A 57,101-nucleotide genomic window follows, 5' to 3' on the forward strand; every position below is an offset into this window, starting at 1 on the left:
TTGCCCTCGGTGTCGGCTGAGGGCAGGCGTCGGTGACCGGGTCACTGGGCGATCTGGCCGCCGTCGACGAGGAGGGTCTGCCCGGTCATGGCGGTCGCGTCGAGGGCCACGAACGTGACGGCGACCGCGATCTCCTCGGCCTCCAGCAGGCGGCCCATCGGAATCTGGCCGATCCACTGCGTCATCCGCTGGGGGTCGTCCATCCCGACCGTGTCGAGGATGGGGGTGCGGGTCCGGCCCGGCGCGACGGCGTTGACCCGCACTCCGTACTGCGCCCACTCGACCGCGAGGGACCGCGCGAGCTGGGAGACACCGGCTTTCGCGACGTCGTAGGCGACGTGGTACTCGGGGTTGGAGCCGATGAAGGCGGCGATGGAGGAGATGTTCACGATCGAACCGGACCCCTGGCGCACGAAGTGGTGGCCGAACTCGCGGCAGGCCACGAAGGTGCCGGTCAGGTCGACGTCGAGGACGCGGTGCCAGATCTCGTCCGTCACGTCGAGGGCGTCGTCCTCGTGGGCGATGCCGGCGTTGTTGACCAGGACGTCGACGCGGTCGAAGCGTCGTACGACCTCGCCAGCGACGCCCGCCACGGCCCGGGGGTCGGAGACGTCCAGGGGCAGGAAGTCGCCGCCGACCTCCTTGGCGACGGCTGTGCCGGTCTCGGTGTTGCGGTCGGTGACGACGACCCGTACGCCTCGGGCGGCGAGGGCCACGGCGATGGCGCGCCCGATGCCCTGGCCCGCGCCGGTGACGACGGCCACGCGCTCCTCGGTGTGCCGCTGGAGCGACTCGGTCATCTCGGTCCTTCCGTCGGTGGGCGGTCCGGGGTCTCAGAGGGTTTTGGTCGAGCCCACTCCGGGGAGTTGCCATCGCATCCGCGCGGCCGGGTCGATCGCGGTCGAGGCGCCGGGACCGTGCGGACGCTCCATGAGTCCCTCGCGTACGACGCTGCGCTCGACGAAGGCTTCCTGCGTCCAGGGGATGAACTCGACGAGTGGCGGCACCTCCGAGAGGACGGTGCCGACGAGGTGCTGGTGCACCTGCATCATGTCGCCGGCGTGCGGCGCGAACCGCAGGCCCCGTGCCGCCGCGTGCGCGGCGATCTGCAGGAACTCGGTGACGCCGCCGACCCTGGTGACGTCGGCCTGGACGACGCGGATGGCGTCGGCGGCCATGAAGGAGGCGAACTGGTGGTAGGAGTAGATGCTCTCACCGGCCGCCACGTCCAGCCGGGTCGACGCCTGGAGGCGGGCGTGGGCCTGGAGGTCGTCGGCGTGGAACGGCTCCTCGACCCAGTCCATCGCGGCTTCCTCCAGGACCGGCATGATCTGGTTGGCCGTGGACAGGTCCCAGCGTTGGTTGGCGTCGCACATCAGGGTCACGTCGTCGCCGAGCGCCCGCCGGACCGCGCGGACGCGGCGGGCGTCCTCGCGCCAGTCGGAGCGCCCCACCTTGATCTTCACCCGGGACCAGCCGTGGTCGACCAACGAGGTGAGATCCCGGACGAGTTCGGAGTCGGTGAGGTTGAGCCAGCCGCCGTCGGTGTTGTATGCCTCGACGCTCTCCTGGGTGCCGCCGAGGAGGCGCCACAGGGGCATTCCGGCCCGCTGGGCGGCGAGGTCCCACAGGGCGATGTCGACCATGGCGAGCGCCATGTGGACGACGCCGGCCCGGCCGATCCAGTGCGTGGGCAGCCAGTACAGGCGCTTCCAGGTGCCCAGGATGTCCTCCGACGAGGTGTCCAGGAGGGCGTCGGCATAGTAGGAGAGGATGACGTCGGAGAGGAGTTCGGGAGCGCAGTGCACGCCGGAGATCCCCGTCCCGACCAGGCCGTCGGCGGTGCGGATCTCGACCACGGGCACCGTCCAGTGCGCCATGGCGGCCGTGGAGTCGGCGATGGGGCGCTTCAGGGGCACGGCGAGGGCGTAGGTCTCCACGGAGGTGATCACGGCACCGTCGTCGCCGCGCAGGAGGTCCGCTCCGTGCGCGGACAGCAGCCCGCGGGCGGTGCCGAAAGAAGTCTGATCGGTCATTGTCCCAGTCGGCCATGGCCGCCGGAACTCGTCAACAGCGAAATACGAATACACATGATCTGCCGCGCAGATGACAGGCTGTCAGCGGGAATTCCCCGCCGATGGTGGTCCGGCCGCGAGGAGAGGAGGTTCGGTCAATGACGCTCGAACTGGCCTGGTTGCGTACCTGGGTCGAGGTCGTGGATACCGGCGGTTTCACCAGAGCGGCCGAAAAGCTGCATCTGTCGCAACCGCGTGTCTCGGCACACATCGCGAATCTGGAACGCGAACTCGGCTGTCTGCTCATCGAACGCCGTATCCGACCGCTCACCCTCACCGACGACGGGCGCGCTCTGCTCGCCCGGGCACGGTCGGTTCTCGCCGCCGCCGACGAATTGGTCACCGCGCGCCAGACCGACCGAGGTGATATCTCCGGAACGGTCACGGTCGCGAGTTTCGCCAGCGGGAGTTCGGAATTCCTCCCGGCGGTCATCACGGCACTCCAGAAGGAGTATCCGCGGATCCGGGTGGCGGTCCTGGACGGGGACGCGGGCTTCATCGAGGCGGCGCTGTCCGAGCGGCGGGTCTCGGTGGCCCTGCGCCCGGTCCGGCCCGAGCCGCACGACCACGGGTTCACCATGCGTCCGCTGTGGCGGGAACCCTTCGTCATGCTCGCCCCGACCGGTCATCCGCTGCTCAAGAAGAGCGGGATCGAACTCGCGGACTTCGCGGACCAACGCGTCATCACGATCGGCGATCCCCTCGCGAATACGGTCGTCGGATACGAGGCCGAGGTCGAATTGAGCATCAAGGACCTGGTCGCACCCTCCGGAACCGTCTCCCATCAGCCGACCACGCTCGGTGCGATGGTCCGCGCCGGACACGGAATCGGCATCATCAACTATCTGGGCGCGGTGATGATCCTGCGCGAGGGAATGGAGATGCGCCCCATTCAGCGTCTCAACCGCTATCGGGACGTGGGAATCTGGTGGCACTCGGAACGACCACTGGGCGCCGCCGCACAAGCATTCATCCGAGCGGTGATAAGAACGCCGAGGCCTGAAGGCACGACCGCCGTTCCACCGGTGTGACGCGGCCCGGATCCATTCGCGGAACGAATGCCGCTCATCCGTTGGTCGGCGTTGACGATCGCGTGCACCCGGGGCGAGGTTGAGGGAACGAGAGGCAGAGCGAATGGAGTCACGATGACCGATGTCCGCACGTACACGAATCTCGATGTGGCGGTACGCAATGACACGTCGGACGTGGGTGAGGGGCCGGTGTTCGATCCTCGTACCGGGCATCTCCTCTGGGTCGACATCTACGGCCGCAAGATTTTTCAAGACAGCCTGTCCGCCGGTCGACAGACCGTCACGGACGTCGGCACGATGATCGGCGCGGTAGCACCGCGTGCGACGGACGACGGTTTCGCCGTCGCGGTGGCGGACGGCTTCGGCTACGTCACCGCCGACGGGCTGACCCTGGTCGACGCGGTCCTCCCCGAGCCGAACCTGCGCATGAACGACGGCAAGGTGGACTCCCGCGGCAGGTTCTGGGCAGGCAGCAACGACATGGAGTTCGCACCGGGCCAGGGCCGGCTGCACCGGTGGGACGGCGACGGCCCGAGCGTCGTCGTCGCGGACGGACTCGTCCTGCCGAACGGGCTCGGCTGGAACGCCGAGGACACCGTCATGTACCTCGCCGACAGCTACGCCAACCTCCTGTACCGCGCGGACTTCCACGCCGAGCCGGGAGAACTCGGCCGCCTGGAGGTGCTGACCAAGACCGAGGGAGTCGGCGTACCGGACGGCCTCGCGGTCGACGTCGAGGGCTGCTTCTGGGTGGCCATGCACGGCGGACGCGAAGTACGGCGCTACGACCCGACGGGCCGCGTCGTCGGGCTCTTACCGGTGCCCGTGCTCCAGCCGACGAGTTGTGCCTTCGGCGCGGACGGCCGCCTGTTCATCACCTCCGCCCGGAACGGCCTCTCCGCCGAGGAGTTGACCAACTCCCCGCTCTCCGGCTCCGTGTTCGTCGTCGAGACCGGGACGGAGGGGGTTCCCGTCCGGCCGTTCCGCGCCTGACCCAACCGCCCTTCCGGCCCACCTCCCCTCGGGGCAGCGCGCATTCGTATTCCGGATGACGGACCATCGATAACCGTCTTTCCCCTGTGGGGTGTTGGCGTCCTACGGTCGATCACGTGAACCATGAACGTCGTGACGCAGAGGGACCGGGACCGGGTCCAGGACCGGCGGCAACCGTCAGGCCGCTGGTGCCTCGTCCCGGCGTGGACGACATAGGGCTGCTTCTCGGGGATGCGCCACGCGGAACGCTCCTCGAACTCGCCGACGGCACGACGCCGTCCGCCGAGGACATCCCCGCCGGGCACAAGGTCGCGCTGCACGCCATCCCGAAGGGCGCCCCGGTCCGCAAGTACGGCGAGGTCATCGGCGTGGCCCTGGCCGACATCCCGGCGGGTGGCCACGTCCACGTGCACAACCTGGGAGTCGGCCGCTGGGAGACGCCGACTACGAGTACGTCACCGACGCGCACGCGACCGACCGCCGGCTCCCCCGCCCGCGACCACTTCCTCGGCTACCGCAGGGCCGACGGACGCGCGGCCACCCGGAACTACATCGTCGTCCTCCCGACCGTGAACTGCTCCGCCACGGTGGCCCGCATGATCGCCCTGCGCGCCGACGCCCTGCACAAGGGAACACCGGGCCTCGACGGCGTCATCGCGCTCCCGCACGACCTCGGCTGCGGAATGGCGGAGGGCACTCCCGGGGACGCGATCCTGCGGCGCACGCTGCGCGGTTACCTCGGCCACGCCAACGTCGCGGGCTCCCTCCTGATCAGTCTCGGCTGCGAGGTGAACCAGCCGGAGAACATCGTCGGCGTGAGCGACAGCACGAGCACGGAGATGCTCACCATCCAGCAACTCGGCGGCACCACAGCCACGTTGAACACCGCACTGGACCGCATCTCGGACCTCGTCTCCCGCATCACCCAGACGCACCGCGTCCCGATCCCGCTCGCCGAACTCACCCTGGGCCTCCAATGCGGCGGCAGCGACGCCTACTCCGGCCTGACCGCCAACCCCACGCTAGGTGTGGCGGCGGACCTGCTCGTCGCGGCCGGCGGCAAGGTCGTACTCGGCGAGACCCCGGAGATCTACGGCGCCCACCACCTCCTGCGGGACAGGGCAGCAACCCCGGAAGCAGCGGCCCGCATCGACCAACTCATCGCCTGGTGGCAGGAGTACACGGCCGCCAACGGCGCGACCCTCGACAACAATCCGTCCCGCGGAAACCGGGCCGGCGGCATCACGACCATCTGGGAGAAGTCCCTCGGCGCCGTACTCAAGTCCGGGACCAGTCCGCTGAACGACGTCATCGACTACGCGGAGCCGGTCACCGCGCCGGGCCTCACCTTCATGGACACCCCCGGCTACGACCCGGTGTCGGCCACCGGCATGGTCGCCGGCGGCGCGAACCTGCTCGCCTTCACGACCGGCCGCGGCTCGCTCTTCGGCTCCCGTCCCGTCCCCTGCCTGAAGATCAGCACCACCAGCGGGCTCTACGAACGGATGCGCGGCGACATCGACTTCGACGCCGGGCCCGCGATGAGCCACGCCGATCAACTCACTTACGGCACCGCCCTGTTCGAGGCCCTCGTGGACATGGCCTCCGGTGCGGAGAGCAAGTCCGAGGCGCTCGGGTTCGGGACGGAGGAGATCGTCCCCTGGCGCATGGGAGCGGTCCTGTAAAGGTCAACCACGCTCTCGGTACAGGTCACGCAGCATCGCGATCTCGGCTCCGTGGTGCAGCACTTCCTGGTTGACCCACCACACGATGTCGATGAACGGCTCCTCCGCGTCGCTGCCGTGCGGATAGGTGCAGTACCCCACGGTGTCGAGCGCGGCCTCGCCGGCATTCACCAGCGCCTCCCGCCAGGCACCCGTACCCGCGTCGAAGGCATCGATCGCACCGACGGCGTCGCCGCTGACGGAGAAGTCGTCGCGGGTCAACGTACGGCTTCCCGCCGTGTGGTCGGCGCGCAGGGTCAGCAGCTCGGTGAGGTGGCTCAGCCGCCACGCGACGGTGGTGAAGGGCGGCGGCCACGGGTGCGGATAGGCGGCGGCGTCGCGCCCCCAATCACCCTGTCCCGTCAGGGCAGTTGCCCGCACTCCGGGCCCGTCCGTCCGCCGTCGCACCGACCAGCAGTCCGGCACCGGCTCCCAGAGGTACTCCGCGTCGGTCATGGGCCCGACCCGGGTGTCCGTCCCGTCGCCGCTGTCCATGACGGGCCCTGTCATCCGGCTGGAGAGGCGTTCGCACGCGAAGTCGAACTGTTCCAGAAGAGGTACCAGACGGGGTGGGATCACGGAGCACTCCTGTGGCGAGCCGGTCGGGTTTCGATACGGCGGTCTGCCGACCCGGCAACCTAACAGCGTCCCTGCTCCGCCGCCCCTCAATTACGGAGTACGAGCCCGCAGTCGGCGCAGCATCCGGGCGTCCTCGAACCCGACCGACCGCGCGGCGGCGTCGATCGTGGCGCCGTGGCTGATGAGGTGCTCGGCACGTTCGAGGCGCAGGGTCTGCTGGTAGCGCAGCGGGGTGAGCCCGGTGGCCCGGCCGAAGAGACGGGTCAGGGTGCGCTCGCTGACACCGACTGCCGCAGCAAGGGCGGGCAGCGGAAGTGCCTCGTCGAAGCGGGTGTCGATGAGGTCCTGGGCGCGGTGCACCGTGTCGTCGAGGTGAGAACGGTGCCGGAGCATCGCGCTGGTCTGCGGTTCGTGGCCGTTGCGGCGGGCGTAGACGACCATGTCCCGGGCGATCTGCGCGGCCACGGCGGGGCCGTGCCGGGTGGCGACGAGGTGCAGGGCGAGGTCGATGCCGCTGGCGATGCCGGCCGAGGTGATGACCCGGTCGTCGGTGGTGAACAGGACGTCGCGGACGACCGTCGCCTTCGGGTGGCGCAGGGCGAGTTCGTCCTGGACGTCGTGGTGGGTGGTGCAGTGGCGGCCGTCGAGGAGTCCGGCCCGGCCGAGCGCGTCGGCTCCGGCGCAGACGCTGGCCACCGTCCCGCCCCGGGCGTGGTGGTCCCGGAGCGCCCGCAGCGTCGTAGCGCCGATGGCGGGTGCGTCGGCCAGGGTGACGGCACGCCATCCCGGCACCACGATCAGGTCCTCGGGGCCCAGCTCGGGCCAGTCGAGCCCGGCGGCCAGCGGCAGCCCCTGGGCGCTGGTGACCTGGGGCTGCTCGGCGACGTAGGAGAGCGTGTAGGGGTGCCCGAAGTCGGCGGACGTGGAGAAGACCTGCGCGGGGCCTGCCAGGTCCAGCAGGTGGACTCCGGGTACCAGGAAGAAGACGACGTGGCTCACGATCCGGTCATCATGCCTGATGTGCGGCGGCGGCTTCCAGTTGGTCGACCGTCGCGATGGTGGCGAAGCGGCCGGCGAGGGCGTACTCGGTGCGCCGGATGACCTCGTCGGCGGGGAGGGTGCGGGGGTCGGCGAGGAGTTCGGCGACAGTCTGGTCGGCGGGGGCGTCGCGGTGCGGGATGGGGTTCGTCGCGGTCGCGTCGGTGACGAACGTGACCTGGTAGCCGAAGTCGCTCGCGACCCGGGTCGTGGTCTCGACGCACTGCTCGGTGCGGATGCCGCAGACGGTGATCTCGCGGACACCGCGTTCGGTGAGGAGCTGTTGCAGGTTGGTGGTGGTGAAGGCGTTGTGCGAGGTCTTGTGGAGGAGCGGTTCGCCGTCCGCGCGCTCCAGTCCGTCGATGAGCCGCACGTGGCCGAGGGCCGGGTCGAAGACGTCGCCGCTGCCGGGCTCGGAGTGCAGCACCCAGACCACGAGGTCACCGGCCCGGCGGGCGAGCTGGACCAGCCGGTTCGCCTGTTCGGCGATCTTCGGGTCGGAGATGGTCTCCCACAGCGGGCGGGCGCGGAAGGATTCCTGGACGTCGATGACGATCAGTGCTCGGGTCATGTCCCAAGACTGCGCCGTGCGGGCGGCGCGGCGACAGGCCGCATCGGGTCCGGGACCGGACCGATCCGGTCACCGGGTCGAACGGCCTGCCGCCGTACCGCCTGCCTGAAGACACCGGTCACCGGTTCGCGCCGCCTCCCGCCGTACCGCCTGCCTCAACTCCGGCCAGCGGGTCGAACCGCCCACCGCTGGCCCGACCACCTCAACTCCGGTCGCCGGATCGACCCGTCCGCCGCCGTACCGCCTACCTCAGTTCGACGAGCAGGTCGCCGCCCTCCACCTGCTGGATGCGGTTGATCGCGAGGCGGGAGACGCGGCCGGACTTGGGTGCGGTGATCGACGCCTCCATCTTCATGGCCTCGATCGTGGCGACGGTGACACCGGCCTCCACCTCGTCGCCCTCCTCGACCGCGAGGGTGACCACGCCCGCGAACGGGGCCGCGACATGACCCTGGTTGGTGCGGTCGGCCTTCTCTGTGACGGGGATGTCGGAGGCGGCTGCGGTGTCACGGACCTGGATCGGCCGGAGTTGCCCGTTCAGCGCGGACATCACCGTGCGCAGCCCGCGTTCGTCGGCCTCGCCGACGGCCTCCAGCTCGATCAGGAGACGGACGCCGGGCTCCAGGTCGACCGTGTACTCCTTGCCGGGCCGGATGCCGTAGAAGAAGTCCTTGCTGTCGAGGACGCTGGTGTCGCCGTAGGTCTGGCGGTGGGTCTCGAACTCGCGGGTCGGTCCGGGGAACAGGAGGCGGTTGAGGGTGGCGCGGCGGTCCTTGTCGAGGGCTGTGCGGTCCTCGGGGCTGAGTTCCTGGACGGGCTTGGGGGCGGCGCGGCCCTGGAGTGCCTTGGTGCGGAACGGTTCGGGCCAGCCGCCGGGCGGGGTGCCCAACTCGCCGCGCAGGAAGCCGATCACGGAGTCGGGGATGTCGTAGCGGTCGGGGGACGCCTCGAAGTCGGCGGGGCTCACTCCGGCGCCGACGAGGTGCAGGGCGAGGTCGCCGACGACCTTCGACGACGGGGTGACCTTCACGAGGTGGCCGAGGATGCGGTCGGCGGCGGCGTACATCGCCTCGATGTCCTCGAAGCGGTCGCCGAGGCCGAGCGCGATGGCCTGGGTGCGCAGGTTGGAGAGCTGGCCGCCGGGGATCTCGTGGTGGTAGACGCGGCCGGTGGGTGAGGCGAGGCCCGCCTCGAAGGGGGCGTAGATCTTGCGGACGCTCTCCCAGTACGGCTCCAGGTCGCCGATGGCCTGGAGGTCGAGGCCGGTGGGGCGGTCGGAGTAGTCGGTCGCGGCGACGATCGCGGAGAGGGACGGCTGCGAGGTGGTGCCCGCCATGGAGGCCACCGCCCCGTCCACGGCGTCCGCGCCGGCCTGGATCGCCGCGAGGTAGGTCGCGAGCTGACCGCCCGCCGTGTCGTGGGTGTGCAGGTGGACCGGCAGGCCGAACTCCCGGCGCAGCGCCGATACGAGCGTCGCGGCGGCGGGTGCGCGCAGCAGGCCCGCCATGTCCTTCACCGCGAGGACGTGGGCGCCCGCTTCTACGATCTGTTCCGCGAGGCGGAGGTAGTAATCCAGCGTGTAGAGGCGCTCGTTGGGGTCGGACAGGTCCGAGGTGTAGCAGAGGGCGACCTCGGCGATCGACGTTCCGGTGGCGCGTACGGCGTCGATGGCCGGGCGCATCTGGCCGACGTCGTTCAGCGCGTCGAAGATGCGGAAGATGTCGATGCCGGTGGCGGCGGCCTCCTGGACGAAGGCGTCGGTCACCTGGGTCGGGTAGGGCGTGTAGCCGACGGTGTTCCGGCCGCGCAGCAGCATCTGGAGGCAGATGTTGGGGACGGCCTCGCGCAGGGCGGCGAGGCGGTCCCAGGGGTCCTCGGCGAGGAAGCGCAGCGCCACGTCGTAGGTGGCGCCGCCCCAGCACTCAAGGGAGAGCAGTTGGGGCACGGTGTGGGCGACGACCGGGGCGACCGCGAGGAGGTCCTTGGTGCGGACACGGGTGGCGAGGAGCGACTGGTGGGCGTCGCGGAAGGTGGTGTCGGTGACGCCGATGGTCGGCGACTCGCGCAGATGGCGGGCGAAGCCCTCGGGGCCGAGTTCGGCGAGCAACTGCCTTGTACCGGCCGGGGGTTCACCGGTCGGGACCGGGGGCAGCTTGGTGGTCGGGTCGATCAGGTCGGGGCGCTCGCCGTGCGGCTTGTTGACCGTGACGTCGGCCAGGTAGGTCAGCAACTTGGTTCCGCGGTCGGCCGACTGACGAGCCGTCAGCAGCTGCGGGCGCTGCTCGATGAACGAGGTGGTGATCCGCCCGGCCTGGAAGTCCGGGTCGTCCAGCACCGCTTGCAGGAACGGGATGTTGGTGGACACACCGCGGATGCGGAACTCGGCGACGGCGCGCCGGGCCCGGTTGACGGCGGTGGTGAAGTCCCGGCCCCGGCAGGTGAGTTTGACCAGCATGGAGTCGAAGTGCGCGCTGATCTCCGTACCCGCGTGGGTCGTTCCGCCGTCGAGCCGGATACCGGACCCGCCGGGCGAGCGGTAGGCGCTGATCCGGCCGGTGTCCGGGCGGAAGCCGTTGGCGGGGTCCTCGGTGGTGATACGGCACTGGAGGGCGGCGCCGTGCAGGGTGACCGTCTCCTGGGAGAGGCCGAGGTCGGCGAGGGTCTCGCCGGAGGCGATGCGCAGCTGGGCCTGGACGAGGTCGACGTCGGTGACCTCCTCGGTGACCGTGTGCTCGACCTGGATGCGCGGGTTCATCTCGATGAAGACGTGCTTGCCGTATGGGTCGAGGAGGAACTCGACGGTGCCCGCGTTGCGGTAGCCGATCTCGCGGGCGAAGCGGACCGCGTCGGCGCAGATCCGGTCGCGCAGTTCGGGGTCGAGGTTGGGCGCGGGGGCCAGCTCGACGACCTTCTGGTGGCGGCGTTGCAGCGAGCAGTCGCGCTCGAAGAGGTGGATGACGTTGCCCTCGCCGTCGGCGAGGATCTGCACCTCGATGTGCCGGGGGTCGACGACGGCCTTCTCCAGGAACACCGTGGCGTCACCGAACGCGGACATGGCCTCGCGGGCCGCCGCCTCGATGGACTCGCGCAGGGTGGCCGGGTCCTCGACGCGGCGCATACCGCGTCCGCCGCCGCCGGCGACCGCCTTCACGAAGACGGGGAAGCCGATGTCCTCGGCGGCGCGGACCAGTTCGTCGACGTCCGTGGAGGGCGCCGAGGAGCCGAGCACGGGTACGCCGGCCGCGCGGGCGGCGGCGATCGCCGTGGCCTTGTTGCCGGTCATCTCCAGGATGTGGGCGCTGGGACCGACGAAGGTGATGCCCGCCTCCTCGCAGGCGCGGGCGAGTTCGGGGTTCTCGGAGAGGAACCCGTAGCCCGGATAGACCGCGTCCGCTCCCGCTCGTCGGGCCGCGCGGACGATCTCCTCGACGGAGAGATAGGCGCGGACCGGATGCCCGGGTTCACCGATCTCGTAGGCCTCGTCGGCCTTGAGCCGGTGCAGCGAATTGCGGTCCTCGTGGGGGAAGACCGCGACCGTTCGCGCGCCCAGCTCATAGCCGGCGCGGAACGCCCTGATCGCGATCTCTCCACGGTTGGCGACCAGCACCTTGCGGAACATTCCCGATCCCTTCAGCCTGCCGATGACGTGCACCATGGTGTCGGCGCAGCTCCTGTAACGCCATGTGAGCCGGGACACTAGTCGCAAACGTGTCGCGCGACGCGGTCCGCCGAGCCGACGGTAAAGAAATCGTATGGTCTAGTCCAAAGTGAGATTTGGTCCAGTCCAATCCATTGACGTGGCCGCGACAGCGCCAGAAGCTGGGCGCCTCCCCCACTCCCACCGGAGGCACAACGTGACACGTCTTCGTGCATGTCTGGCCGCGGCGGCCGCCGTGACGACCGCCGCCGCGGGCACGACCGCGCTGGTCGCGACCAACGCCCAGGGCGCCACCGACGCGGCCACCGCGCTGAGCAACCGCTGGTACGCCGCGGCCCCCTATCTGATGCCGACGGACAACAACCCGCCGGACGCGGGCGCCATCATGGACGCGACGGGCCTCAAGGCCTTCCAGCTCGCCTTCGTCCTCGCCCCCAACGGCGGCGGCTGCTCCCCCACCTGGGGCGGCACCTCACCGGTCTCCTCGGACACCGCCGTCCAGTCGGTGATCAACACGATCCGCGCCAAGGGCGGCGACGTCTCCGTCTCCATCGGCGGCTACGGCGGCACGAAGCTCGGCCAGGTCTGCTCCGACCCGGCCTCGACGGCGGCGGCGTACCAGCAGGTGATCACCAAGTACGGCCTGCACGCGATCGACTTCGACCTGGAGGAGCCGGAGTACGAGAACACCGCGGCCATCCACAACGAGATCGGCGCGGCCAAGATCCTCCAGCAGAACAACGCGGGCCTGTACGTCTCCGTCACCACGGCCGGCACGGCGGACGGCACGGGCTGGTTCGGCAAGCAGATGCTGCTGGAGGCGAAGTCGCAGGGCTTCACGCCGAACAACTTCTCCATCATGCCGTTCGACGGCGGCTTCAACGGCGCGGCCTCGCAGACCAGCGCGCTCACCAACTTCAACTCCATCCTGCAGTCCACGTTCGGCTGGAGCCAGGCGACCGCGTACGCCCACGAGGGCTTCTCGGGGATGAACGGCCGCAGCGACACCGGCGAGTACTTCACCCAGGCGGACTTCCAGACCGTCCTGAACTACGCCACCAGCCACAACATGGACCGCTTCACGTTCTGGTCCCTCAACCGCGACCGTCAGTGCAGTCCGGTCGACAACGGCGGTACGACGTCCGGGACTTGCTCCAGCGTGGCACAGAACGCGTGGGACTTCGCCAAGTACTCGGTGCAGTTCGCGGGCGTGACCCCGCCGACCTCGACGCCCACGCCGACCCCGACCCCGACGCCCACCCCCGGCACGTGCAAGACGGCGTGGAGTTCCACGGCCGTCTACACGCAGGGCAACGAGGTGTCGTACGGCAACCACAACTGGGTGGCCAAGTGGTGGACCCAGAACGAGGTGCCCGGTGCCTCCCAGTGGGGCCCGTGGCAGGACGAGGGCTCCTGCTGATCCGGCGGGATCAGTAGGACATGGGCTGCGACGTCAAGTAGGCCTTGAGAAAGGCGTACTTGACGTCGCTGTCCGCTGCCGGGAGCGGGGCGAAGCGGTCGCCGAGTTCCATCGTCTGCGGGCTGCCGGCGTCCAGGGCCGGCCAGGTGGTGAGGCTGCCGCCGTTGGGGTCTCCGGTGGCCGCGAAGTTCGCCACGTACGAGGCGGTGGTGTCGGCGATGTCGTAGTCGCGCCCCGCCCACGGCCGGTCGGTGTTGTAGAGGAAACCGAGCAGGTAGTAGACGTCGGACCCGTCGAAGGCGCCCGAACTGCCGCTCCCGACCACGGGGTTGGTGGCATCGTGGCCCGGCGGGACCCGGGTCCAGAAGTAGGTGTGGACCGGGCCGCGATTGCCCGCGGTGTCCTCGAACTGTCCGCCCCACAGGAAGGTCGAGACACGCTCCTCGTCCCGCGCGTAGGAGTTGTACTGCGTGGTCGCCTCGGCGTCGGTGGTCGCCGGGTACAGGCCGAGGAACGTGTCCGTGAGGCCGACAGGCCCGAACTGACTCTCGGCGTAGGCCTGGTACTCGGCCGGCGTGAGTGAAGCACTGCTCCCGTCACGGCAGTTGCCGGTGAGGACGGGTACGTCGGTCTCCCTGCCCGCCTCCATGGCGGCGGTGTACGTGCTCGGCAGGACGTAGCCGTCGAGCACGTCGCCGAATCCGGTGGCGTCGGCCGGTGCGTCGGCTGCGTAGGTCCGCGCCACGATCTCGTCGGCCGAAAGTGCGCGAAGGTCGGTGAGGGCCGAGCAGCCCAAGTAGTCCGCGAAGGCGGTGCCGTTGGTCTCGGCGTCCGCCAACGTACGGTAGCCGTACGGCGGTCGGCCGAGTGCGGGGTCCTTCGTGTAGTGCGCGCCGGACGGCAGCAGGGCCCGGTGGAACAGGCCTCGGGCCGCCTGCGAGGCCATCAGGACGTTGACGAGGTTCCCGCCGTTCTGCCAGCCGCCGAGCGTCACTCGGTCCGGGTCGCCGCCGAACGCGGCGATGTTGCGGGACACCCACTCCAGGGCCGCTACGGCGTCCAGGGCGCCCCAGTTGCCGGAGGCGGCGTGCCCGGACTCGGCGCTCAGGTCGGGGTGGGCGAGGTCGGCGAAGGGGCCGACGCGGTGGTTGACGCTGACGAAGACGACGCCCTTGTTCGCCAGCAGGGAGCCGTTGTAGATCTCCTGTCCGGTCCAGATCGCGGTGTCATGGCCGCCGGGGAGCCAGACGAGGACCGGTCTGCTGTCGCCCGAAGTGGCCGCGCCCGTCCAGATGTTGAGGTTGAGGCAGTCCTCGCTCAGGGACGGCACCTGGTCGCTCGGGATGCCCGAGACGGGCTGCGGGCAGGCGGGACCCCAGGCGTTCGCCTTGCGGATCCCGTCCCAGGACGGCGCGGACCGGGGCGGGCGCCAGCGGTTGGCACCGGCGGTGGTGTCCGCGTACGGGATGCCCTTGTAAGCGACGATGTCTTTCAACCCGCCCTGGATACCGGTGACTTGGCCGGACTCCGTGGTCACAGGGTCGTCGGCGCTCCGGCTGGTACGTCGGTCGGCGGCCGACGCGACACCGGAGTCGACGCCGGTCGCCAGCACAGCGGCGGCGGTACCGGCGAGAAAGCCACGGCGGTTGAGGTCTCGCGAGCGCACGGGAGCTCCCTGTCGAGTGGGGGGACGGGCGAGTCGCACCATGCTCGGGCGACCGCCGGGGCGCGGCAAGCGGAACGCCCGGACTCACAGACTCGACAGTTTCGACAGCCGTTCGACAGTTCAACTCGCTTGCTATCGAAGGATGTTGACCGCCCGCGCGACGACCAGGACCACGATCGACACGGAGACCGAGGACTGGCCCATCATCAGCATCTTCGCCCAGCGGGAGAGCGGCATCACGTCGGTCGGGCTGAAGGCCGTGGAGTTGGTGAAGGACAGGTACAGGTAGTCCAGGAACACCGGTTCCCAGTCCGGCGGCGCGGTCTCCGGGCTCTGCATCTGGACGAAGAGGAAGTCGGCGTACTGGTGGTGCCCCATGACCCGCGCCATCGGCCCGCCGCGGTCCCACTCCCAGTACCAGAGGGCGAACACGATGACGTTCGTCAGCCAGATGGCACCGCCGGTCAGCAGCAACGGCCCGGCGTCCAGGCCCTCGGTGCCCCTGACCAGACCCACCACCAGCCGGACCGCCGACCAGCTGTTGGCCAGGCTGATCACGCCCGTCAGAACCAGGCTCGGCCAGCGCAACCACCGGGTACCGGGCTCGATCCGCCGGGGATTGGCGACGAACAGGCCGACCATCAGCGCGAGTTCGAGGGCCGGCAGCAGCCAGTACGGCTGGAAGGCGAGCCGGTGCGGCAGCGCCATCTGCAGGGCGAACGCCACCAGGATCACGGCGGACACCGCCCACCGTGTCTCGCCGCGCGTCACCCTGCGCCACGCGGGCACCACATCGCGCCCGCCGTCCTCCAGCAGCCGCTCGATCCTTGCCAAGCGACTGCTGGAGTCGTCCCTACCGTCCGTACCGTCCGTCATGGCAGCGATTGTCCCCGGTCAACGGTAGATCGGATGACGCGCCCCACCCTTGACACCCCCGGGTGTTCCGGCCGGTCGCGGTTGGCCGGCACCGACCGACCCCGGCGGTTCGGCCCCGCAGCGGTTCCGCGAGTCGTCCGGGCGACCCCGCGACCGGTGCGGCCCGGGCAGGCACCACGTCGGTGTATCCGGCCGGTCCCGGTCAGCCCCGCAACGGCTCCGCCAGCCGCGCCAACAGCCCGGCGACCAGGGCGGTCTGCGCGGGCACGGTGTCCGGGTAGATGAACTCGCCCTGGGCCTGCGCCCCGTCGCCGACCGCCCCCATGCCGCACAGCACCGGAAGACCGAGCGCGGCGACGAAGTTGGCGTCACTCGCACCGCCGACGGCCGTGTCGCGCAGGGCGTCACGCCCCTGCTCGCGGGCGACCGTGCGGGCCAGGTCGAGCAGGGGTGCGGAGGCCGCGTCGAGGGTCATGGGGGGGCCGGTTCCAGGCATGGTCGATCTCGATGCGGACGCGCGGGTCGCTGACCTCGATGGCGTCCAACTCCTCGTCCACCCGGGCCTGTTCGGCTGCGCTGCCGACCCGGATGTCGACCCCGGCGGTGGCCTGTCCGGCGACGACGTTGATGGCCGAACCGCCCTTGATCAGCCCGGTGTTGATCGTCGTGCCCTGGTCGGGCGCGGCGACCTTCGCGGCGGCGACCACGAACTCGGACAGCGCGGTGATCGCGCTCGCCCCGTCTTGCGGCGCGAGCCCCGCATGTGACGCGACACCGGTGGCGGTGACGTGGAAGATCCCGGTGCCCTTGCGGGCGGTCTTCACCGGCACGGCGACCGCGACTCCCCCGGCGAAGCCGCTGAGCGAGGCCGAGCGCGGGGTCGTGGCCCAGCTGCTCCGGGACGGGGGCGCGTCCGCCGCGAGCATCGCCCGCACCGCCGACCTGGCCACCTCCACCGCGCACCGCGTGGTCCGCCGGGTCCTGGACGAGGGCCGGGTCAGACCGCGGCTGGAGATCGTGTCCGAGTGGCTCGGCTTCCAGACCGCGTTCATTCTCCGGCTGCGGGTGGCGCCGGGCGCGACCCCCGAAGTGATGCGCCGCACCGACCAGTTGCCCCGGACCCGGCTCGCCGCGCACGTCGCCGGCGACATGTCCGTGCTCGCCACCGGTCTGGTCACCGACCGCGCCGCCCTCGCGCTCCTCGTCGACAACGAGCCGGCGAGGATCCCCGGTCTCCTCGGCGTCAGCGTCGCCGTGATGCTCGCCGAACCGCGCCGCTACTGGCTGGACCGCGACCTGACCACCGGCCTCGGCACGTTCCACGCACCCACCCTGCTGTGAGCAGGCGGCGGGCGCCCCGGCACCGGGGTACCGGGGCGCCCGCCACCCTCGACTCACAAGCCCCGTAGGGTCATCCGGTGCCGAAGGCCCCCGTGCTGTAGGCGCACTCCGTGTAGATGTAGCCCGACCTGAGCTTCGCCGTGTCCGAGGCCGGCGTCGCGGTCGAACTGTCGGGACGGTGCACGAAGTACGTCGTGCCGGTGGGCAGACTGATCGTCTTCTGCGGGTAGTTCTTGCCGGAGCTGCACGGCTTGAACCCCCTCAGCAGGGTGGTGGTCAGGGAGTACGACGTGCAGCTCCCGCAGCCCTTGAGCGTGAAGCTGCCGGTCACCGGCCCGGTGTACAGGACGGTGATGTCGTCCGGGCTGTCGTTCTTGACGGTGACGGAGATGCTGCCGCCGGACGCGGTCGTCGGGAGCTTCTTGCCCGCGGCCGGGACCGTCCGCGCCACCTCGGCGGCGATCGCGATCTTCTTGGCCCGGGCCCGGTTCTTGTCGTGCGTGTTCTTCTTCACGAAGTCGTTCATCGTGGAGAGCGCCGAGTCGAAGTCGCCGTCCTTGTACTGGAAGACACCGCACTGATAGGCACCGGAGTCGGCGTGGCTGCTCGCCTGTCGGGCATCCGCGCTCAGCGCGTCGGACACATCCGCCCCACCGCCCTGAAGACTCCCGATCTGGGTGGAGAGACTCTCCAACCCACTGACGGCCGTGCACGGTTGACCACCCGTCACACCCTTCACCGCCTTGCTGACAGCCGACTTGACGGCTGGCTCGACCTGACCCGCCTGCGACGACTGCGGGAACGTGGCCAGCAGATCGCCGAAGTTCGTCGACCAGTCCGCGCGCTGGGCGGCAAGACCGGTGGAGCCGCACTCGTACAGAGAGGTGGCCAGCCGGTCGTCGGGCCAGGTGGTGAGCGTGCCCAGTTCCTTCTTGCCGATGGTGCCGGGGACGGTCCGCAGATACTTCAACTGGGGTATCGCGTCACAGTAGTTCTTCTGCGCGTAGGCGCCGGAGACCGTCGTGTAGAACGTCTTCAGCCGGTCGGGCACACGCTTGGCCGCCCGTGAACCGGAGTGGGCGGTGCTGAGATCGTCGTAGGCGACCAGCGCCTGCCGGTAGCGGGGTTCGGCCACCGAGAACGGCAACCTCCCCGAGTCCGCGACGAGTTGGTCGGCCTTCTCCAGCCGGTCGAGGAGCATCTGCTGGGTCGCCTCGTCGCGGGCGTTGTCGTAGAGGACGACTCCCCCGGCCGGTACGGCGAGCAGGACCAGGCCGAGGACGACCGCGATCGGTGTGGGCGAGGGCCAGGCGAGGCGGGTGCGCAGGCCGACGTACGCGCCGTGGACGGCGGCGAGTACGAGGAACACGACGTACAGGGTGACGACGGCGCCCGAGACGCCGTCCGGGTCGGCGGGCAGGGCCACCAGGAGCAGCACGATGGTCGCGACCAAGCACACGGCCATGAGCGGCCAGCGGCGCATCAGCGCGTAACCGAGCCCGAGACCGCTGAGGTTGAGGAGGCCGACCGCCACGGATCTGAGTCGATCCGGCGGGGCGGGGGGTGGGGACGACGGCATCGGTGGCACGGCGAACCCCTGGACAGACCCGTACTGATCCCCGGACATGATTCTCCCCCCGTTCAACAACGCCCCCGTTACCGTGACTTGTCAGTGTACGGTCGGGTTCACCGCCAGGACAGTGGGGTCCTCGTGGCCTCTCCGCCGCGCAGCACGCGGGACAGGCCCAGCGCTGCCGTCCGTACCGCCGGGGCGAGTTGGGCGGGCCGGAAGCGGGTGCGCGGTACGGCGACCGAGAGGGCCGCGACCGCGGTGTCGCCGGCGAACACCGGGGCCGCGATGCAGCTCACCCCCGACGCGGCCTCCTGCTCCTCGTAGGAGAGGCCGGAGACCTGGATCTTCTCCAGGGTCATGCGCAGCCGGGCCGGGTCGGTGATCGAGTACGGGGTGAGACTCGGCAGCGGACGGGACAGTACCTCCTCCGTCAACTCGGCGCCGGAGAAGGCGAGTAGGGCCTTGCCGACGGCCGTGCAGGTCAGTGGCAGGCTGCCGCCGATGCGGGAGGGGAGCCGCAGGGCCTCGTGGCCGTGGATCCGTTCGAGGTAGACCACCTCCATGCCCTCGCGTACGCCGAGGTGGATGGTCTCGCGGGTGGCCTCGAAGAGGTCCTGGAGGAAGGGCAGGGCCGTCTCGCGCAGATCGCGCCGGTGCGGCACGAGCGAGCCCAGCTCGAAGAGCTTCGCGCCGAGCAGATAGCGGGGGCCCGAGCGCTCCAGCCAGCCCAGCCGGACGAGGTCGGCGGCCAGCCGGTGGACGGTGGGCTTGGGCAGTCCGGTGTGCTCGGAAAGTTCCGACAGGCGGTACGGACCGCCGCTCGGACTGAAGCAGTCGAGGATGAGCGCGGCTTTCTCCAGCATGCTGCCGCTCGCGTTGTTCCGGGTCACGGAACAAACTTTGTCGCCTGGTGGGGATGCTGTCTATACCGGGAGCTGCACCCGCACCACTCCCCGGACCCACACCATCCCGGATCCGTACCGCTCCCCCGGAGGTAACCCGTGCCCACCGTGCCCGACGGCGCCCGTCCGGACGCCGTGTCCCCGGCCGTGGTCAAGGCCGCCGACCTGCTGGCGGAGGCCACCCGCACCGGGCTCGCCTGCCCGCCCGTGCGTGAGCTGCTCGACGGCGGCGACCTGGCGACCGCCTACGCCGTGCAGCGGCTGAACGTCCGACGCGGTGTGGACGCCGGCCGCCGCGTCGTCGGCCGCAAGATCGGCCTGACCTCCCCCGCCGTACAGCGCCAACTCGGCGTGGACCAGCCGGACTTCGGTGCGCTGTTCGCGGACATGGCGGTGCCCGACGGCGGCGAGGTGCCGCTGGGCCGGCTGCTCCGGCCGAAGGTGGAGGCGGAGGTCGCGCTGGTCCTCGGCCGTGACCTGCCGGAGCGCGAGTGCACGATCGTCGACGTGCTGCGCGCGGTGGACTTCGCGCTGCCCGCGCTGGAGATCGTCGACAGCCGGGTGCGGAACTGGGACATCTCCCTGGTCGACACCGTCGCCGACAACGCCTCCTGCGGTCTGTACGTCCTGGGCGCCACGCCCGTACCGCTGACCGCCGTCGACCTGCGCACGGTCACGATGACCATGACCCGGGGCGGCGGGACCGTCTCCGAGGGCACCGGCGCCGACTGCCTCGGCAGCCCCCTCACCGCCGCCGTCTGGCTCGCCTCGGCCCTCGCCGAGCGGGGCGACCCGCTGCGTGCGGGCGACCTCGTGCTGACCGGCGCCCTGGGTCCGATGACCCCGGCCGCGCCGGGCGACGCCTTCGAGGCCCACATCTCGGACCTGGGCTCGGTACGGGTCCGCTTCGCCGAGGAAGCCAAGGAAGGGGGCCGGCAGTGACCACGAAAGTCGCCGTCATCGGCTCCGGCAACATAGGCACCGACCTCCTGATCAAGGTCCTACGCCTCTCGGAGACCCTGGAGATCGCCGCGCTGGCCGGCATCGATCCGCACTCCGACGGCCTGGCCCGCGCCCGCCGCCTCAAGGTCGCCACGACCCACGAGGGCGTCGAAGGACTGGTCGCCCTGGACGAGTTCGCCGACGTCGACATCGTCTTCGACGCGACCTCGGCCGGTACCCACCGCCACCACGAGGAGGTCCTACGGCCCCTGGGCCGCACCCTCGTCGACCTCACCCCGGCCGCCCTCGGCCCGTACGTCGTCCCGCCGGTCAACGGCGACGCCCACCTCGACGCCCCGAACGTCAACATGGTCACGTGCGGCGGCCAGGCCACGATTCCGATCGTCGCCGCCGTGGGCGCGGTCTCGCCGGTCCACTACGGCGAGATCGTCGCGTCCATCGCCTCCCGCTCGGCCGGACCCGGCACCCGCGCGAACATCGACGAGTTCACCGAGACCACCTCCCAGGCCGTCGAGGTGGTCGGCGGCGCCGCACGCGGCAAGGCGATCATCGTCCTCAACCCGGCCGAACCCCCGCTGATCATGCGGGACACCGTGCACTGCCTGGTCTCCGACTGCGCCACCGAGGCGGTCACCGCGTCCGTCGAGGAGATGGTCGGCCGCGTCCAGGCGTACGTGCCCGGCTACCGCCTCAAGCAGAAGGCGCAGTACGACAAGGTGGGCGCCGACGACCCGCTGCGCACCCTCGCGCCGGGCGCGGGCGAACTGCTGAAGGTGTCGGTGTTCTTGGAGGTCGAGGGCGCCGCCCACTACCTCCCCGCCTACGCCGGGAACCTCGACATCATGACCTCGGCCGCGCTGCGCACCGCGGAACGCATGGCCGGCCGCGCCCGCAAGGAGGCGGCCACGTGACCCCGTCCCTCTACGTCCAGGACGTCACACTGCGGGACGGCATGCACGCCGTACGGCACCGCTACACCGTCGACCAGGCCCGCGCGATCGCCGGCGCCCTGGACGCGGCCGGGGTGGCGGCGATCGAGATCGCGCACGGCGACGGGCTGTCGGGCTCCAGCATCAACTACGGCGTCGGCGCGCACACCGACTGGGAGTGGATCGAGGCCGTCACCGGCGCCGTACAACAGTCCGTCCCCACCACCCTGTTGCTGCCCGGCATCGGAACCGTCCACGACCTCAAGCAGGCCCACGCCCTGGGCATCCGCTCGGTGCGGGTCGCCACGCACTGCGCCGAGGCCGACATCTCCGCCCAGCACATCGCCGCCGCGCGGGAGTTGGGCATGGACGTGGCCGGGTTCCTGATGATGTCCCACCTGGCCGAGCCCGCCGAACTCGCCCGCCAGGCCGAGCTGATGGAGTCCTACGGCGCGCACTGCGTGTACGTCACCGACTCCGGGGGCCGGTTGACGATGGACGGGGTCCGGGACCGCTTCCGCGCGTACCGCGAAGTCCTCTCCCCGGAGACCGAGTTGGGGATCCACGCGCACCACAACCTCGCGCTCGGCGTGGCCAACACGGTCGTCGCGGTGGAGGGCGGCGCGATCCGCGTCGACGCCTCCCTCGCGGGCCAGGGCGCCGGTGCGGGCAACTGTCCGCTGGAGGCGTTCGTCGCGGTCGCCGACCTGATGGGCTGGAAGCACGGCTGCGACCTGTTCCCCCTCATGGACGCGGCCGACGATCTCGTACGACCGCTGCAGGACCGCGAGGTACGGGTGGACCGCGAGACCCTCAGCCTCGGCTACGCGGGCGTGTACTCCAGCTTCCTGCGCCACGCCGAGACAGCCGCCGCGCGCTACGGCCTCGACACGCGGAGCATCCTGGTCGAGGCCGGGCGGCGGGCGATGGTCGGCGGCCAGGAGGACATGATCACCGACATCGCGCTGGACCTCGTCGCGCGTGCGGAGGGCTGACCCGGGTCAGGGGGTCGTGTCCATGCGCTGGGTGCCGATGACCGACAGCAGCCGCAGGGCTCCCTCGGACGGTGAACCGGGAGTGGCCGTGTAGATCACGACCCGCTGGTCCCGGTCGGAGATGTCGAGGACGTCGCAGTTGACGGTGACCGGGCCGACCGACGGGTGCTGGAAGGTCTTACGGAAGGTGGGCGCGGCGGCCACGTCGTGGGAGTCCCACAGCTCGGTGAACTCCTCGCTCCCGGCGAGGAGTTCGTCCACCAGCTCGGTCAGCTCGGGGTCGTCGGGATAGCGGGCGGCGGCGGCGCGCAGGTCCTGGGCCGCGCGGCGCGCGAACTCGTCCGCGTCCGAGACCCCGTACAGCCGTCGCCCCTCCGGGTGCGGGCCGAGGAAGACCCGGCGCAGGAGGTTGCGGTCGCGGCGCGGCACGGCGGAGAAGTCCTCCATGAGGGCGGCGGCCAGGTCGTTCCAGGCGATCACCTCGTGCGTCGCCGAGACCACGATCGCGGCGGCCTGCGGCAGCCGGTGCAGCAGGTCGAGGATGCTCTGCCGGACCTCGCGCGAGGGACCGGGCGGCGGGCCCGGCGGTACGCCCGCGAGGTGGTGGAGGTGGTCGCGCTCGGCGTCCGTCAGGCGCAGGGCGCGGGCGAGTCCGGCGAGCACCTCGCGCGACGGATGCGGACCGCGCGCCTGCTCCAGCCGTGTGTAGTACTCGGTCGAGATGAACGCCAGCTGGGCCGCCTCCTCTCGGCGCAGTCCCGGGGTGCGGCGGCGCGGTCCCGTGGGCAGCCCCACCTCGGCGGGGGTGATCCGCTCACGCCTGCTGCGCAGGAAGTCGGCCAGTTCTCGTCGGTCCACTCCCCCAGTGTGTACGCGCGTCGGCGGGTCCAGCCAGGTACTGCCGGTGCCTGGATCGGCCCCGCGGACCGGCGCAGGCTCGCTGCCATGACCAACACACCCACTTCCCCCTCCCTCGGCCTGCTGTCCGGCAAGGTCGCCTTCGTCACCGGCGCGGGACGCGGCATCGGCGCGGCGGCGGCACGGCTGTTCGCCCGAGAGGGCGCCCAGGTACTGCTCGCGGCCCGCACGGAGGCCCAGCTGAAGACGGTCACCGAAGATATCCGGGAGTCAGGCGGCGCCGCGGACTACGTGGTGTGCGACCTGGCCGACGCGAGCAGCGTGCGCGCGGCCGTCGACCGGACCGTGGACCTGTACGGCCGGCTCGACGTGGCCTTCAACAACGGCGCCACGATCCAACGCCCGGGCCCGATGGACGAGTTGCCGGAGAGCGACTTCGACCACGTCTACGACGTCAACCTCAAGGGCGTCTGGCTCGCCATGGTCGCCCAGGTCGCCGCGATCCGGGCCACCGCGGGAACCGGCGCCATCGTCAACAACTCCTCCGTCGGCAGCCTGATGGGCAACCCCGAACTGCCCGCCTACGGCGCGATGAAGCGGGCGGTCAACAGCCTCACCGAGTCGGCCGCCGTCACCTACGGTCCGGAGGGCATCCGCGTCAACGCCATCGCCCCCGGCAACACCCTCACCGAGATGATCCGTACCTGGGAAGCGGACTCCCCCGGTCTCCAGGACCGCCTCACGGCGCACACCCCGCTGCGCCGCGCGGCCGACCCCGACGAGATCGCCCAGGCGGCGGCCTGGCTGCTCAGCGACCGCGCCTCCTTCGTGACCGGCACGGTCCTGCGGGTCGACGGCGGCGCACGGGCCTGACCGTCGGATCGAGCGGCTGGGCGGTCCGCTGGACGGCCGGGGTTCAGGCAGCCGGTTCGGCAGCGGGTTCACCAGTAGGTTCCCGGCGGTTGTGGCGGCGGATGATCAGCCACGTTATCCAGCCGACGCCGATGATGAACCCGAAGCTGATGATCCGGTAGAGCACGACCGTGGCGATCGCGGTACTGGTCGCGACCCCGCCCGTGACCAGCCCGAGGATCAGCGCGCTGTCGATGAGCCCGAGGCCGCCCGGGATGATCGTGAGGGTCCCGGCGGCCATGCCCGCGCAGAAGGCGAGCAGCAGTTGGGCGCTGCTGATCTGCGTGTCGCTGATGGCGTGGAAGCACAGCCACAGGCAGCCCGCGTCGAGCAGCCAGTTGAGTACGGCGAAGACGGCGGCGGCGACCGCGTGCCGGGGTTCGAGCCGGGCGGTGCGGAGCTGCTCGACGAACCCGCGGACGCGGTCGAGACCCTGGGTCTCGGGAACGTGCCGCAGCCGGTTGACCTTGGCCAGCGCGGCACGGGTGGCCGGTTCGACCTTCTCGGGGTGGCGGGTGATGCGCCGGATGCCGACGGTGAGCAGCAGCACGGCCAGGCCGAGAGTGACGAGGCTGTGCCACTGCAGGCTCCCGTCGGAGGCGATCGCGGAGATCGCCGTGACGACGGCCAGGGCCGCCGCGGAGAGCAGGCCGGACAGCGCGATGCACCAGGAGGCGACCGCGGGCGTGGCTCCGAAGCGCCGCATCTGCTGGTAGTTGAAGTGGGTGGAGAAGGCCGGCCCGCCGGGCAGGGTGACGCTCAGCGAGTGGGCCGCGTAGGCGAGGGCGACGTGCCGTTGGATCGGCACGATCACCCCGGCCGAGCGCAGCAGCCTGCGTTGCATGCGCGCGTAGCAGCCCATGGCGGCCACCTCGGCCACGAGCGCGACGGCGAACCAGTTCAGCCGGGGTGCGCGCAGCTGTGACAGCGCGGAGGCCAACGACGGCCAGCCCAGGACGAGTTCGGTGGTGAACAGCGCGAGCAGGACCGTGATCACCACCGGCCGCAGCCAGCGTCGGGTGCGATGCGGGGCCGTGTCGGCCGGTTCGGTGGCGGTGGTGTCCGGAGCGTGCACAGGCAGGACCGTCGATTTCGTGAAGTGAGCTTCAGCCGTCGGCGATGCCGGCACCGCTCAATGCGGGGACGGCGTCCTCCGAGCGGACGAGGGAGCGGGCGCCGAGGCGGAACTGTTCCAGTTTATCCATGATGGTCCGACCGACGGGCGTGTGCCCCCAGATGCTGATGCCCTGGTGGGTGCCGGGCTCCCAGGTCGCCTCGTCGACGACGACGGGATTCCAGCCGACCTCCCACTCGAAGCCCGAGGGGGTTCGGGCGTAGTACGACAGCTCCCTGTCGTTGGTGTGCTGCCCGACGGACAGCGCCATGTCGAAGCCGAGTTCGCACACGCGCCGATAACTCCGCGCGAGGTCGTCGAGCCCGGCCGCCTGGATGTTGAGGTGCTGGACCCGGGTGCGGACCGGGTCGACGGGCAGCCCGCGCACACCGGCGATCGCGACGGAATGGTGCCGCTCGTTGACCCGCAGGAACCGGATCTTGATCTTGACGCCGCTGATGGTCTCGTCGATGTAGTCGGTCAGCCGCGCGTCGAAGACGGTGTGGAAGTACCCCCGCACCTGGGTAGGCCTGGCGGACGTGATCGCGACATGCCCCATCCCGGCGTCGCCGGTGACGAACCCGGACGCCAGCATGCGCAACGGCTCAGCGGACCGCACGGGAGTGGTGTAGATCTCCTGCGCGATGCCCTTGGGCCCGGGAAACCGCACGAGCCGCTCGACTCCGCGCAACGCCGCCTCCTCGGCGGTGCCCGCGACGACCGGAACGCCATGAGCACGCACCCGGGCCTCGATCCGCTCGAAGGCGGCATGGTCGTCGACATGCCACCCCGTCGCTACGACGTCCTCGGCCGGCCCGCGCCGCACCAGGAACCGGCACTCCTGCTCGTCGAGACGGAACCGCATCAGCCCGGTGTCGAGGGCGTCATGGTGCATCCCGATGGCGTCGGTACCGAAGCGGCGCCAGTCGGCGAGGCGCTCGGTCTCGATGACGAGGTAGCCGAGGTGGACCGAGCCGAAGACGGAGGCGGTGTCGGGTGCGCCGGATGTCCTCATCGCCGCCCCGCCAGGAAGTCGGCGCACACCTGGTTGAACAACTCGGCACGCTCCCACTGCACCCAGTGCCCTGTGTTGGCCACCTGGTAGAGGTCGCAGTTGGGCATCCTGTCGGCCAACAGGGCGCCGCCGGACGGCCTGTTGACCTTGTCCGCCGCACCCCACAGCACCAGCGTCGGCACCGGCAGTCGGGACAGCCGCCGATCGCGGGTGAAGTCCATCTTCCAGAGCGTGCGCAGGGCGGCGCACCCGGACGGCCGCCGCAACGGCGGTGCGGCCACCACCTCGGGGTCGACGCTGGCCGCGTAGCGCGCGTCGATGAGGGCGTCCGGCACCTCGGCCGCGTTGAAGACGAGGTAGGTGCGGACGAACTTCTCCAGCTTCAGCCGCGAAGGCCCGTCCCCGGAGTAGTAGTCGAGCAGGCTGTTGAGCCCGGGGGTGGGCAGGGCCCGGGTGGTGCCGATACCGCCGGGCCCCATCAGCACCATGCGGTCGACCCGCTCGGGTGTGTCCAGCGCCAGCCGCAGCGCGCAGGCACCGCCGTAGGAGTTGCCGACCAAGTGAGCCTTGTCCAGACCGAGTTGATCCATCAGCCCACGGATGCCGTCGGCCAGGTACCCGAAGGGGTCGGCACCGTCGATGCCCTTGGTGCTGCGACCGTAGCCGGGCAGGTCGGGCACGACGACCCGGTACTCCTTGGCCAACTCCGCGATGTTGCGGGAGTAGTTGGAGACCCCGGAGGCACCGGGTCCGCCACCGTGGAGCAGCAGTACGGACGGCCCCTCCCCCGTCTCCGCCACGAAGATCTTCTTGCCGGCGATGTCGAGCAGTGACTCCCGCATCGGCGGAGGCGGTGCGATACGCATGGTCATGCTGGATTCCTCACTGCGTGGTCGAGGCGGTCGTGCACGGCGCCGGCGTGAATCCGGCCGGGGGCGGCGGGAGCGCGCCGTCCACGTCCGGCAACGGGACGCCGGCGAAGAGGCCGAAGCGGTCGGGGTGGTCCTCGGCCAGTTCCGCGCTGAATTCGTTGACGGTTCGGGTGATCGCTCGGGACTCCGTGTCGTCGCCGAAGTGCGTGCCCGGTGAACTGACCGAGGGGATGCCGGTGGCTTTGGACCGGCGGTCCATCATCGCGAGCGCGCTCTGGGCGTCCCAGGCCGGCGTGGGCCAGCCGCCGGCCGTCATCTCATGACGGTCCATCAACTTCCGGTAGGCGGGCGGGAGGAGGTGCTGGTGGACGTCGATGCGGTGCGGGGCGGGCATGTTCTCTCGCTTCCTCGTCCTCGGGCGGGTCTGTCAACGGGCGGTGCGTGTCGAGGTGTTCAGACGGACTCGGCGTGCTCCTGCTCGCGACTGGTCTCCGTCGCCTTCGATTCGGGCTCGTCGGTGGCACGGCGGCCCGGCAGTACCGCGAGGACGATCAGCGTGCCGGCGGACATGATGATCCCGCCGACGAGGCTGGTCTGCGCGACACCGTGGGCGAAGGCCTCGTGCACGGCGTCGACCAGGGCCTGTGCCTGCTGCGGTCCGGCGGAGGGCGTCTTCGCGATCTGCTGGGCGACCGCCAGGCCGCCGCCGACCGAGTCCTTGGCGGTGTCCAGCGCGGCGGCGGGGAGGTGGCCGCCGACCAGGTCGGTCAGCTTGTCCTTGTAGGTGGTGCCCAGCAGCGAGCCGAGGACGGCGATACCGAGGGAGCCGCCCAGTTCCAGCGCGGTGTCGTTGGCGCCGCCGCCGACGCCGAGCTCGTTCTCCGGGAAGGCGCCCATGATCGTGTCCGTGGCCGGGGAGACGCTGAGCCCGATCGCGAAGCCCAGCAGCATCATCATCGGGAGGAAGTCGCCGTAGCCGGACGACTTGTCGACGAGCGTGAGCAGGAAGACGCCCGCGGTGCCGATCGCCATGCCGGTCACCACCATGGGCTTCATGCCCAGCTTGGGGGTGAGGCGTCCGGTGACCACGGCGCCGAGGGAGACGGCACCGGCCAGCGGCAGCAGTCGTACGCCGGTCTCCAGCGCGCTGTAGCCGAGGACGAACTGGAGGAACTGGGTGGCGTAGTAGATCGCGCCGTAGGTGCCGAAGAAGAAGAACAGGACCGCCGTCATCGAGCCGCTGAAGGATCGCTGCGCGAACTTGCGGACGTCCAGCATGGGGTGCGGGTGACGCAACTCCCAGGCCACGAAGGCGGGTAGGCCGACGGCGGCGACGACGGCCGCGGTGACCGGACCCGCGCCCCAGCCGAAGTGCGGGCCCTCGATGATCGCGTAGACCAGGGTGCCGACCGAGACGATCGAGAGCAGACCGCCCACGTAGTCGATGCGGCCCATCGCGTCCGCCTTGGACGGCGGTACGAGGACGAGCGCGCCCACGACCGCGACGAGGGCGATGGGCACGTTGATCAGGAACGTGGAGCCCCAGGCGTGGTCCTCCAGCAGCCAGCCCGCGACCAGCGGACCGACGGCGATGGCCAGGCCCGAGGTCGCGGTCCAGGCCGTGATGGCCCGCGCCCGCTCGCGCTTCGGGAAGATCGCGACCAGCAGGGACAGCGTGGCCGGCATGACCACCGCCGCGCCCACGCCCATGACCGCGCGGGCCGCGATGACCAGTCCGGTCTCGTGGACCAGGCTGCCCATCACCGATCCGGCGGCGAAGATCACCAGACCGGTGAGGAGCGCGCCGCGACGGCTGTACTTGTCGCCGATCGCGCCCAGCACGAGCATCAGCGCCGCGTACGGGACGGTGTAGCCGTCGATGACCCACTGCAGATCGCTGCTGCTCAGGCCCAGGTCCGTGGTCATGTCGGGGGCGGCCACGATCAGCGAGGTGTTCGCCATGACCACGATCAGCAGGCTCAGACAGAGCACGATCAGGGCGGACCGGCGCCGTGCGTACGGCCCGGTCATCTTGTCGACGGGTGTGGTGGCGAAGAGCGGCATCGGGGGCTCCTAGACGGCATTAATTGCTCACTGATGTGCAGACTATTTTATTGCTCACCGATGTGCAACTATGCCGAGACGGATCAGCCCCGCCAGGAGGTGTCGACGTGACCGCCCACAGCAGCGCCAAGGCGCGCGCCACCCGCGCCCGCATCCTGGACGCGGCCCGGCGCGAACTGGGCCGCGACCCCGACCGCGGCCTCGGTGCCGTCGCGGAGGCGGCCGGCGTGACGCGACGCACCATCTACGCGCACTTCGCCGGGCGGGCCGCGCTCGTCGAGGGCCTCGCGGCGGACGCCGGGGAAGCAGTGCGGCGTGCGAGTGCCGTCGCCCGGGATCCGACACCGAATCCCGTGACCTCCCTGGCGCACCTCGTCCTCACCCTCTGGTCGGTCGGCGACCGCTACCGCACGCTCGTCGCCCTCGCCCACCGCGACCTCGGCCCCGACCGGGTCGGCGCGCTCCTCGGCCCGACCCGTGACGCGGTCGCCGGAACCCTCGCCCACGGTCAGCGGCAGGGCGTCTTCCACACCGCCCTCCCGCCGGGCCCGCTCGGCAGAGCTCTGGAGGCCCATGTGCTGGCACTGCTGGACAGCGTCAACTCCGGCCTCTGGACCGACGACGGCACGGCCGCGGCCGCGGCGGTCCTGATCGCCATGGGCGTCGGACCCGACCTCGCGGCTACCACGGTCCGCCGCCTGCGACCGTCCCGTTGATTCCCGTCGATTCCCGTCGAAGGAGACCCATGTACGAGCCCTATCAGTCCTGGGACGCACACCGCCCGCCCCGGAGGAACCGGCGACCGGTCACCATCGCCGTCGGCGCGCTGCTCGCGCTGATCCTCGTGCCCGTCGGCGTCGACCGCTTGGCGACCGCACGGGTGGAGTCCCGTACGGCCACGGCGTTCCAGGCGGGCATGCACACGCCCGCGACGCCGGAGGTCCATGTGCGGGGCTTCCCCGTGCTGACGCAGTTGGCCGCCGGCACCCTGCGGCACGTGGACATCACCGCGCGCGACATACCGGCGAGCGATACCACCGGCCCACTGCCGGTCAGCGAACTCTCCCTCCGGCTCAGGGAGTTGAGGAAGTCCGACGACGACACCGAGGCGCTGGCCCGCTCCGCCGACGCGACCGCCCTGTTGTCCTACCCGGACGTGTCCGATGCCCTGGGGCTGGAGATCTCCCGGGGCACCCGTCCCGAGCAGGTCCGCGCGAGCGTCCAGCTCCCCACCGGCGACGACGTCACCGTGGCGGCAACCGTCTCGGTACTGTCCGGCAACCGCATCGCCTTCAAGGACTTCCAGGTCACGGGCGGCCTGCTCCCCGAGAGGGGGCGACTCGCACTCGGCAAGGTCTTCGAGCGGCCGATCCGGCTTCGCGACATCCCTCAGGGCCTGCACCTGCGGTCCGTCACCGCGACGGAGAGCGGGCTGGTCGCCCGGCTGTCGGGCGAGTCGGTCACCTTCCGGTCCGACGACGGCTCGCGGGGCGGTTCGGTGGAGGGCGACTCGTCGTACGGGAACGCCTGAAGCTCAGTCGTCCGCGACGGCCTCGCCCGCCGATGCGGTGTCGTCGCCCGGCGCGACCTCGTCCACCACGACCCGCGCCTGCTTCTCCGGCACACCGGCCGCGATGAGCGAGGCGACCGCCGCATGGGTCCCGTCGTCCTCCAGCTCCCCGGAGTTGACCTCTTCGAGCAGGGCGATCGACATGGCTTCGAGTCCGGCGCTCAGCACGGCGGCCGGCAGTTGGGTGTGGAAGACGCCGTCACGCTGGCCGCGGTCCAGGATGGTGGTGGCCGCGCTGCGGGCCGGCGACAGGATCTCGGTGACGCGCTCCACGCCCAGGTCGCGCCGGGCCAGCACCAGCAGGAGCCGATAGCGGTCGCCCACGGTCCACATCGACAGCACGAAGCGCGCGTACGACCGCTCGGCCGACTCCACCCCCGCACCGGTCGGCGCCGGATCGGCCGGCAGCGCCGCCCGCAGGGCCTCCGACGCCTCCTCGGCCAGCGCCTCCAGCAGCGCCTCCCGGCCGGGGAAGTGCCCGAACAGGGTGCGTCGTACGACACCGGAGGCTCGGGCGAGTTCCTCCAGGGTGATGTCCGGGTTCAGGCCGAGTTCCCGGCGGGCCGTGGCCAGGATGCGCTCCCGGTTGGAGCGCGCGTTGCTTCGCTGGGGGACACGGGCCGGGGGCTTGGTCACGGACAACCTCGGTGAAGTACGGGAGCTACGGAGCGGGGGCGAGCGGTACGTCCAGTCTGGCACGCGCCCTCGGCCCGACGGCGTCGCGGCGCCCTGTGCGGCCACCGACCTGTCCTCCGCCCCCGACCTGACACGCGAAACGAGGAGCCGGCCTCCGCCCGCCGTCCGTCCATCCGTCAGTAGGAGGCGCGAAGGTAGCGGTCGAGCCGGGACTGGGCGTTGTCCACGCTGAGCCCCAGTGCCTTGCCGAGTGCCTCGCCCGGCACGTCGTCGGCCTGCGCCCCGTACGCCGCCTCCTTGCCGACGCGGGCGGCCAGGCGCTCCAGGATGGCCACCGCCTTCAGCGCGGCGACCGGTGCCGTGTCCGAGAGCGCGTCGAGCCGTCCCTCCAACTGGTCCATCAGATCGGAGAGTTCCTCCGGCAACGGGACCGTCCGGCGTTCGACGGCGTGGATGTGTTCCCACCACTCGTCGTACGCGTCGGAGGTGTCCAGGTCGTCGAGGTCGTGGTCCGCCACCTGATCCCAGTCGATGGGGTGGCTGTCCCCGCGCCACCCGCAGGCGCAGGAGGTCCGCCAGCCGGCCGCCTTGGGCCGGCCCATCCAGCCGTTGTAGGCCCACCACTCACGCGTCTCGAACCCACAACTGCCGCTGCCCGCATCCAGATACACGGACTTCGGCTCACTGCCGTCGGCGAGGACCGCCCCCACGATGCCCTCGTGGGACTCCCCGAACTCCTCACTCCGCCACGCCACAACTCCCCCTTCCGGCAACCCCGCGACGGTCGGGCAGACACCTGAGGTGCCGACCCGGCCACAGTACGAGAGTGCCGCAGAACGGACATCCGGGGAGGGTGAAAGCACCCAACAGCCCGGATTGTTGGGCCGGATCGCCCGTCAGGCGACCGCGGGGTCGAGCAGCCCCGCACGCAGGCGGCGGAGCATCCGGCTGATGAGCCGGGACACGTGCATCTGGGAGACGCCGAGTTCCTCGCCGATCTCGGCCTGGGTGCGCTCCTCGACATAACGCATGTGGATGATCTTCCGCTCACGGTCGCCGAGTTGGGCGATGAGGGGGGCCAAGGAGCTGAGGTCGTCGACCAGTTCGAGGCTCGGGTCGTCCGAGCCGATGACGTCGGCCAGTACGGTCTCGCCCTCGGCGCCCGCGTCGGAGCTGAGCGCGGCGTCGAGCGAGGAGGAGGTGTAGCCGTTGGACGCCTTGCGGGCCTCGATGACCTCTTCCTCGGTGAGGCACATCAGCTCGGACAGCTCACGCGTGGTCGGCGTACGGCCGAGGCGGGACCGCAGTTCCTCGGTCGCCTTGGCCAGCTCGACGCGGGCCTCCTGCAGTCGGCGCGGCACGTGGACGGCCCAACTGGTGTCGCGGAAGAAGCGCTTGATCTCGCCGACGATGTAGGGGACGGCGAACGACGTGAACTCCACCTGCCGCGAGAGCTCGAACCGGTCGATCGCCTTGATGAGTCCGATGGTGCCGACCTGGACGATGTCCTCCATCTCGTTGTTGCTGCGGCTGCGGAAGCGCGCGGCCGCGTAGCGCACGAGGGAGAGGTTCATCTCGATCAGGGTGTTGCGCACGTACTGGAACTCGTGGGTGCCCTCCTCCAGCGAGGTCAGCCGGTGGAAGAACTGGCGCGACAGTTCACGCGCGTCCTTCGGGCTCACCTTCGACGGCTCCGCGATCAGCGGAAGAGTGTCCCCGGTCATCGGGAGCGCCTCTCGGGCCGTCGTCCGCCGCCCTGCCGTGGCCGGTGCCTGCGCTGCCGTCACGGCTGCCATAACGCCCACCCCATTCGTCCTATGGAACTGCCGACAAGAGGCCCCTGCCCCGGTTTTCGCGCCTCACTCCCCCTCATCCGGCCAAATCCGGGGCGGGCACCTCGTTTTCCGTACCGCAGTGCCCACCGAAGTACCCGCGGTCTACGCGCTCTTGGCGCCGACGCCCGCGTAGACCCAGTACTCCGACGGGTTTTCGGGGATCTCGTCCGCCGGGTCCGGGCGCCACAGGGGCACGTAGGTCAGGCCGGGCGCGACGAGGTCGAAGCCGTCGAAGAGGCTGAGGATCTCGTCGTGGGAACGGGCGGTGACGGGTGAAGTGGCCCTGGAGCTGTACAACTTGCCCACGGCGGCGGCCGTGTCCGGGCGGTCCTCGTTGGTGGCGTGGCTCATCGCCAGCCAGCTGCCGTCGGGCAGTTCGTCGCGGAAGGCGGCGACGAGGCCGGCCGGGTCCTCCGCGGGTGTGACGAAGTGCAGGATCGTGATCATCAGGACGGCGACGGGCTGGTCGAAGTCGATCAACTTCCGTAGCTGCGGGGAGGACAGGACGTCGGCCGGTCTGCGGATGTCGCCGTCGACGATGTCCGCGTCCGGGTTGTCGGCGAGGAGGGAGGCGCTGTGGGCGACGGCCACCGGGTCGTTGTCCACGTAGATCACGCGGGCTCCGGGGCTGGCGGCCTGCGCGACCTCGTGGACGTTGCCCTGGGTGGGGATGCCCGAGCCGAGGTCGATGAACTGCCGTACGCCGGAGGCGACAAGGAAGCGCACGGCCCGGCCGAGGAAGTCGCGGTTGGCGCGGGCCAGGGTGCGCACCTGGGGGTCTATCGCCGTGAAGGCCGCCAATGCCTCGCGGTCTATGGCGAAATTGTGTTCACCGCCCAGCATCGCGTCGTACATTCGGGCGACACTCGCCTTGCGAGGATCGATCCCCGGTGGCAGACCTGCGCTGTCCGGCACCACAACTCCCTTTCGCCCCAGGTTCCTTGACGCGTCATCATATAGTTGCCGAGGAACACACGGCAGACCGCTTGCCCCCCACGTCACGCGGCCGGTCCCCACCCGGAGAGGCACGACCCTGCGGAACCAACCGCGCAGTCACCACGGTGACGCTATCCCTGCCGGGCCCCCACGCCGCAGGCAGGCCTTCGCCCCGGCCGCGGACGTGATCGGCTCGGAGCTCGACCTGCGGCTGACCGGCAGCCACGTCGTGCACGCGCTGACGCCCGGGTTCTGCGACGCGGCGTCGGTGTATCTGCTGGAGCGGTGGGTGCTGGAGGAGAACGCGTATCCCGCCGTGGATCCGCCGCAGATAGAGGCGCGTCGGCTGGCGGTGCGGGTGGGCACGGAGGCGCCCGAGAGCTGGGACGGCGTGCTGCCGGTCGGCGAGGTGGTCGTCTTCCCGCGCGAGACCCCGTACGCGCGCGCCCTCGCCAGCGGTCACTCGCAGGTCCTCGACGGAGTGGACAAGCACACCTCCGAGCGGCTGCTGGCCTCCGCGGGCGGCGACGCGCAGCGCATAGACGATCTGCTGGGGACGGCGTCCTTCCTGGTCGTCCCGCTCCAACTGCGGGGCGCCACCGTCGGGTTCGTCGCCTGCACGCGCGGCCCGGAGCGGGACCCGTTCCTGCCCGGCGAGGCGGTGGCCGTGGAGTCGCTGGCCGCGCGGGCCAGTGTGGCGCTGGACAACGCCCGCCGCTACGAACGCGAGCGCCGCACCGCGCTCGCCATCCGCAACAGCCTCCTCCCGGACCCGGCCCAGGCGTTCCACGGCTGCCGCATCGCGCACGGCTATCTCCCGGCCGGCCAGGGCAACATCATCGGCGGTGACTGGTTCGACGTCCTGCCCCGCCCCGGCGGCCGGGTCGGTCTGGTCGTCGGCGACGCGATGGGCCACGGCCCCGAGTCCGCCGTGGCGATGATCCAGCTGCGGACGGCCGTGCGCACCCTGGCCCGGCTCGACATGGAACCGGCCGAACTCATGCGCAGGCTCGACGAGTTGGCCTACGACACCCCGGGCGCGTCCTTCGCCACCTGCATCTACGCCGAGTGGGACGCCCGGGCGCACTCCTGCACGCTGGTCGGCGCCGGCCACCCGCCGCCGCTGCTGCGCGGCCCGCACGGACCGGCCCTGCCGGTCACGCTGGCCAGTGCGGGGCTGCCGTTGGGGCTCGGCACGGGCAACTACGAGGCCACGCTGCTGACCATCGACGAACCGGCGCTGCTCCTGTTGTACAGCGACGGGCTGGTCGAGTCGCGGCACGCCGACATCGACCAGGAGATCGCCGGTCTGGCCCGGGCCCTCGACACGGCCGCCGCCGAACCCGTGCCGGCCGACGGACCGGAGGCGTTCCCCTCGCTGTGCGAGCGGCTGCTGCGCGCCCCGTCCGCGGTGCCCGGGGCGGACGACCGGACGCTGCTGCTGGCCGAGTTGACGCCCGCGACCACCTGAACAGGCCGCGGGCGTCCTCGCCCCCTCCAGGTGTCCGGCCTCAGTAGCCGGTGGACAGTGTGGCCCACACGGCTTTTCCGCCGGTGAGCGCGGATCTGTCGACCCCCCAGGTGTCCGCGATGGCCTGCACGATGAACAGTCCGCGCCCGCTCTCGTCGTCGACGCGCGGCTCGCAGCGGGAGAGATCACTGCCCGTGTAGTCGTGGTCGTGCACCTCGATGCGGAGACTACGGTCGGTGACGAGCCCGACACCGCACAGGAGTCGCGCGCTGGGTGTGTGGCACACCCCGTTGGTGGCCAGCTCGGAGATGAGCAGCACCGCGTCGTCGCGCACACCTTCGGGCAGGCGCCACTTGGCCAGTTGCGCGCCCATGGCGTGCCGGGCGGTACGGACACCGGAGCGGTGCGCGGGAAGTTCCAGCCAGTGCGCCAGGTCCGGGCTGACGACGTCTAAGAGCTGCGGGGAGGGAGTCGTGTGGGGGGACACGGTGGTTCGCCTTCCATCGGGGGCGGGCGCAGGCGGGAGACGCACAGCATCAGCAACAGGCCTGCCGTGGATGGGGTGTTCCAGCCTGAGGCCCAGGTCGCTCACGCAAGTAACTATGCCCATAGCTCAGTTCAAGCTGCAACCGACTCCCTGATAATTTCAGAACGTCGGTTTCTGTCTGGCGACATCAGCAAGTCGCTGTCAGACTAACGCCGGTGACAGTCCCTCAGGAGGTTGGGCGTGAGCGAAGCTCGGTCGAGCACCGGCGCGGGTGCACCCACTGTTCTCCGCATGATCCTCGGCCGGCGGCTGCAGGAGCGGCGACAGGGTGCGAACGTGTCCCTGGAGAGCGCCGCCAAGGCCCTGCGGGTGACCTCCCTGACCATCCGCCGTCTGGAGAAGGCCGAGGTCGGCCTCAAACCGCTCTACGTCGAGAAGCTGCTGGAGACCTACGGCGCCGACCGCCAGGAGATCGAGGAGTTCGTCGCTCTCGCGGAGCGGGCCAACGAGCCCGGCTGGTGGCACGCCTACCGCGATGTGCTCCCGGGCTGGTTCACCGCCTATGTGAGCCTGGAGACCGGCGCCAAGACCCTGCGTACCTATGAGCCGCACTACGTCACGGGACTCCTGCAGACGTACGACTACGCGCGAGGCGTGCTGAGCGGCGGCTTCCCGAACGACAACGACGAAGACCTTGAACGGCGGGTGCAGTTACGTCTGCGCCGCCAGAGTCTGCTGGAGAGGCCGGACTCGCCCACGCTGTGGGCGGTGCTGGAAGAAGCCGTGCTCCACCGGGTGGTGGGCGGTTCCGCGGTCATGCGGGACCAGATAGACCGGCTCCTCGAGGTTTCGGAACTGGACCACGTCAGTGTCGACATCGTCCCGTTCTCGGCGGGTGCCCACGTCGGGGCGTGCGCACCCTTCACCTATTTCCGGTTCCAGGAACCGGAGCTGCCCGACGTCGTCTACAGCGAGATCCTCTCCGCCTCCATGTATCTGGACCAACGGTCCGATGTCGTGGCCCATTTGGAGGCGCACAACAGGATGTCGTTGCTGACCTCGTCCGCGGACAGCAAGGCGCTCTTGAACCGCATGCGCAAGGAGTACTCATGACCACCACGGACGGCAAGGTCTACAACGGGATGCCCGCGTCGAACCTCGGCGAGCAGGGCTGGGAATGCCCCTGGAGCGGTCCCAACGGGGGTCAGTGCGTGGAGACGAAGCAACTGGCCGACGGGCGCGTCGCGTTGCGCCAGTCGACCGATCCCGCAGGACCCGCGCTGATCTACACGCCCCAGGAGATGGCCGCGTTCGTCGACGGGGTCAAGCGGGGACTGGCCGACCACCTGATGGCCGGCTGAACCGGAACATGGGCGATGGGGAGCCGGCCCGGCCGCGATCTGCCCGAGACGCCGATGCACACCACTTGAGAGGGAGAGCATGACCAACGCCCACGCCGCGCGGGACATCGACACCAGCAAGCCGCACTCCGCCCGCATGTACGACTACTACCTGGGCGGCAAGGACCACTTCGAGGTCGACAAGCAGGCGGCCGAAGCGGTCTCGAACGTCTTCACCGGCGTCTTCGTCGCCGCCCGGGAGAACCGCGGCTTCATGCACCGCGCCACCCGGGTCCTCGCGCGGGAGCACGGCATCCGCCAGTGGCTCGACATCGGCACGGGCATCCCCACCGAGCCGAACCTGCACCAGGTCGCCCAGTCCGTGGTGCCCGAGGCGCGCGTGGTCTACGCCGACAACGACCCCCTGGTCCTCAAGTACGCCGAGCGCCTGATGCGCAGCACCCGCCAGGGCCGCACCGCGTACGTCCAGGCGGACGTCAACGACCCCGAGACGCTCCTCAACTCGCCCGAAGTGGCCGAGATACTCGACTTCGACAAGCCGATCGCGCTGTCCCTGAACGCGCTGCTGCACTTCGTCACCGACGAGCAGGACCCGTACGGGATCGTGGACCGGCTGCTGTCGGTCCTGCCGTCGGGCAGCGCCCTGGCCATCAGCCACGTCACCCCGGACTTCGCCCCTGGGATCTGGGAGAAGGTCACCGCGATCTACGACGAGGCCGGGACACCGGTGAAGGTCCGCACGAAGGACGAGGTCGCGCGCTTCTTCACCGGGCTCGACCTGCTCGACCCGGGCGTCTCCGTCGGCTGGCGCTGGCGCCCCGACCCCGTGACCGAGGAGTGGTCCGAGGACGAGGCGCCCACGGACGCCAAGGTCAGCCTGTGGACCGGGGTGGGCATCAAGCCGTAGCCCCGGCGCGGGATGCCGACGACGTTACGTGCGGGAAACCTTGACGACGGCGGTGCCGGATGCCACGATTCCGGCGCCGCTATGTTTGCGTAAACATTTCAACGGACCGGCTCGGCCGACAGATCCGGTCGACGATTCCGACGCAGAATGTTTACGTAAACATCGCGTCGCGGCCGGTGGAGGAAGGGAGTACAGGAGGCTTCCGGCGAGCAGGGTCCACCGTGCCCCACTCCCCCAACACCACCGAGCCCACCGGGACTTGGGACGACGAGCCGACGTCATCCGTCCCGCCCGGTATCCGTTCCGACGGCCGCTCAGCCGCGCGCAGGCCTCACCATGCGCGGAGTCGCCATTCCTGAAAGGGCAAGTCGATGCGCACCATCCCCGCCAGAACCCGCATGCGGGCCACCTTCGTGGCCGTCGCGATCGCCGCGGTCACCGGCACCACGCTGGCCGGCAGCCCCGCCTCCGCCGCGCCGAGCACGAACACGTCCCAGTTCAAGGGCGTCAACTGGGCCGACCCGCGAGACAACTACGCCGACGACCCGGTCGTCCTGTCCGGCCTGTCGCTCACCGACACCTACGCCCAGACGTACGCCAAGGCCACCCGGGTGATCGCGGCGTTCCGCGCCAACCTCGGCGCCAACACGGTGCGGCTGCCCATCAACCCGTACACGGTGAACGGGAGTTACTGGAAGTCGTACCGCGGGGTGATCGACGCGGCGACGGCGCAGGGGTTCAAGGTCATCGTCTCGTACTGGGAGGGGACGGGCGCCAACAAGGACGGCTTCATCGACGACCCCGCCACGTACTGGCCCATGTGGAACACCGTGGTCAAGGCGTACCAGCACAACCAGCGGGTCTACTTCGAGCCGATGAACGAGCCGCACGGCTACACCGACGCCGAGTGGGCCGACCTCGCCGCCAAGTGGCTGGACACCTACTCCAAGGTGCCGCGCAACCGCGTCTTCGTGAGCGGCGCCGGCTACAACGACCACGTCACCACGGTCTGCGCCGACCCGCGCCTGAAGGGCACGTATCTCTCGCTGCACCACTACGGGTTCTGGAAGGACTACGCGACCTACGACCAGTGGGTGAGCGACCTCAAGGAGCGCCTCGGCAACTGCGCGAACCGCACGGTGGCCGACGAGTTCGGCGCCCCGATGACCACGGGCCTGAACTACAACGTGCCGACACCCGCCGACAACTCGGTCAACTTCATCCAGGCCGACACCGACACGTTCCGCAAGCTCGGCATGGGCTCGGTGTACTGGCCCGGCCTGCGCACGGACGACACGTACTCGATCCAGAAGCTCATCGGTGACGCGGCCCGCCCCTGGCTGGTCACGACGAACCAGTCCGGCGCCGACCGCCTGGCGTGGGCGTGGGGCCGCGGCAGGCCCGTGAAGTCCTGAGTCACCGCTCCGATCCGATGCCCTGATCCGTGTCTCCCGTTCAACGGGGCACGGATCAGGGCGCGTTGGGCATGGGCGGCGCCGACGGTCAGGCGTCGCCCGCCCTGACGCCGGGAATCTGACGCATCTCCGAGATCCTGCCGTCGGTGACGGAGAAGATCGCGATCACTCGGAATTCCCGTCGGCCGGTGTCTCCCTCGTCCGCGGCACCTTCATGACGTCGCCCGCGGATCAGGATGTCGTACTCGATGACGACTTCGTCTCCCGCCTCCAGATAGGTGTGGAACGGCTCCCGGATCTCCACCTCTTCGTATTGCCGGGGATAGATCCCAAAGTGTTTCCGCAGCTCCTCGATGCCGGCCGCCTTGACCTGACCGCAGGTGATGATGCGTCCGTCAGCTGCCCAGAATCGGTGAATCTCGTCGAGGGTGCCGTGATTTCCGGCGTCACTCAGACCGGATATCCACGTGAACACGCCGTGGAAGAAATCCCGATAGCGCAGAGTCGCGTTCATTGCCCGGAATGATCCTTTCGCACCAGAAACCACCTTGGTCGCCGACCAAGACCGTACCGCACTGCTTGGTCACCGCACAAGCGATCCGCCCGGAGTTGACATCTTGGTCACTGACCAACTTCACTTGCCGTGTTGGTCACTGAACAAGGGTATGCACTCCAGGAGGAAGATCATGGCGAAGACGTGGTTCATCACCGGAGCCTCGAAGGGATTCGGCCGGGAATGGGCGGAAGCCGCGCTCGAACGGGGCGACCGGGTCGCCGCGACCAGCCGTTCCGCAGCCGCCTTCGACGACCTGGTGGAGAAGTACGGCGACGCGGTGCTGCCACTGCGCGCCGACGTCGCCGACCGGGCAGCCGCGTTCGAGGCCGTGCAGCGGGCGATCGACACGTTCGGTGAGCTCGACGTCGTCGTCAACAACGCGGGCTACGGCCTGTTCGGCATGGTCGAGGAAGTGTCCGAGCGGCAGGCCCGCGACCAGATCGAGATCAACGTGTTCGGCGCGCTCTGGGTCACCCAGGCGGTGCTCCCCCACCTCCGCGCCCGCGGCTCCGGCCACATCATCCAGGTGTCCTCCATCGGCGGCCTCACCTCACTGCCCGGACTCGGCATCTACCACGCCTCCAAGTTCGCCCTGGAAGGCTTCACCGCGAGCCTCGCCGCCGAGGTGAAGGGATTCGGCATCAAGGTCACCCTGGTCGAGCCGGCCGGATACGCCACCGAATGGGCGGGGCCCTCCGCGGTGCAGACCGAGCGCCTTCCGGCCTACGACGATTTCCGCGCGGCCATGAGCGGTATTTCCTCCCGGCGAGGCGACCCGACCGCGACGCGAGCGGCGATTCTCACCGTGGTCGACGCCGAACAGCCGCCCCTGCGGATCTTCTTCGGGCAGGGCCCGCTGCAAAGGATCACCAAGGAGTACCAGGCGCGGCTCGACGAGTGGCGGAACTGGGACGAGGTCGCCGAAAACGCGTTCTGACCCCACGACGCGACGGCACATCCTCGATCAGAGTACAGCGAGCGCTACGCCGCCCTGACGCACCGTCAACTCCCTTCCCTGCGGCGCGGTTTGGTCGTCGGGGCCGACTGAAGGATCTGCTCGATTCCGAAGTCGAAGCGCCCGCTGTAGTCGATCGAGACATAGTCCTCCAGCACCGAGTGGAGGCCGGGGAAATGCCGTTCGTCCACCGTCTCTCGCAGACGGTCGTGGAACGCGGCCGGTGTCGCCTGCTCTTCCTGAACAAGCCCGAGCGTGAAGTAGAAGAGACTCCACGACGTCCACGCGGCCGACCTGCGGGTGGGGCAGCCCTCGAAGAGGACCGTCACCATCCGCTCGGAAAAGGCCAACGTGTTCGGCTCGACGGGAAAGGTCCCGGCGACGAGCAGGGCGCCGTCCCGATGTCCGAGCATCGCCTGCCTCAACCGCCGGAGCAGTTCGGCCACTTGCTCGCGCCAGTCGCCGTGCAGATCATCCAGGTCGACCTCGCCCAGGATGGACTCCGCCATCAGGCCGAGCAGCCGGTCCTTGGTCCGGATGTGCCACATGACCGTGTTCATCCGGACGTTGAGCTCGGCCGCGATCGCCCGCGCGGACAGTCTGGCGATGCCGTCCCGTTGCAGGACGACGAACGCGGCCTCCACCACACGGTCGAGTGTGATGCCGACCTTGGTCGGGGCAGCGCCTGGTGTCTTGGTCACCGACCGATGCTACCGGGGTCACCATCCACGGGCGGAAGCCGAGGCTCACAAGGTCGCGACCACCTCGATCTCGACCAGAAAGCCCTCGGCGAAGAGCGTCTCCACACCCACGCACGTACTCGCGGGCGGCGTCTGTCCTTCTCCCCGAGAGCCGGCGATGAGCCCGATCAACTGCTCCGCGTTGTCGGTGTCGTACCCGACGAGATGGATCGTCTCCTTGATGATTTTGCTACGGCTCGAACCGCCGGCGGCCAGCACCGCGTCGATGTTCTCGTAGGCCTTGGCGAATTGCGCCGCCAGATCGTCTCGACCGACGAGTTCCCCTTTGGCGTCCCAGGCGACCTGCCCGGACGTGTAGAGGAGACCGAGGTCAGGAATGGCCAGGCCGTGGGAGATCACGCCGGTGAGGGGCGGGAGTTGGGCAGGATTCAGAGCGACGGGTGACGACATCGGGAGCCTTCCTCATTTTCCTGGAATCACCGACGTGCACCCTGCGTGTTCACGCAATCCTCAGCGCGAGTCCGCCGAGTTGCGACGTGACGACGCCGGAATGGGGTGCCGCATCGGAACAGTTGCCGCTGTTGATGCGATCAGGACGGTCGCGACGGCATCGTCCTTGTTGGTGAGACGATGCTCCTTCGACGAATCGAAGTGCACCGAATCCCCGGTGTCGAGCTGAAGCGAAACCCCCGAGATATCGAGAGTGATCGCCCCTGACAGCACGTGCAGCCATTCTTCGCCGACGTGCCGGGCGGTCTTGGTGTTCTTACCGGCTGTCAATTCGAGCCGGATGACGGACATGGTTTCCCGCGGCCCGCTCAGCACGGTGTACCGGCCGTCCTGCCCGTCGCGAGTCATCGCCGCGTCGGCACGCACCAGATGGAAGTCGTCCTGATCGGGTTCCTGCACCAACTCGCTGATGGATACGCCGTAGACGCGGGCGATCTGCAGCAGGCTGCCGATGGACGGCTTGCGTACACCCTTCTCCAGGCGCGAAAGATGCGCCGAGGAAATGCCGGTCTGTTCGGCCAGTGTCGTCAGGGTGATGCCACGCTCGCCCCGCATGTCCTTGAGGCGTTGGGCAACCCAGAGATCAGTGTCCTCGATCGGCATTCCCGCACACTAACATGCCTCTGAGGCAATAGAGCGGGCCTGATAGGCACATCGAACGGCCTCCCCCTATACGAGGTTCAGCAGCTCCCGCTCAAGGATGTGCGGGCTCGTGAGCAACCCGACATGGGTGACATCGCGCAGCGCCACGACCCGGAATCCCCGTTTCTCCGCCGAGGCGGCGACATCGGTGAAGAGTGCCTGATCGGCACAGTAGATGTAGCTGACCGCCCTGCTCGCCAGAGCGTCCTCGCTCCCGGGACCGAGCGGCTCCTCGTGGGTGAAGCGCGGCATCGGGGTCAGCCTGCTCGAAAGCCACGCCGCCCCCTCGTCGTCCGCCCCGAGCAACGCGGGGTCGAGCGGCGCCACCTCCCACTCGGCCGGCCCCGGCGACTCGGAGAACGCCTTCTCCAGCCACGGCAGCATCGTGAACGCCGACTCGCCGGTCAAGGGGGCGAACGCGTCCACGTACACCACCTGCCCGACCCGATCGGGGGCGAGCGCTGCCGCTCCCGTGATCACCATCCCGCCGTAGCTGTGCCCGACGAGGATCGCGTCCACCACCCCTTCGGACGCGAGAAGTTCGGCGATTTCCCGTGCGTGCACGCTCAGGCCGACGTCCGGCGCGGAGAGTTCGTGCCGCTCGGCGAGGCCGGTCAGCGTGGGCGTGAGCACCGTGTGGCCGGCGCTCTCCAACAGGGGGCGCAGCCGGTCCCACACCCAGCCACCACCCCACGAACCGTGTACGAGTACGAACGTTGCCATAGCCCGCTCCTCCTGAGATTCCAGAGCCCCTCGGTCTTCCCACAGAGTCACGGTCCTGCCCTACCCACGTCAACCTCACGGGCAAAATAAATTGCCTCCTAGGCCAACAGGCCGACCGGTGAGGCAGCCGTCACAGCATCGCCAGCCCCGGTTCCCGCAGGATCTGCGCCGTGTTGGCCAGCAGCTCGGAGCCCTGCCTGCCGTCCATGAGCCGGTGGTCGAAGGAGAGCGCCAGCTGGGTGCCCCAGCGAGGCTCGACGCGTTCGTCTCCGTCGTCGTCCCGGACGACCCAGGGCATACGGCGGACGGCGCCGACCGCGAGGATGGCGGCCTCCCCCGGGTTGAGGATCGGCGTACCGGTGTCGACGCCGAACACCCCCACGTTGGTCAGCGTGACGGTGCCGCCGGTCATGTCCTGAGGGGACGTGCGACCGGCGCGGGCGGTCGCGGTGAGGTCCGCCAGCGCCCGGGCCAGTTCGTGCAGCGACATCCGGTCCGCGCCCTTGATGTTCGGCACGACCAGACCGCGGTCCGTCGCCGCCGCCACACCCAGATTGACGTAGTGCTTCAGGACGATCTCCTGCGCCGCCTCGTCCCAACTGCTGTTCGCCTCAGGGGTCTTGGCCAGCGCGATCAGGAAGGCCCGGGTGAAGAACAGCAGCGGAGTCACCCGCAGATCCCGGAACTCCCGGCGCCCGGCGACGAGTTCACGGAGCCGCATGGTGGCGGTGACGTCGACGGTGATGAACTCGGTGACGTGCGGTGCGGTGAAGGCGGAGGCGACCATGGCGGCGGCCGTGTGCCTGCGAACTCCCCTGATCGGTATGCGAGTTTCGGAACCCCGAGAGGCGTCCGGCGCGGGAACGGTCCGCGGGGTCACGCCCCGGGCGGCCTCGTGGACGTCTTCACGGGTGATGGTGTTCCCGGGTCCGGTGGGCGCGACGGTCGTCAGGTCGACCCCGAGATCCTTGGCGAGCTTGCGCACCGGCGGTTTCGCCGCCGGCCGAGCTGCGGCAGGCTCCGGCGCGCTGACCGCAACGCTGTCCGCGCGCTGCGGCTGTGCGGGGGCGGGGCGCCTCCTGCGACGACCGGCGCCGGTGCCCTGCGGGCCGTACCCGACCAGCAGTGCGGCCTGTTCCGCGTCCGGCTGCCGCACCGCCCCGGCGTCCGATGCTCCGCCCGCCGCCTCGCCCGGTGCGTCGGTGTCGATCGTGATGAGCGGCCTGCCGACTGGTAGCAGGTCGCCCACCTCCGCGTGGAGGGCGCTGACCACGCCGGCGTAGGGCGAGGGAAGTTCGACGGCGGCCTTGGCCGTCTCCACCTCGACGATGATCTGGTTGACCTCGACGACGTCACCGGGCCGGACCGACCAGGCGAGGATCTCCGCCTCCGTCAGACCCTCGCCGACGTCGGGGAGCAAGAACTGCTGCGGGCTCGTCACGACGGCGCCCCTCCTAGTAACTCAGGCTGCGGTCAATGGCGTTGAGGACCCGGTCGACACCGGGCAGCCAGTCCGACTCCAGCCGGCTGGGCGGGTACGGGGTGTCGTATCCCGTGACCCGTACGACGGGTGCTTCGAGGAAGTGGAACTCCTCGTCCTGCAACCGCGCGGCGACCTCCGCGCCGAACCCGTGCGAGAGGGCCGCCTCATGGACGACGACGGCCCGCCCGGTGCGGTGCACGGACGCGCGGACGGTCGTGACGTCCCACGGAGACAGACTGCGCAGATCTACGACCTCCACGCTGCGGCCCTCCTGCGCCGCGACGTCGGCCGCCTCCAGGGCGACCGGCACGGTCGGGCCGTAGGCGATCAGCGTGACGTCCGTCCCCGCGCGGCGGACGACGGCCCGCTCCAGCGGGAGGGCCGAGGCCGGGTCGACCTCTCCCTTGGTCCAGTAGTGCCGTTTGGGTTCGAGGAACACCACGGGGTCGTCCTCGGCCACGGCCTGCTGGATCATGTGGAACGCGTCGTGCGGAGTGGCGCAGGTGACCACCTTCAGCCCGGCCGTGTGGGCGAAGTACGTCTCCGGTGACTCCGAGTGGTGCTCGATCGAGCCGATGCCACCGCCGTAGGGGATCCGGATCACGACGGGCAGGGAGATGCGGCCCGCCGAGCGGTGCCGGAGTTTGGCGAGTTGGGTGACGATCTGGTTCACGGCCGGGTAGACGAATCCGTCGAACTGGATCTCGCAGACCGGCCGGTAGCCGCGCATCGCGAGGCCGATCGCCGCTCCGACGATGCCTGCCTCTCCCAACGGGGTGTCGACCACCCGCAGTTCACCGAAGTCCTTCCGCAGTCCGTCCGTCACGCGGAACACACCGCCGAGGCGGCCGATGTCCTCGCCCATGAGCAGGACTTGGGGATCGTCGGAAAGGGCTTGGCGCAGGCCGTCGTTGAGGGCCTTGACCATGGAAACGGTCATTTCCGCTCTCCGTCCTGCGGGCCGGTGGAGACGAACTCCATGTGCCGGCGCAGCTGTTGGCGCAGATCGGCGGGCATCCGCGCGTAGGTGTGCTCGAAGGGAGAGGACGCGTCGGGGTCGGCCAACGCGCGGCAGCCGGCGCGCAGTTGTTCGGCCAGGTCCCGCTCGCGCGCTTCGAGGTCGGTGAAGTACTCGTCGGTCACGGCGCCCGTCGACCGAAGATGGGCGCGCAGCCGCTCCAGCGGGTCCCGGGCGGTCCAGTCCTCGGTCTCCTCGACGGCCCGGTAACGCGTCGCGTCGTCGGCCGTCGTATGGGCGTTGACGCGGTAGGTGACCGCCTCGATCAGCGTCGGGCCACCCCCGGTTCGCGCCCGGTCCAGCGCCTGGCGCGTCGCGGCGAGGCAGGCCAGTACGTCGTTGCCGTCGACGCGGATGCCCGGAAAGCCGTATCCGGCGGCGCGTCGGGCCGCGGGGATGCGGCTCTGCACGCTGTAGGGGGCGGAGATGGCCCACTGGTTGTTCTGGCAGAAGAAGACCACCGGCAGGTTCTGGGCGGCGGCCCAGATGAACGCCTCGTTCGTCTCGCCCTCGCTCAGCGCGCCGTCACCGAGGAACGCCAGCACGGCCGTGTCGCGCTCGGGATCGCCCGAGCCGGTGTTGCCGTCCCGGTACAGGCCCATCGCGTAGCCGACCGCGTGCAGGGTCTGCGCGCCGATGACCAGCGTGTACAGGTTGAAGTGGTGTTCGTGGGGGTCCCAACCGCCCAGCGTGGTACCGCGGAAGAGCCCGAGCAGCGACACGGGGTCGAGGCCGCGGCACCACGCCACGCCGTGCTCGCGGTAGGTGGGGAAGACCATGTCCCGGTCGTACAGCGCGTACGCGGCTCCGACCTGTGCCGCCTCCTGGCCGCGAAGCGACGGCCACAGGCCCAACTCCCCTTGCCGTTGCAGGGCGATGGCCTCCGTGTCCAGTCGGCGGACGAGTGTCATGTCGCGGTGGAGGGCGGGCAGGTCGACGGTCGCCGGGTCGAGGGGGAGCCGCGGGTCCGTACCCACGTTCCCTGCCGGATCGAGCAGTTGGATGGGCCGATCGGCCAAGGACGTTTCCGGCGGCGGGTCTTGTACGGCGTGTGCCATGCGTGTTCTCTTTCCGGGCAGCGCTCTCGACGGGGAGCGCGGGTCAACGGGCCTTGTCGGTGCGGGGGTTCAGCGCGGGGCCATGCGCAGGGCGCCGTCGAGCCGGATGACCTCGCCGTTCAGCATCGGGTTGTCGAGGATGTGACTGACCAGGCCCGCGTACTCGTCCGGTGAGCCGAGACGGGACGGATGCGGTACGGCGGCGCCCAGTTGGGTCCGCGCCTTCTCCGGCAGGCCCGACAGCAGCGGGGTGTCGAACAGCCCCGGCGCGACGGTGACGACACGGATGGCCGTGTCGGCGAGATCCCGGGCCGCGGACAGGGTCAGCGAGACGACTCCGCCCTTGCTCGCCGCGTACGCGGTCTGGCCGATCTGCCCGTCGTAGGCGGCGATGGACGCGGTGCAGACGATGACGCCTCGATCCCCGTTGTCCGGGGCGTTGTCGGCCATGACGGCGGCTGCGGCGGCGAGCACGTGGAAGGTGCCGAGCAGATTGATCTCGACCACGCGCCGGAAGTCCTCGGCGGGCAGCACTCCTCGCTTGCTCAGGATGCGGCCCGGAGTCGCGACTCCGGCGCAGTTGACCGCCGCGCGCACCGGCCCATGACTTGCCGCGTAGGCGAAGGCCTGCCGGACCTGGCCAGGATCGGTCACGTCCGCCGCGACGAAATGCGCGCGCTCCCCCAACGCGTCGGCCGCTGCCTCCCCTTGGCTGTTCGGGAGGTCCAACAGCACGACGGTACGGCCCTGTCGGTGCAGCCGGTGTGCGGTCGCCCGCCCCAGCCCCGAGCCGCCTCCCGCTATGACGGCGACAGCATCGCGAGATGCCATGGTGCCCGCCTTCCTTCAAGTCGTCGGAATCCTGCAAAGCGCAGGAGAAGTGCAAGTCCTGCAAAACGAGGCCGAGTTCAGGAATCGGCGAGACGGCGGCTGATGACCAGGCGCTGGATCTGGTTGGTGCCCTCGAAGATCTGCGTGATCTTCGCCTCGCGCATATAGCGCTCCACGGGGTGCTCACGGACGTATCCGGCACCGCCGAGGACCTGCACGGCATCGGTGGTCACGGCCATGGCGGTGTCCGTCGCGATGAGTTTGGCGATGCTGGCCTGGCGGCTGAACTCCTGGCCGGAGTCCTTGCGCCGGGCGGCGACCAGGTAGGTGGCGCGGGCCGCTTCGGTGCGCGCGGCCATGTCGGCGAGCAGGAACCCGACGCCCTGGTGCTCGATGATGCGGCGGCCGAATGTCCGGCGCTCCCGCGCGTACTCGACCGCGTGGTTGAGCGCCGCCTGTGCGATCCCGACCGCGACCGCGGCGATGCCGAGCCGGCCGGCGTCGAGTGCGGACAGCGCGATCCTCAGGCCCTGGCCGGGCTCGCCGATCAGCCGGTCACCGGGGATGTGCACATCGTCGAAGCGCATCAGCGCGGTGGTCGAACTCCGCAGCCCCATCTTGCGCTCCGGGGCACCCGCGCTCAGGCCGGGCGAACGGGCGTCGACGTGGAAGCACGAGATGCCGTTGCGCGGATCCTCGGACGTACGCAGGAAGGCGGTGTAGAAGTCGGCTTCGCCGCCATGCGTGACCCAGGCCTTGGTGCCACGGGCCACCCACACCTCGCCGTCACGTGTCGCGCCGGCGCGGATGGCACTGGGGTCGGAACCCGCGTGCTCCTCCGACAGGCAGTACGCGCCCAATGCGGCGCCGCTGAGCTGCCAGGGCAGGAGCGTCTGCCGCTGTTTCGCGGAGCCGAAGGCCGAGACGGGGTGGCACGACAGCGTGTGGACGCCGACACCGACGGCGACAGCGGCCCACCGGGCGGCCAGTTCTTCGAGTACTTGCAGGTAGACGGCGTAGGGCTGGCCCCCGCCCCCGACGTCCTCGCCGAACGGAAGGGTCAGCAGCCCAGCCTCGCCCAGGACGCCGAACACCTCACGAGGAAAACGGCCCTCCTCCTCGAACTCCGCTGCGCGCGGGGCTAGTTCCTTGTCCGCGATGTCGACCGTCAGCTCCAGTAGCTCCCTGGCCTCGCCGGAGGGTAGTTCGCGCTCAACCTTCACCGCTGGGTCCCTTCCTCACGCCCTCGAACGGCGGTCGCCGACCAGTTGCAGGCGTTGTCAGTGGACCGGCGGAACACAGGCGGTGGCAATTAAGTTGCGGGTATCTTGCAGGCGATGCAAAAAAGTCGAGCGAGATCTAGATCGCCCGCAAAAAACGGGCGCCGCGAAGAAGAGGAGGAGCCCCGCATGACCGACACGGCACTCATCGACAGCGTCGACCGCGCGATTCTGGAGCTGCTGGTCGAGGACGGCCGCCGGACGATGACGGAGATCGCGGAACGGGTCAGCCTGTCCCCGTCGGCGGTCAAACGCCGGGTCGACCGACTGGAGCGGGTCGGAGTCATCGCCGGCTACACGGTCACCCTCGACCACGGCAAGCTGGGCTCCGGTTTCGAGGCGTTCGTCGAGCTGCGGTTCGCCGGCGACGTCAAGGTCGAGGCGATCACGATGGCCGCCACCAGCGTCCCGGAGGCCCTGGAGGTCTTCACCGTCGCGGGCGACCCCGACGCCCTGGTCCGCGTCCGGGTGACCAACGTGCAGCACCTGAGAGACGTCATCGACCGGCTCCGGCGCACCGGCGCCGTGATCGGCACGAAGACGCTCATGGTGCTGGGCGCGTGGCGCAGGGGTGACTGAGACGGCGGACGGGCGACATACCCAGGAGGCAATATTTCTTGCCTGTGAGGTTGACACAAGACAGGAGATGGTTGCAGCCTGAAAGAAATTCCCCGTGCCCCGTGACCCGCGCACGCTGAGCCGCGCACCGGAAAGGACGCACCGATGTCCCTCACCACCGGCAGCAACGACATCGACTTCGAGAACACCGAGGAACTGGACATTCCTCGGCTGGCAGAGAGCCGCGAGACCACAGAGGCCGAACGCGCCCACCGCAAGCGGCAGTTGGCGGCGGCCTTCCGGATCTTCGCCCGCTACGGCTTCGACGAGGGCATCGCCGGACACATCACCGCGCGGGACCCGGAGTTCCCCGACAGGTTCTGGGTCAACCCGTACGCGGTGCACTTCTCCAAGATCCGCGTCAGCGATCTGCTCCTCATCGACGAGGAGGGCCGGGTCATCGAGGGCGAACGCCGGACCAACAAGGCGGCCTTCTGGATCCACTCCTCCATCCACCGGGCCCGCCCGGACGTCGTGGCGGTTGCGCACGCCCACACCATCCACGGCAGGGCCTTCGCGTCACTCGACAAGCTCCTGGACCCGATCGTGCAGGAATCCTGCGCCTTCCACGACGACCACGTGCTGTTCGACGAGTACAAGGGCCTGGTGCTGGAGTCGACCGAGGGCGAGCGGATCGCCGTGCGGCTCGGCGATCGACGGGCCGCCATCCTCCGCCACCACGGTCTGCTGACGGTCGGGCGGTCCGTCGAGGAGGCCGCGTGGTGGTTCATCACCATGGACCGCGCCTGCCAGATGCAGCTCCTCGCCGACGCCGCGGGCAAGCCCCGCGTCATGACCGAGGAGGAAGTCACCCTGGCCCACCGGCAGTTCAGCAACGCCAACATGGCCCGCCACAACTTCAACCTCCTGGCCGACCTCGTGGTGGAGGAAGAGCCCGACGTCCTGGGCTGAGAACGCCCGAGCACAACCACCCGCCGACGGCTACACGTCGGGCGCGTAGTGCTTGCCGTCACCCCTGCGCTCCACCGGAGGCAGATTCCGCCGCGGCGTCTCGACCGGCCCTACGGCGAGACCGCGCGCCCGCCGCCAGGCTGCCCGGGCCCGCGGGTGGTAGCGCCGCTCGAACGGCACGAGGTGCCAGCCGAGCGCGACGGTACGGCCCACCAGCCACAGACCGACCGCGCTCCGACGCGACCAGCGACAGCCCAACTTGGCGCGCACCGCGGGCGGATACATCCCGACGGTGCTCCAGACGAAGGGCCGGGTCAAGGGACCCCGGATCACCCTCCACACCACGTCCGGCAGCCACTTCAGAAAAGGCGGCTTACCGATACGCCCGATGTCGAGCACGGCGCGCGCCGCCCAGTTGTCCTCCAGGGTGTCGGCACACATGCGCTCGAAGTAGGCGGTGAATCCTGCCCAGTTGGCGGGAGCGGCCCGGTCGCTGACCCCGTAGAGCCGGTACCACTGAAGGCTCTCCGCGTAGAGCTGCTCCTTCTGTTCCTCCGTCAGCGGCCGGCCGAAGTACTGGCACATCAGCACCGGGACCATGACGAAGGTCGCGTGCGCCCAGAAGAACGTGTCCGGGTCGAGGGCGTGATAGCGCCGCCCCTGGCGGTCAACTCCCTTGACGCCGACGTGATAGTCGCGGACCTCGCGGGCGATACGGGCCGCGTCCGGGCCGTCGTAGATCACTCCGGCGATCGGGTAGAGCGAGCGGAGCAGACGCTCCCAGCGCTCCTCGAAGAACTCCGAGTGTTCCTCGACTCCGGCGCCGAGGGCCGGGTGCATGTTCTGCATCGACCCGGCCCAGAGGCCGATCAGCATGCCCCGCCAGTCGCTGAAGTACCGCCAGATCAGAGACGACGGACCGAGCGGCTCGGGTGTCGACGGATCGCCGGGGGTGGTCAAGTGGAGCTCCTGACTGCCGAGTTGTGGTTCTTACAGGGCCCACCAGCAGTACAGCCGCCGGTTCTCCGCTGCGGCTCTCCTGGCCAGGCCGGACAACCGATGGAGCAGTTCCGCCGTCTTGGTGGGCGTGAATCCCAGTTCTTCGACAGCCGCGAACGGCTCTGCCGCCAGGTCAAGCCGCTTATCGGACGCCGTGGCCAGGGCGTCCCGGAGGGTGTCGGAGACGCTGATGACGAAGGCCGCCTCGGCCTCGGGGTCCGAGAGCAGTTGCCCGGAGCGGGGGCGGGCGCGCGCCTCGTCGTAGGTGCAGTCGGTGAGGATGCCTTCGAGCCGCGCCATCACGACCACCGGGTCGATGCCCTTGAGGGACAGCACGTCGAACACCGACGGATCGGGCCCGCCCGGTGCGTCGAGGACACCGACGGCAGCCTCGTCACTCGCGGCCGAGAAGTAATCGCACATCACCATGCCGTAGAGCGTGCCCTATGCCGCCGTCCGACGGCGACTGTCGTACGGTGACCGCTCGCAATGGGGGGAACGAAAGGGTGGGAATGGGAATTTACGGGGGCGAGTCGGTGCGTACACTGCCGGACATTCTGCGGGAGCACGCGACTCGGATCGGCGAGAAGATCGCATACCGGGACGACCGACGTGCCGTCACCTACCGGGAGTTGGAACAGCGCACCGCCCGGGTGGCGGGACATCTGGTGCGGCTCGGGGTGCGGCGCGGGGACCGGGTCGCGATCCATCTGGGCAACCGGGTGGAACTGGTGGAGACCTGGCTCGGGGTGCTGCGCGCCGGGGCGATCGGCGTTCTCCTCAACCCAGCCGCTTCGGAAGAGGAGTTGGCGTACTTCCTCGACGACAGTGGCGCCGTGGCGATGGTGAGTGAGGGACCAACCGCCCAACTCGCCTCCGTACAAAGGGTGATCGTCGTCGGGCAGGACGACCCGACCGAGGGCACGATCGCCTTCGAGAGTCTTGCCTGTACGGATTCGGGTACGGCACCCCGTGACGACCTCGATCTCGACGAGCCGGCCTGGATCCACTACACCTCGGGCACCACCGGGCAGAGCAAGGGCGTTGTCTCCACGCAGCGTTCGGGACTGTGGTCGGTGACGGCGGCCTACGTCCCGGCGTTCGGCCTGGAGCAACAGGACCTACTGCTCTGGCCGTTGCCGATGTTCCACGCCCTCGGCCACTCCGTGTGCCTGCTGGGCGTCCTCTCGGTCGGTGCGACCGCGCGCGTCCTCGCGCCGGGCGCGAACCTCGCCGAGGCGCTCACCGCCGACCAGTTCACGATCCTGGGCGGCGTGCCCGCGACCTACCGCCTCCTGCTGGAGTCGCTACGGGAGACCGCGCGTCCGGTGCCGCCCTCCCTGCGCGTGTGTGTCAGCGGAGGCGCGCCCTGTTCCCCCGAGTTGCGAGCCGAGGTCGAACTGGCCCTGGGCTCACCCCTGTTGGACGGCTACGGCTCCACGGAGACCTGCGGGAAGATCGCGATCGAGCGACTCGACGACTCCCGCGACGACCCCTCGCGTGGTTTCCCGCTGCTGGTGCTGGACGTCCGGATCACCGATCCGTCCACCGGTGCCGAGGCCGGCGAAGGGGACGAGGGTGAGATCTGGGTGCGTGGCCCTGGGCTGATGACGGGCTATCACAATCGTCCGGACGCGACCGCCGAGGCGTTCACCGACGGCTGGTACCGCACCGGGGACCTCGGCAGGCGCAACGCGACGGCCCAGCTCCATGTCACCGGCCGTGTCAAGGAGTTGATCATCCGGGGCGGTGTGAACATCAACCCCTCCGAAGTGGAGCGGGTGTTGCTGGCCCGCCCCGATATCGCCGACGCAGCTGTGGTCGGCCGACGGCACGACGTGCTGGGCGAGGTGCCGGTGGCGTTCGTCGTGCCCGGCCCGGACGGGGTCGACACGGCGCTGGCCCTCGCCGCCTGCCGGGAACGACTGTCCGGGTTCAAGGTGCCGGACGAGATCTATCCGACCGCGTCCCTCCCCCGTACCGCGTCCGGCAAGATCGCCCGGGCCGTGCTCGCCGAGCAGTTGCCTGAGCGCCTCGCGGCGGAGCGTACGACCGCCTCGGCAGCGCTGCGCGAGCGACTTGCCGCCGCGTCCGACGCCGTACTCGACCTGGTTCTCGAAGTGACGGCACGGACTCTCGACGTACCCGTGCGCGAACTGGACTCCGAAGTACCTTTCAACGAACAGGGATTGACCTCGCTCGGCGCTGTCCTGCTGCGTGACCGGCTCGGCACGGCGACCGGTCTGGCCCTGCCCGCGACGCTGGTGTTCGACCACCCCACGCCGACCGCCGTGGCGACGCTGGTGCGCGACGCGCTGCACGGCGACAGCCCCGCACATACAACCGGAGACAGCTACAACGCCGAACCCGGGGAACCGATCGCCATCGTGGCCATGGCCTGCCGCTATCCGGGCGGAGTGGAATCCCCGGAGGACCTATGGCAGTTGGTCGCCGACGGTACCGACGCGACCTCCGACTTCCCCGCCGACCGCGGCTGGAACGTGGCCGACCTGTACGACCCGGACCCCGACCATCTCGGCAAGTCCGTCACCCGCCGGGGCGGATTCCTGGACCGTGCGGCCGACTTCGACGCGGCCTTCTTCAGCATGTCGCCCCGCGAGGCCCTCGCCACCGACCCTCAGCAGCGACTCCTCCTGGAGACCGGCTGGGAGTTGCTGGAGCGGGCGGGCATGGACCCCGCCGGTCTGCGCGACAGCGACACCGGCGTCTTCGTCGGCGTCATGCACGCCACCTACGCGAGCCGCCTACTGCACCGCGGCGGGCACGAGTTGGAGGCGCATCTCGCCCTCGGTTCGGCGGGCAGCGTGGCCTCCGGCCGCATCGCCTACACACTGGGGTTGCGCGGGCCCGCCGTGACCGTGGACACCGCGTGCTCGTCGTCGCTCGTCGCGATGCATACGGCGGTACGGTCCCTGCGCGACGGCGAGTGCTCGCTCGCCGTCGCCGGCGGGGTCACGATGATGGCCTCGCCCGGCCCGTTCATCGCGTTCAGCAGACTGCGCGGACTGGCCCCGGACGGTCGCTGCAAGCCCTTCTCGGCGGCGGCCGACGGCACCGCCTGGGGCGAGGGCGTCGGCCTGGTCCTGCTGGAACGGCTCTCCGACGCACGGCGCAACGGCCACCCCGTACTCGCCGTACTACGCGGCTCGGCCGTCAACTCGGACGGCGCGTCCAACGGGCTCACCGCGCCCAACGGCCCTGCCCAGCAACGGGTGATCCGCTCGGCGCTGGCCGACGCGGGACTGACCCCGGCCGACATCGACACCGTGGAGGCCCACGGCACGGGCACCGCGCTCGGCGACCCGATCGAGGCACACGCGCTCCTCGCGACCTACGGCCAGGACCACACCGCCCAACGCCCGCTGTGGCTGGGCTCGTTGAAGTCCAACCTCGGCCACACCCAGGCCGCGGCCGGTGTCGGCGGCGTCATCAAGACCGTGCTGGCCATGCACCACGACCGACTCCCCCGCACCCTCCACGCCGATGAACCGTCGCCGCACGTGGACTGGTCGCCGGGCACCGTACGGCTGCTGTCCCAGGACGAGGAGTGGCTCCCCCAGCCCGGCCGCCCGCGCCGCGCGGCGGTGTCGGCCTTCGGTATCGGCGGGACCAACGCGCACGTGATCCTGGAGGAGCCCGAGGCAGCCGTAGTCGACGAACCGCCCCTTCGCCGCCCCGTCACACCCCCGCTGCTGCTCTCCGCCGCGAGCCCGGCAGCTCTGCGCGAACAGGCCGCACGCACGGCCGACTTCCTCCGCGCCCACCCCGAACTCCCCTTGCCGGACCTGGCGTTCACACTCGCCACCACCCGAGCCACACTCCCCCACCGAGCCACGGTCACCACCGACGACCGCACGACGACACTGACCGCCCTCGACGCCCTGACGACGTCAGCCCCTTCCTACGCCACCACCCCCTCCGCCCGCCTGGCCGTGCTCTTCACCGGCCAGGGAGCCCAACGGACAGGCATGGGAGGGGAGTTGTACGACACCTTCGCGGTGTTCGCGACCACCTTCGACGCCTTGTGCGCGCGCTTCGACGCCCACCTGGAACGTCCGCTGCGCTCCGTCCTCTGGGACGCGGACGCTGGCGCGCTGCTGAACCGAACGGACTTCACCCAGGCCGCTCTCTTCACCTTCGAGGTGTCCGTCTTCCGACTGCTCGAATCCTGGGACGTACGACCGGAGTTCCTCGCCGGACACTCGGTCGGCGAGTTGGCGGCGGCCCACTGCGCGGGCGTGCTGTCCGAGGCGGACGCCATCGAACTGGTCGCTGCGCGTGGAAGGTTGATGCGGGAGCTGCCGGAGGGCGGTGCCATGGTGGCGCTCGACGCCACCGAGGCGGAGGCGACGTCCGAGCTGACCGACGGGGTCGCGATCGCGGCCGTGAACGGCCCCCGCGCGGTCGTCGTCTCCGGCATGGAAGAGCCGGTCCTCGCGCTCGCGGAGCGGTTCGCCGTGCGCGGCCGTCGTACCGTCCGGCTACGGGTCAGCCACGCCTTCCACTCCCCTCTCATGGAGCCGATGCTCGCCGAATTCGGTCGGCAGGCAGGCGAGTTGACGTATCACTCCCCGACCATCCCGGTGATGTCGGGCCTGACCGGTCTGCCGGCCATCGGGGACGAGCTGCGGTCGGCCGAGTACTGGGTACGGCATGCCCGTGAGGCCGTGCGGTTCGGTGACGCCGTGGACTGGCTGGCGCACGACGGCCGGGTGACCGCGTTCGCCGAGATCGGCCCGGACGCCCAGCTCACGGCCCAGGCCGCGGCGAGCCTGGCGGGGACCGGCAAGGAACTCCTCTTCATCCCGGCTGCCCGCCGGGACGGCGCCGAGCCGCGGACGCTGTTCGACGCGCTCGGCCAACTCCACGTCCACGGCGTGCGGTTGGACTGGCACCGGGTGTACGCGGACAGCGGCGCCCGGCGGGTCGACGGCCTGCCGACCTATCCCTTCCAGCGGCAGCGCTACTGGCTGTCCGACACCGGCGCCGACGCGAGCGCCGGTTCCA

General features: G+C 70.2%; 53 protein-coding genes and 2 pseudogenes (2 of these 55 running past the window's edge). 21 read left to right on the forward strand and 34 right to left on the reverse strand.

Annotated features, from left to right (window positions below; translation table 11 throughout):
* Positions 1–20 carry the end of a glycoside hydrolase family 95 protein gene (locus tag OG226_RS04505; RefSeq protein ID WP_329347988.1) on the forward strand. Its footprint begins 2,326 nt before the window's first position, so only the last 20 of its 2,346 coding nucleotides appear in the window; the start codon falls outside the window, past its left edge; it ends in the stop codon at positions 18–20.
* A 21-nt stretch (positions 21–41) separates the two neighbouring features.
* Here the strand turns inward: OG226_RS04505 and OG226_RS04510 are convergent, their stop codons facing one another.
* On the reverse strand, positions 42–800 hold the full coding sequence (locus OG226_RS04510) for an SDR family NAD(P)-dependent oxidoreductase (RefSeq protein ID WP_329347989.1): 759 nt from the start codon (positions 798–800) through the stop codon (positions 42–44).
* 33 nt (positions 801–833) lie between these two features.
* Entirely contained in the window at positions 834–2,036 is a 1,203-nt protein-coding gene (locus OG226_RS04515) for a mandelate racemase/muconate lactonizing enzyme family protein (RefSeq protein ID WP_329347990.1), read from the reverse strand.
* Between the two features lie 137 nt (positions 2,037–2,173).
* Here OG226_RS04515 and OG226_RS04520 point away from each other — a divergent pair, with 137 nt between their 5' ends.
* From OG226_RS04520 to OG226_RS04530, 3 genes are all read left to right on the forward strand, one after another.
* Complete coding sequence (locus tag OG226_RS04520; RefSeq protein ID WP_329347991.1) at positions 2,174–3,106, forward strand: LysR family transcriptional regulator; 933 nt, start codon at positions 2,174–2,176, stop codon at positions 3,104–3,106.
* 114 nt (positions 3,107–3,220) lie between these two features.
* Positions 3,221–4,099: an SMP-30/gluconolactonase/LRE family protein gene (locus OG226_RS04525; protein ID WP_329347992.1), complete on the forward strand. Its 879-nt coding sequence runs from the start codon at positions 3,221–3,223 to the stop codon at positions 4,097–4,099.
* A gap of 203 nt (positions 4,100–4,302) precedes the next feature.
* On the forward strand, positions 4,303–5,784 hold the full coding sequence (locus OG226_RS04530) for a UxaA family hydrolase (protein WP_329347993.1): 1,482 nt from the start codon (positions 4,303–4,305) through the stop codon (positions 5,782–5,784).
* Between the two features lie 3 nt (positions 5,785–5,787).
* Here OG226_RS04530 and OG226_RS04535 read toward each other — a convergent pair whose 3' ends face one another.
* The 4 genes from OG226_RS04535 to OG226_RS04550 form a co-directional block, all read right to left on the reverse strand.
* Entirely contained in the window at positions 5,788–6,402 is a 615-nt protein-coding gene (locus OG226_RS04535; protein ID WP_329347994.1) for a DinB family protein, read from the reverse strand.
* Positions 6,403–6,492: 90 nt separating this feature from the next.
* Positions 6,493–7,401, reverse strand: coding sequence for a GlxA family transcriptional regulator (locus OG226_RS04540; protein ID WP_329347995.1), 909 nt, complete (start codon positions 7,399–7,401; stop codon positions 6,493–6,495).
* A 10-nt stretch (positions 7,402–7,411) separates the two neighbouring features.
* Complete coding sequence (locus OG226_RS04545; protein WP_329347996.1) at positions 7,412–8,011, reverse strand: isochorismatase family protein; 600 nt, start codon at positions 8,009–8,011, stop codon at positions 7,412–7,414.
* A 244-nt stretch (positions 8,012–8,255) separates the two neighbouring features.
* Entirely contained in the window at positions 8,256–11,630 is a 3,375-nt protein-coding gene (locus tag OG226_RS04550) for a pyruvate carboxylase (RefSeq protein WP_329353320.1), read from the reverse strand.
* A 235-nt stretch (positions 11,631–11,865) separates the two neighbouring features.
* On the opposite strand from OG226_RS04550, the gene OG226_RS04555 reads away from it, so the two are divergent.
* Positions 11,866–13,089 (forward strand): chitinase, encoded by a 1,224-nt coding sequence (locus OG226_RS04555; RefSeq protein WP_328675296.1) that lies wholly within the window; start codon positions 11,866–11,868, stop codon positions 13,087–13,089.
* 10 nt (positions 13,090–13,099) lie between these two features.
* On the opposite strand, the gene OG226_RS04560 is transcribed toward OG226_RS04555, so the two are convergent.
* From OG226_RS04560 to OG226_RS04570, 3 genes and pseudogenes are all read right to left on the reverse strand, one after another.
* Positions 13,100–14,755, reverse strand: coding sequence for a carboxylesterase/lipase family protein (locus OG226_RS04560; RefSeq protein ID WP_328675297.1), 1,656 nt, complete (start codon positions 14,753–14,755; stop codon positions 13,100–13,102).
* Positions 14,756–14,887: 132 nt separating this feature from the next.
* Positions 14,888–15,631, reverse strand: coding sequence for a hypothetical protein (locus OG226_RS04565; protein WP_329347997.1), 744 nt, complete (start codon positions 15,629–15,631; stop codon positions 14,888–14,890).
* A 202-nt stretch (positions 15,632–15,833) separates the two neighbouring features.
* A pseudogene (locus OG226_RS04570) lies at positions 15,834–16,455 on the reverse strand (M20/M25/M40 family metallo-hydrolase); the annotation flags it as partial.
* On the opposite strand from OG226_RS04570, the pseudogene OG226_RS04575 reads away from it, so the two are divergent.
* Positions 16,454–16,972, forward strand: a pseudogene (locus OG226_RS04575) (Lrp/AsnC family transcriptional regulator); the annotation flags it as partial. The pseudogenes OG226_RS04570 and OG226_RS04575 sit on opposite strands and share 2 nt — an antisense overlap.
* Positions 16,973–17,042: 70 nt before the next feature.
* Here the strand turns inward: OG226_RS04575 and OG226_RS04580 are convergent.
* On the reverse strand, positions 17,043–18,551 hold the full coding sequence (locus OG226_RS04580; protein ID WP_329353322.1) for a hypothetical protein: 1,509 nt from the start codon (positions 18,549–18,551) through the stop codon (positions 17,043–17,045).
* Positions 18,552–18,658: 107 nt separating this feature from the next.
* Entirely contained in the window at positions 18,659–19,408 is a 750-nt protein-coding gene (locus OG226_RS04585) for an IclR family transcriptional regulator (RefSeq protein WP_328686224.1), read from the reverse strand.
* A gap of 138 nt (positions 19,409–19,546) precedes the next feature.
* Between OG226_RS04585 and mhpD the strand changes: the two genes are divergently transcribed.
* From mhpD to dmpG, 3 genes are read left to right on the forward strand one after another with little or no spacing between them, the layout of a single operon-like run.
* Positions 19,547–20,389 carry a 2-keto-4-pentenoate hydratase gene (mhpD, locus tag OG226_RS04590; RefSeq protein WP_329347998.1) on the forward strand — a complete coding sequence of 281 codons (843 nt, stop codon included), beginning with the start codon at positions 19,547–19,549 and terminating at the stop codon, positions 20,387–20,389.
* Positions 20,386–21,321: an acetaldehyde dehydrogenase (acetylating) gene (locus OG226_RS04595; protein WP_329347999.1), complete on the forward strand. Its 936-nt coding sequence runs from the start codon at positions 20,386–20,388 to the stop codon at positions 21,319–21,321. Before mhpD ends, OG226_RS04595 begins: the two co-directional genes overlap by 4 nt.
* A complete protein-coding gene (gene dmpG, locus OG226_RS04600; RefSeq protein WP_329348000.1) occupies positions 21,318–22,334 on the forward strand; it encodes a 4-hydroxy-2-oxovalerate aldolase in 1,017 nt (338 codons plus the stop codon). The genes OG226_RS04595 and dmpG overlap by 4 nt, the downstream gene beginning before the upstream one ends.
* Positions 22,335–22,340: 6 nt before the next feature.
* Here dmpG and OG226_RS04605 read toward each other — a convergent pair whose 3' ends face one another.
* Positions 22,341–23,192 (reverse strand): helix-turn-helix transcriptional regulator, encoded by an 852-nt coding sequence (locus tag OG226_RS04605; protein WP_329348001.1) that lies wholly within the window; start codon positions 23,190–23,192, stop codon positions 22,341–22,343.
* Positions 23,193–23,279: 87 nt separating this feature from the next.
* Here OG226_RS04605 and OG226_RS04610 point away from each other — a divergent pair, with 87 nt between their 5' ends.
* Complete coding sequence (locus OG226_RS04610) at positions 23,280–24,065, forward strand: SDR family NAD(P)-dependent oxidoreductase (protein WP_329348002.1); 786 nt, start codon at positions 23,280–23,282, stop codon at positions 24,063–24,065.
* A gap of 43 nt (positions 24,066–24,108) precedes the next feature.
* On the opposite strand, the gene OG226_RS04615 is transcribed toward OG226_RS04610, so the two are convergent.
* The 5 genes from OG226_RS04615 to OG226_RS04635 are packed head-to-tail and all read right to left on the reverse strand — an operon-like array spanning position 24,109 to position 29,169.
* Positions 24,109–25,179, reverse strand: coding sequence for a lysylphosphatidylglycerol synthase transmembrane domain-containing protein (locus OG226_RS04615; protein ID WP_328675304.1), 1,071 nt, complete (start codon positions 25,177–25,179; stop codon positions 24,109–24,111).
* Positions 25,180–25,210: 31 nt separating this feature from the next.
* Positions 25,211–26,233: a VOC family protein gene (locus tag OG226_RS04620; RefSeq protein ID WP_329348003.1), complete on the reverse strand. Its 1,023-nt coding sequence runs from the start codon at positions 26,231–26,233 to the stop codon at positions 25,211–25,213.
* Complete coding sequence (locus OG226_RS04625; protein ID WP_443066983.1) at positions 26,230–27,099, reverse strand: alpha/beta fold hydrolase; 870 nt, start codon at positions 27,097–27,099, stop codon at positions 26,230–26,232. Before OG226_RS04625 ends, OG226_RS04620 begins: the two co-directional genes overlap by 4 nt.
* 16 nt (positions 27,100–27,115) lie before the next feature.
* Entirely contained in the window at positions 27,116–27,499 is a 384-nt protein-coding gene (locus OG226_RS04630; RefSeq protein ID WP_329348004.1) for a hypothetical protein, read from the reverse strand.
* 59 nt (positions 27,500–27,558) lie between these two features.
* Positions 27,559–29,169 (reverse strand): MFS transporter, encoded by a 1,611-nt coding sequence (locus tag OG226_RS04635; RefSeq protein WP_329348005.1) that lies wholly within the window; start codon positions 29,167–29,169, stop codon positions 27,559–27,561.
* Between the two features lie 107 nt (positions 29,170–29,276).
* Between OG226_RS04635 and OG226_RS04640 the strand changes: the two genes are divergently transcribed.
* Positions 29,277–29,885, forward strand: coding sequence for a TetR/AcrR family transcriptional regulator (locus OG226_RS04640; RefSeq protein ID WP_329348006.1), 609 nt, complete (start codon positions 29,277–29,279; stop codon positions 29,883–29,885).
* Positions 29,886–29,914: 29 nt separating this feature from the next.
* The gene (locus OG226_RS04645) at positions 29,915–30,700 is read left to right on the forward strand and encodes an LmeA family phospholipid-binding protein (RefSeq protein ID WP_329348007.1); all 786 of its coding nucleotides are present in this window, start codon (positions 29,915–29,917) and stop codon (positions 30,698–30,700) included.
* A gap of 3 nt (positions 30,701–30,703) precedes the next feature.
* Here OG226_RS04645 and OG226_RS04650 read toward each other — a convergent pair whose 3' ends face one another.
* From OG226_RS04650 to OG226_RS04665, 4 genes are all read right to left on the reverse strand, one after another.
* A complete protein-coding gene (locus OG226_RS04650; protein WP_328675310.1) occupies positions 30,704–31,375 on the reverse strand; it encodes a TetR/AcrR family transcriptional regulator in 672 nt (223 codons plus the stop codon).
* Positions 31,376–31,551: 176 nt separating this feature from the next.
* Positions 31,552–32,130 (reverse strand): hypothetical protein, encoded by a 579-nt coding sequence (locus OG226_RS04655; RefSeq protein ID WP_329348008.1) that lies wholly within the window; start codon positions 32,128–32,130, stop codon positions 31,552–31,554.
* Between the two features lie 141 nt (positions 32,131–32,271).
* A complete protein-coding gene (locus tag OG226_RS04660) occupies positions 32,272–33,171 on the reverse strand; it encodes a SigB/SigF/SigG family RNA polymerase sigma factor (RefSeq protein ID WP_443044571.1) in 900 nt (299 codons plus the stop codon).
* Positions 33,172–33,312: 141 nt separating this feature from the next.
* On the reverse strand, positions 33,313–34,125 hold the full coding sequence (locus OG226_RS04665) for an SAM-dependent methyltransferase (protein WP_328675312.1): 813 nt from the start codon (positions 34,123–34,125) through the stop codon (positions 33,313–33,315).
* Between the two features lie 205 nt (positions 34,126–34,330).
* On the opposite strand from OG226_RS04665, the gene OG226_RS04670 reads away from it, so the two are divergent.
* On the forward strand, positions 34,331–35,617 hold the full coding sequence (locus OG226_RS04670; RefSeq protein ID WP_328675313.1) for a PP2C family protein-serine/threonine phosphatase: 1,287 nt from the start codon (positions 34,331–34,333) through the stop codon (positions 35,615–35,617).
* Positions 35,618–35,657: 40 nt separating this feature from the next.
* On the opposite strand, the gene OG226_RS04675 is transcribed toward OG226_RS04670, so the two are convergent.
* Entirely contained in the window at positions 35,658–36,104 is a 447-nt protein-coding gene (locus tag OG226_RS04675; RefSeq protein WP_328675314.1) for an ATP-binding protein, read from the reverse strand.
* Positions 36,105–36,344: 240 nt separating this feature from the next.
* Here OG226_RS04675 and OG226_RS04680 point away from each other — a divergent pair, with 240 nt between their 5' ends.
* The 4 genes from OG226_RS04680 to OG226_RS04695 all read left to right on the forward strand — a co-directional run bounded on the left by OG226_RS04680 (position 36,345) and on the right by OG226_RS04695 (position 39,787).
* Positions 36,345–37,217 carry a helix-turn-helix domain-containing protein gene (locus OG226_RS04680; protein WP_328675315.1) on the forward strand — a complete coding sequence of 291 codons (873 nt, stop codon included), beginning with the start codon at positions 36,345–36,347 and terminating at the stop codon, positions 37,215–37,217.
* Positions 37,214–37,465 (forward strand): DUF397 domain-containing protein, encoded by a 252-nt coding sequence (locus OG226_RS04685; RefSeq protein WP_328675316.1) that lies wholly within the window; start codon positions 37,214–37,216, stop codon positions 37,463–37,465. Before OG226_RS04680 ends, OG226_RS04685 begins: the two co-directional genes overlap by 4 nt.
* 79 nt (positions 37,466–37,544) lie before the next feature.
* Positions 37,545–38,372 (forward strand): SAM-dependent methyltransferase, encoded by an 828-nt coding sequence (locus tag OG226_RS04690; RefSeq protein WP_329348009.1) that lies wholly within the window; start codon positions 37,545–37,547, stop codon positions 38,370–38,372.
* Between the two features lie 371 nt (positions 38,373–38,743).
* Positions 38,744–39,787 (forward strand): glycoside hydrolase family 5 protein, encoded by a 1,044-nt coding sequence (locus OG226_RS04695; protein ID WP_329348010.1) that lies wholly within the window; start codon positions 38,744–38,746, stop codon positions 39,785–39,787.
* Positions 39,788–39,875: 88 nt separating this feature from the next.
* Here the strand turns inward: OG226_RS04695 and OG226_RS04700 are convergent, their stop codons facing one another.
* The gene (locus tag OG226_RS04700) at positions 39,876–40,301 is read right to left on the reverse strand and encodes a nuclear transport factor 2 family protein (protein ID WP_329348011.1); all 426 of its coding nucleotides are present in this window, start codon (positions 40,299–40,301) and stop codon (positions 39,876–39,878) included.
* A 172-nt stretch (positions 40,302–40,473) separates the two neighbouring features.
* Here OG226_RS04700 and OG226_RS04705 point away from each other — a divergent pair, with 172 nt between their 5' ends.
* Positions 40,474–41,280, forward strand: coding sequence for an SDR family NAD(P)-dependent oxidoreductase (locus tag OG226_RS04705; RefSeq protein WP_329348012.1), 807 nt, complete (start codon positions 40,474–40,476; stop codon positions 41,278–41,280).
* 65 nt (positions 41,281–41,345) lie between these two features.
* Here OG226_RS04705 and OG226_RS04710 read toward each other — a convergent pair whose 3' ends face one another.
* The 9 genes from OG226_RS04710 to OG226_RS04750 all read right to left on the reverse strand — a co-directional run bounded on the left by OG226_RS04710 (position 41,346) and on the right by OG226_RS04750 (position 49,487).
* Complete coding sequence (locus tag OG226_RS04710) at positions 41,346–41,999, reverse strand: TetR/AcrR family transcriptional regulator C-terminal domain-containing protein (protein ID WP_329348013.1); 654 nt, start codon at positions 41,997–41,999, stop codon at positions 41,346–41,348.
* A gap of 45 nt (positions 42,000–42,044) precedes the next feature.
* Entirely contained in the window at positions 42,045–42,449 is a 405-nt protein-coding gene (locus OG226_RS04715; protein WP_328675322.1) for a RidA family protein, read from the reverse strand.
* 60 nt (positions 42,450–42,509) lie between these two features.
* Entirely contained in the window at positions 42,510–43,112 is a 603-nt protein-coding gene (locus OG226_RS04720; RefSeq protein WP_327398972.1) for a helix-turn-helix domain-containing protein, read from the reverse strand.
* A gap of 66 nt (positions 43,113–43,178) precedes the next feature.
* Positions 43,179–43,874, reverse strand: a complete 696-nt coding sequence (locus OG226_RS04725) for an alpha/beta hydrolase (RefSeq protein ID WP_329348014.1) — start codon at positions 43,872–43,874, stop codon at positions 43,179–43,181.
* Between the two features lie 130 nt (positions 43,875–44,004).
* A complete protein-coding gene (locus tag OG226_RS04730; protein WP_329348015.1) occupies positions 44,005–45,315 on the reverse strand; it encodes a dihydrolipoamide acetyltransferase family protein in 1,311 nt (436 codons plus the stop codon).
* 13 nt (positions 45,316–45,328) lie between these two features.
* Positions 45,329–46,297: an alpha-ketoacid dehydrogenase subunit beta gene (locus OG226_RS04735; RefSeq protein WP_328675325.1), complete on the reverse strand. Its 969-nt coding sequence runs from the start codon at positions 46,295–46,297 to the stop codon at positions 45,329–45,331.
* Complete coding sequence (locus tag OG226_RS04740) at positions 46,294–47,433, reverse strand: thiamine pyrophosphate-dependent dehydrogenase E1 component subunit alpha (protein ID WP_329348016.1); 1,140 nt, start codon at positions 47,431–47,433, stop codon at positions 46,294–46,296. The genes OG226_RS04735 and OG226_RS04740 overlap by 4 nt, the downstream gene beginning before the upstream one ends.
* A gap of 69 nt (positions 47,434–47,502) precedes the next feature.
* The gene (locus tag OG226_RS04745; RefSeq protein ID WP_329348017.1) at positions 47,503–48,264 is read right to left on the reverse strand and encodes an SDR family NAD(P)-dependent oxidoreductase; all 762 of its coding nucleotides are present in this window, start codon (positions 48,262–48,264) and stop codon (positions 47,503–47,505) included.
* A gap of 77 nt (positions 48,265–48,341) precedes the next feature.
* Positions 48,342–49,487: an acyl-CoA dehydrogenase family protein gene (locus tag OG226_RS04750; RefSeq protein ID WP_329348018.1), complete on the reverse strand. Its 1,146-nt coding sequence runs from the start codon at positions 49,485–49,487 to the stop codon at positions 48,342–48,344.
* 186 nt (positions 49,488–49,673) lie between these two features.
* Between OG226_RS04750 and OG226_RS04755 the strand changes: the two genes are divergently transcribed.
* Both OG226_RS04755 and OG226_RS04760 read left to right on the forward strand, forming a co-directional pair.
* Positions 49,674–50,123: an Lrp/AsnC family transcriptional regulator gene (locus OG226_RS04755; RefSeq protein WP_327398979.1), complete on the forward strand. Its 450-nt coding sequence runs from the start codon at positions 49,674–49,676 to the stop codon at positions 50,121–50,123.
* Positions 50,124–50,267: 144 nt separating this feature from the next.
* Positions 50,268–51,074, forward strand: coding sequence for a class II aldolase/adducin family protein (locus tag OG226_RS04760; protein ID WP_328675329.1), 807 nt, complete (start codon positions 50,268–50,270; stop codon positions 51,072–51,074).
* A gap of 30 nt (positions 51,075–51,104) precedes the next feature.
* Here the strand turns inward: OG226_RS04760 and OG226_RS04765 are convergent, their stop codons facing one another.
* Entirely contained in the window at positions 51,105–52,034 is a 930-nt protein-coding gene (locus tag OG226_RS04765; RefSeq protein ID WP_329348019.1) for an oxygenase MpaB family protein, read from the reverse strand.
* A 30-nt stretch (positions 52,035–52,064) separates the two neighbouring features.
* A complete protein-coding gene (locus OG226_RS04770; protein WP_328675331.1) occupies positions 52,065–52,502 on the reverse strand; it encodes a hypothetical protein in 438 nt (145 codons plus the stop codon).
* An 83-nt stretch (positions 52,503–52,585) separates the two neighbouring features.
* On the opposite strand from OG226_RS04770, the gene OG226_RS04775 reads away from it, so the two are divergent.
* Positions 52,586–57,101 carry the 5' portion of an SDR family NAD(P)-dependent oxidoreductase gene (locus OG226_RS04775; protein ID WP_443066862.1) on the forward strand. The gene runs 3,320 nt beyond the window's last position, so the window shows 4,516 of its 7,836 coding nt (coding positions 1–4,516); its start codon is at positions 52,586–52,588; the stop codon falls past the right edge of the window.

The sequence above is a fragment of the Streptomyces sp. NBC_01261 genome (assembly GCF_036226385.1).
In the GTDB taxonomy this organism is placed as follows: Bacteria; Actinomycetota; Actinomycetes; order Streptomycetales; family Streptomycetaceae; genus Streptomyces.

Bases quoted from the DNA above. Each gene is read 5' to 3' on its own strand.
- OG226_RS04620 (WP_329348003.1), bottom strand. From the start codon at position 26,233: ATGAGGACATCCGGCGCACCCGACACCGCCTCCGTCTTCGGCTCGGTC.
- OG226_RS04745 (WP_329348017.1), bottom strand. From the start codon at position 48,264: ATGGCATCTCGCGATGCTGTCGCCGTCATAGCGGGAGGCGGCTCGGGG.
- OG226_RS04740 (WP_329348016.1), bottom strand. From the start codon at position 47,433: ATGGCACACGCCGTACAAGACCCGCCGCCGGAAACGTCCTTGGCCGAT.
- OG226_RS04565 (WP_329347997.1), bottom strand. From the start codon at position 15,631: ATGACGGACGGTACGGACGGTAGGGACGACTCCAGCAGTCGCTTGGCA.
- OG226_RS04720 (WP_327398972.1), bottom strand. From the start codon at position 43,112: ATGCCGATCGAGGACACTGATCTCTGGGTTGCCCAACGCCTCAAGGAC.
- OG226_RS04660 (WP_443044571.1), bottom strand. From the start codon at position 33,171: ATGGCAGCCGTGACGGCAGCGCAGGCACCGGCCACGGCAGGGCGGCGG.
- OG226_RS04685 (WP_328675316.1), top strand. From the start codon at position 37,214: ATGACCACCACGGACGGCAAGGTCTACAACGGGATGCCCGCGTCGAAC.
- OG226_RS04695 (WP_329348010.1), top strand. From the start codon at position 38,744: ATGCGCACCATCCCCGCCAGAACCCGCATGCGGGCCACCTTCGTGGCC.
- OG226_RS04610 (WP_329348002.1), top strand. From the start codon at position 23,280: ATGACCAACACACCCACTTCCCCCTCCCTCGGCCTGCTGTCCGGCAAG.
- OG226_RS04515 (WP_329347990.1), bottom strand. From the start codon at position 2,036: ATGACCGATCAGACTTCTTTCGGCACCGCCCGCGGGCTGCTGTCCGCG.
- OG226_RS04700 (WP_329348011.1), bottom strand. From the start codon at position 40,301: ATGAACGCGACTCTGCGCTATCGGGATTTCTTCCACGGCGTGTTCACG.
- OG226_RS04580 (WP_329353322.1), bottom strand. From the start codon at position 18,551: ATGCCGTCGTCCCCACCCCCCGCCCCGCCGGATCGACTCAGATCCGTG.
- OG226_RS04715 (WP_328675322.1), bottom strand. From the start codon at position 42,449: ATGTCGTCACCCGTCGCTCTGAATCCTGCCCAACTCCCGCCCCTCACC.
- OG226_RS04625 (WP_443066983.1), bottom strand. From the start codon at position 27,099: ATGCGTATCGCACCGCCTCCGCCGATGCGGGAGTCACTGCTCGACATC.
- OG226_RS04585 (WP_328686224.1), bottom strand. From the start codon at position 19,408: ATGCTGGAGAAAGCCGCGCTCATCCTCGACTGCTTCAGTCCGAGCGGC.
- OG226_RS04755 (WP_327398979.1), top strand. From the start codon at position 49,674: ATGACCGACACGGCACTCATCGACAGCGTCGACCGCGCGATTCTGGAG.
- OG226_RS04735 (WP_328675325.1), bottom strand. From the start codon at position 46,297: ATGACCGTTTCCATGGTCAAGGCCCTCAACGACGGCCTGCGCCAAGCC.
- OG226_RS04545 (WP_329347996.1), bottom strand. From the start codon at position 8,011: ATGACCCGAGCACTGATCGTCATCGACGTCCAGGAATCCTTCCGCGCC.
- OG226_RS04510 (WP_329347989.1), bottom strand. From the start codon at position 800: ATGACCGAGTCGCTCCAGCGGCACACCGAGGAGCGCGTGGCCGTCGTC.
- OG226_RS04690 (WP_329348009.1), top strand. From the start codon at position 37,545: ATGACCAACGCCCACGCCGCGCGGGACATCGACACCAGCAAGCCGCAC.
- OG226_RS04525 (WP_329347992.1), top strand. From the start codon at position 3,221: ATGACCGATGTCCGCACGTACACGAATCTCGATGTGGCGGTACGCAAT.
- OG226_RS04705 (WP_329348012.1), top strand. From the start codon at position 40,474: ATGGCGAAGACGTGGTTCATCACCGGAGCCTCGAAGGGATTCGGCCGG.
- OG226_RS04760 (WP_328675329.1), top strand. From the start codon at position 50,268: ATGTCCCTCACCACCGGCAGCAACGACATCGACTTCGAGAACACCGAG.
- OG226_RS04550 (WP_329353320.1), bottom strand. From the start codon at position 11,630: ATGTTCCGCAAGGTGCTGGTCGCCAACCGTGGAGAGATCGCGATCAGG.
- OG226_RS04770 (WP_328675331.1), bottom strand. From the start codon at position 52,502: ATGGTGATGTGCGATTACTTCTCGGCCGCGAGTGACGAGGCTGCCGTC.
- OG226_RS04520 (WP_329347991.1), top strand. From the start codon at position 2,174: ATGACGCTCGAACTGGCCTGGTTGCGTACCTGGGTCGAGGTCGTGGAT.
- OG226_RS04630 (WP_329348004.1), bottom strand. From the start codon at position 27,499: ATGCCCGCCCCGCACCGCATCGACGTCCACCAGCACCTCCTCCCGCCC.
- OG226_RS04635 (WP_329348005.1), bottom strand. From the start codon at position 29,169: ATGCCGCTCTTCGCCACCACACCCGTCGACAAGATGACCGGGCCGTAC.
- OG226_RS04725 (WP_329348014.1), bottom strand. From the start codon at position 43,874: ATGGCAACGTTCGTACTCGTACACGGTTCGTGGGGTGGTGGCTGGGTG.
- OG226_RS04645 (WP_329348007.1), top strand. From the start codon at position 29,915: ATGTACGAGCCCTATCAGTCCTGGGACGCACACCGCCCGCCCCGGAGG.